Origin of the sequence: Gordonia namibiensis NBRC 108229 (assembly GCF_000298235.1) — a bacterium.
Classification (GTDB): Bacteria; Actinomycetota; Actinomycetes; order Mycobacteriales; family Mycobacteriaceae; genus Gordonia; species Gordonia namibiensis.
Map to the genome: position 1 here is coordinate 57,507 of NZ_BAHE01000016.1, position 57,671 is coordinate 115,177.

The 57,671-nt window shown below is 67.6% G+C and carries 51 protein-coding genes and 2 tRNA genes (2 of these 53 cut by a window edge); 39 read left to right on the plus strand and 14 right to left on the minus strand.

What is annotated here, in order from left to right:
* Both GONAM_RS10565 and GONAM_RS10570 read right to left on the minus strand, forming a co-directional pair.
* Positions 1–72, minus strand: partial view of a fatty acid desaturase family protein gene (locus GONAM_RS10565; protein WP_006866760.1) — the 5' portion only. 993 nt of this gene lie to the left of the window's left edge; only the first 72 of its 1,065 coding nucleotides appear in the window; the start codon lies at positions 70–72; the stop codon falls past the left edge of the window.
* Between the two features lie 193 nt (positions 73–265).
* A complete protein-coding gene (locus GONAM_RS10570) occupies positions 266–1,660 on the minus strand; it encodes a C4-dicarboxylate transporter DctA (RefSeq protein ID WP_006866761.1) in 1,395 nt (464 codons plus the stop codon).
* Positions 1,661–1,836: 176 nt separating this feature from the next.
* Here GONAM_RS10570 and GONAM_RS10575 point away from each other — a divergent pair, with 176 nt between their 5' ends.
* On the plus strand, positions 1,837–3,402 hold the full coding sequence (locus GONAM_RS10575; protein WP_006866762.1) for a sensor histidine kinase: 1,566 nt from the start codon (positions 1,837–1,839) through the stop codon (positions 3,400–3,402).
* Entirely contained in the window at positions 3,399–4,079 is a 681-nt protein-coding gene (locus GONAM_RS10580; RefSeq protein ID WP_006866763.1) for a response regulator, read from the plus strand. Before GONAM_RS10575 ends, GONAM_RS10580 begins: the two co-directional genes overlap by 4 nt.
* A gap of 27 nt (positions 4,080–4,106) precedes the next feature.
* Here the strand turns inward: GONAM_RS10580 and pepN are convergent, their stop codons facing one another.
* Together pepN and GONAM_RS10590 are read right to left on the minus strand one after the other, a co-directional pair.
* Positions 4,107–6,692 carry an aminopeptidase N gene (gene pepN, locus GONAM_RS10585; RefSeq protein WP_006866764.1) on the minus strand — a complete coding sequence of 862 codons (2,586 nt, stop codon included), beginning with the start codon at positions 6,690–6,692 and terminating at the stop codon, positions 4,107–4,109.
* 29 nt (positions 6,693–6,721) lie between these two features.
* A complete protein-coding gene (locus GONAM_RS10590) occupies positions 6,722–7,957 on the minus strand; it encodes a TetR/AcrR family transcriptional regulator (protein WP_006866765.1) in 1,236 nt (411 codons plus the stop codon).
* Positions 7,958–8,163: 206 nt separating this feature from the next.
* Here GONAM_RS10590 and GONAM_RS10595 point away from each other — a divergent pair, with 206 nt between their 5' ends.
* A complete protein-coding gene (locus GONAM_RS10595) occupies positions 8,164–8,787 on the plus strand; it encodes a mycothiol-dependent nitroreductase Rv2466c family protein (RefSeq protein ID WP_006866766.1) in 624 nt (207 codons plus the stop codon).
* Positions 8,788–8,834: 47 nt separating this feature from the next.
* Here the strand turns inward: GONAM_RS10595 and GONAM_RS10600 are convergent, their stop codons facing one another.
* Positions 8,835–9,860: a M48 family metallopeptidase gene (locus GONAM_RS10600; RefSeq protein ID WP_006866767.1), complete on the minus strand. Its 1,026-nt coding sequence runs from the start codon at positions 9,858–9,860 to the stop codon at positions 8,835–8,837.
* 22 nt (positions 9,861–9,882) lie between these two features.
* Between GONAM_RS10600 and GONAM_RS10605 the strand changes: the two genes are divergently transcribed.
* From GONAM_RS10605 to GONAM_RS10620, 4 genes are all read left to right on the plus strand, one after another.
* Positions 9,883–10,362 (plus strand): ribose-5-phosphate isomerase, encoded by a 480-nt coding sequence (locus tag GONAM_RS10605; protein WP_040536043.1) that lies wholly within the window; start codon positions 9,883–9,885, stop codon positions 10,360–10,362.
* 3 nt (positions 10,363–10,365) lie between these two features.
* On the plus strand, positions 10,366–11,169 hold the full coding sequence (locus tag GONAM_RS10610; protein WP_006866769.1) for an Fpg/Nei family DNA glycosylase: 804 nt from the start codon (positions 10,366–10,368) through the stop codon (positions 11,167–11,169).
* 96 nt (positions 11,170–11,265) lie between these two features.
* A complete protein-coding gene (locus GONAM_RS10615; protein ID WP_006866770.1) occupies positions 11,266–11,703 on the plus strand; it encodes a cupin domain-containing protein in 438 nt (145 codons plus the stop codon).
* A gap of 92 nt (positions 11,704–11,795) precedes the next feature.
* On the plus strand, positions 11,796–12,731 hold the full coding sequence (locus tag GONAM_RS10620; RefSeq protein ID WP_006866771.1) for a PE-PPE domain-containing protein: 936 nt from the start codon (positions 11,796–11,798) through the stop codon (positions 12,729–12,731).
* A gap of 101 nt (positions 12,732–12,832) precedes the next feature.
* On the opposite strand, the gene GONAM_RS10625 is transcribed toward GONAM_RS10620, so the two are convergent.
* Positions 12,833–13,531 (minus strand): L,D-transpeptidase, encoded by a 699-nt coding sequence (locus GONAM_RS10625; protein ID WP_006866772.1) that lies wholly within the window; start codon positions 13,529–13,531, stop codon positions 12,833–12,835.
* Between the two features lie 290 nt (positions 13,532–13,821).
* A complete protein-coding gene (locus GONAM_RS22450; protein WP_006866773.1) occupies positions 13,822–14,007 on the minus strand; it encodes a hypothetical protein in 186 nt (61 codons plus the stop codon).
* 211 nt (positions 14,008–14,218) lie between these two features.
* On the opposite strand from GONAM_RS22450, the gene GONAM_RS10630 reads away from it, so the two are divergent.
* Positions 14,219–14,491 carry a hypothetical protein gene (locus GONAM_RS10630; RefSeq protein ID WP_227026249.1) on the plus strand — a complete coding sequence of 91 codons (273 nt, stop codon included), beginning with the start codon at positions 14,219–14,221 and terminating at the stop codon, positions 14,489–14,491.
* A 103-nt stretch (positions 14,492–14,594) separates the two neighbouring features.
* Here the strand turns inward: GONAM_RS10630 and GONAM_RS10635 are convergent.
* Positions 14,595–14,668 (minus strand) — tRNA-Gly (locus tag GONAM_RS10635).
* A gap of 197 nt (positions 14,669–14,865) precedes the next feature.
* Between GONAM_RS10635 and GONAM_RS10640 the strand changes: the two genes are divergently transcribed.
* The 5 genes from GONAM_RS10640 to clpX all read left to right on the plus strand — a co-directional run bounded on the left by GONAM_RS10640 (position 14,866) and on the right by clpX (position 19,477).
* A tRNA-Pro gene (locus GONAM_RS10640) sits at positions 14,866–14,939 on the plus strand.
* 86 nt (positions 14,940–15,025) lie between these two features.
* Entirely contained in the window at positions 15,026–16,387 is a 1,362-nt protein-coding gene (tig, locus tag GONAM_RS10645; RefSeq protein WP_006866775.1) for a trigger factor, read from the plus strand.
* Positions 16,388–16,644: 257 nt separating this feature from the next.
* Positions 16,645–17,244, plus strand: a complete 600-nt coding sequence (locus tag GONAM_RS10650; protein WP_006866776.1) for an ATP-dependent Clp protease proteolytic subunit — start codon at positions 16,645–16,647, stop codon at positions 17,242–17,244.
* Positions 17,245–17,299: 55 nt separating this feature from the next.
* A complete protein-coding gene (locus GONAM_RS10655; protein WP_006866777.1) occupies positions 17,300–17,998 on the plus strand; it encodes an ATP-dependent Clp protease proteolytic subunit in 699 nt (232 codons plus the stop codon).
* A 198-nt stretch (positions 17,999–18,196) separates the two neighbouring features.
* Entirely contained in the window at positions 18,197–19,477 is a 1,281-nt protein-coding gene (clpX, locus tag GONAM_RS10660; RefSeq protein ID WP_006866778.1) for an ATP-dependent Clp protease ATP-binding subunit ClpX, read from the plus strand.
* 77 nt (positions 19,478–19,554) lie between these two features.
* Here the strand turns inward: clpX and GONAM_RS10665 are convergent, their stop codons facing one another.
* Entirely contained in the window at positions 19,555–21,861 is a 2,307-nt protein-coding gene (locus tag GONAM_RS10665; protein WP_040536109.1) for an FdhF/YdeP family oxidoreductase, read from the minus strand.
* Positions 21,862–21,982: 121 nt separating this feature from the next.
* Between GONAM_RS10665 and mobA the strand changes: the two genes are divergently transcribed.
* On the plus strand, positions 21,983–22,558 hold the full coding sequence (gene mobA, locus GONAM_RS10670; RefSeq protein WP_006866780.1) for a molybdenum cofactor guanylyltransferase: 576 nt from the start codon (positions 21,983–21,985) through the stop codon (positions 22,556–22,558).
* 61 nt (positions 22,559–22,619) lie between these two features.
* On the opposite strand, the gene GONAM_RS10675 is transcribed toward mobA, so the two are convergent.
* Positions 22,620–23,264 carry a TetR/AcrR family transcriptional regulator gene (locus tag GONAM_RS10675; protein ID WP_040536114.1) on the minus strand — a complete coding sequence of 215 codons (645 nt, stop codon included), beginning with the start codon at positions 23,262–23,264 and terminating at the stop codon, positions 22,620–22,622.
* Positions 23,265–23,317: 53 nt separating this feature from the next.
* On the opposite strand from GONAM_RS10675, the gene GONAM_RS10680 reads away from it, so the two are divergent.
* The 11 genes from GONAM_RS10680 (at position 23,318) to proB (ending at position 37,478) form a co-directional block, all read left to right on the plus strand.
* Complete coding sequence (locus GONAM_RS10680) at positions 23,318–24,184, plus strand: SDR family NAD(P)-dependent oxidoreductase (protein WP_245548605.1); 867 nt, start codon at positions 23,318–23,320, stop codon at positions 24,182–24,184.
* A gap of 51 nt (positions 24,185–24,235) precedes the next feature.
* Positions 24,236–26,908: a valine--tRNA ligase gene (locus tag GONAM_RS10685; protein ID WP_051992533.1), complete on the plus strand. Its 2,673-nt coding sequence runs from the start codon at positions 24,236–24,238 to the stop codon at positions 26,906–26,908.
* Positions 26,905–28,431: a bifunctional tetrahydrofolate synthase/dihydrofolate synthase gene (gene folC / locus GONAM_RS10690; protein WP_006866784.1), complete on the plus strand. Its 1,527-nt coding sequence runs from the start codon at positions 26,905–26,907 to the stop codon at positions 28,429–28,431. The genes GONAM_RS10685 and folC overlap by 4 nt, the downstream gene beginning before the upstream one ends.
* Positions 28,428–28,817, plus strand: coding sequence for a DUF4233 domain-containing protein (locus tag GONAM_RS10695; RefSeq protein WP_006866785.1), 390 nt, complete (start codon positions 28,428–28,430; stop codon positions 28,815–28,817). The genes folC and GONAM_RS10695 overlap by 4 nt, the downstream gene beginning before the upstream one ends.
* Positions 28,818–29,023: 206 nt before the next feature.
* Positions 29,024–29,500: a hypothetical protein gene (locus GONAM_RS10700; protein WP_006866786.1), complete on the plus strand. Its 477-nt coding sequence runs from the start codon at positions 29,024–29,026 to the stop codon at positions 29,498–29,500.
* A 38-nt stretch (positions 29,501–29,538) separates the two neighbouring features.
* Positions 29,539–29,955 (plus strand): nucleoside-diphosphate kinase, encoded by a 417-nt coding sequence (gene ndk, locus GONAM_RS10705; RefSeq protein ID WP_006866787.1) that lies wholly within the window; start codon positions 29,539–29,541, stop codon positions 29,953–29,955.
* Between the two features lie 434 nt (positions 29,956–30,389).
* On the plus strand, positions 30,390–33,881 hold the full coding sequence (locus GONAM_RS10710) for a translation initiation factor IF-2 N-terminal domain-containing protein (protein ID WP_006866788.1): 3,492 nt from the start codon (positions 30,390–30,392) through the stop codon (positions 33,879–33,881).
* 279 nt (positions 33,882–34,160) lie between these two features.
* Entirely contained in the window at positions 34,161–34,472 is a 312-nt protein-coding gene (rplU, locus tag GONAM_RS10715; RefSeq protein ID WP_006866789.1) for a 50S ribosomal protein L21, read from the plus strand.
* A 38-nt stretch (positions 34,473–34,510) separates the two neighbouring features.
* A complete protein-coding gene (gene rpmA, locus GONAM_RS10720; protein ID WP_005198946.1) occupies positions 34,511–34,774 on the plus strand; it encodes a 50S ribosomal protein L27 in 264 nt (87 codons plus the stop codon).
* A 95-nt stretch (positions 34,775–34,869) separates the two neighbouring features.
* Positions 34,870–36,336 carry a GTPase ObgE gene (gene obgE, locus GONAM_RS10725; protein ID WP_006866792.1) on the plus strand — a complete coding sequence of 489 codons (1,467 nt, stop codon included), beginning with the start codon at positions 34,870–34,872 and terminating at the stop codon, positions 36,334–36,336.
* Entirely contained in the window at positions 36,333–37,478 is a 1,146-nt protein-coding gene (proB, locus tag GONAM_RS10730) for a glutamate 5-kinase (RefSeq protein WP_006866793.1), read from the plus strand. The genes obgE and proB overlap by 4 nt, the downstream gene beginning before the upstream one ends.
* Positions 37,479–37,495: 17 nt before the next feature.
* Here proB and GONAM_RS10735 read toward each other — a convergent pair whose 3' ends face one another.
* From GONAM_RS10735 to ectA, 4 genes are all read right to left on the minus strand, one after another.
* The gene (locus tag GONAM_RS10735; RefSeq protein ID WP_040536050.1) at positions 37,496–38,374 is read right to left on the minus strand and encodes a Sir2 family NAD-dependent protein deacetylase; all 879 of its coding nucleotides are present in this window, start codon (positions 38,372–38,374) and stop codon (positions 37,496–37,498) included.
* A 54-nt stretch (positions 38,375–38,428) separates the two neighbouring features.
* A complete protein-coding gene (locus GONAM_RS10740) occupies positions 38,429–38,869 on the minus strand; it encodes an ectoine synthase (RefSeq protein WP_006866795.1) in 441 nt (146 codons plus the stop codon).
* Entirely contained in the window at positions 38,866–40,155 is a 1,290-nt protein-coding gene (gene ectB / locus GONAM_RS10745) for a diaminobutyrate--2-oxoglutarate transaminase (RefSeq protein WP_006866796.1), read from the minus strand. Before ectB ends, GONAM_RS10740 begins: the two co-directional genes overlap by 4 nt.
* A 227-nt stretch (positions 40,156–40,382) precedes the next feature.
* Positions 40,383–40,910 carry a diaminobutyrate acetyltransferase gene (gene ectA, locus GONAM_RS10750; RefSeq protein ID WP_040536053.1) on the minus strand — a complete coding sequence of 176 codons (528 nt, stop codon included), beginning with the start codon at positions 40,908–40,910 and terminating at the stop codon, positions 40,383–40,385.
* Between the two features lie 164 nt (positions 40,911–41,074).
* On the opposite strand from ectA, the gene rsmD reads away from it, so the two are divergent.
* From rsmD to GONAM_RS10820, 14 genes are all read left to right on the plus strand, one after another.
* The gene (gene rsmD / locus GONAM_RS10755) at positions 41,075–41,635 is read left to right on the plus strand and encodes a 16S rRNA (guanine(966)-N(2))-methyltransferase RsmD (protein WP_040536056.1); all 561 of its coding nucleotides are present in this window, start codon (positions 41,075–41,077) and stop codon (positions 41,633–41,635) included.
* 39 nt (positions 41,636–41,674) lie between these two features.
* Positions 41,675–42,163: a pantetheine-phosphate adenylyltransferase gene (coaD, locus tag GONAM_RS10760; protein ID WP_006866799.1), complete on the plus strand. Its 489-nt coding sequence runs from the start codon at positions 41,675–41,677 to the stop codon at positions 42,161–42,163.
* 122 nt (positions 42,164–42,285) lie between these two features.
* Positions 42,286–43,134: a DivIVA domain-containing protein gene (locus tag GONAM_RS10765; protein WP_006866800.1), complete on the plus strand. Its 849-nt coding sequence runs from the start codon at positions 42,286–42,288 to the stop codon at positions 43,132–43,134.
* 42 nt (positions 43,135–43,176) lie between these two features.
* Positions 43,177–43,851 (plus strand): YceD family protein, encoded by a 675-nt coding sequence (locus tag GONAM_RS10770; protein WP_006866801.1) that lies wholly within the window; start codon positions 43,177–43,179, stop codon positions 43,849–43,851.
* Positions 43,844–44,572 (plus strand): ribonuclease III, encoded by a 729-nt coding sequence (gene rnc / locus GONAM_RS10775; protein WP_006866802.1) that lies wholly within the window; start codon positions 43,844–43,846, stop codon positions 44,570–44,572. Before GONAM_RS10770 ends, rnc begins: the two co-directional genes overlap by 8 nt.
* A gap of 29 nt (positions 44,573–44,601) precedes the next feature.
* Positions 44,602–45,477 (plus strand): bifunctional DNA-formamidopyrimidine glycosylase/DNA-(apurinic or apyrimidinic site) lyase, encoded by an 876-nt coding sequence (gene mutM / locus GONAM_RS10780; protein WP_006866803.1) that lies wholly within the window; start codon positions 44,602–44,604, stop codon positions 45,475–45,477.
* 441 nt (positions 45,478–45,918) lie between these two features.
* The gene (locus GONAM_RS10785; RefSeq protein ID WP_006866804.1) at positions 45,919–47,313 is read left to right on the plus strand and encodes an HNH endonuclease signature motif containing protein; all 1,395 of its coding nucleotides are present in this window, start codon (positions 45,919–45,921) and stop codon (positions 47,311–47,313) included.
* Positions 47,314–47,414: 101 nt separating this feature from the next.
* Complete coding sequence (locus GONAM_RS10790) at positions 47,415–47,873, plus strand: OsmC family protein (RefSeq protein ID WP_006866805.1); 459 nt, start codon at positions 47,415–47,417, stop codon at positions 47,871–47,873.
* Positions 47,874–47,877: 4 nt separating this feature from the next.
* A complete protein-coding gene (locus GONAM_RS10795; RefSeq protein WP_006866806.1) occupies positions 47,878–48,159 on the plus strand; it encodes an acylphosphatase in 282 nt (93 codons plus the stop codon).
* 58 nt (positions 48,160–48,217) lie between these two features.
* Positions 48,218–51,826 (plus strand): chromosome segregation protein SMC, encoded by a 3,609-nt coding sequence (gene smc, locus GONAM_RS10800; RefSeq protein ID WP_006866807.1) that lies wholly within the window; start codon positions 48,218–48,220, stop codon positions 51,824–51,826.
* Positions 51,823–53,394, plus strand: coding sequence for a signal recognition particle-docking protein FtsY (ftsY, locus tag GONAM_RS10805; RefSeq protein ID WP_006866808.1), 1,572 nt, complete (start codon positions 51,823–51,825; stop codon positions 53,392–53,394). Before smc ends, ftsY begins: the two co-directional genes overlap by 4 nt.
* 254 nt (positions 53,395–53,648) lie before the next feature.
* The gene (locus GONAM_RS10810) at positions 53,649–54,983 is read left to right on the plus strand and encodes an ammonium transporter (RefSeq protein WP_006866809.1); all 1,335 of its coding nucleotides are present in this window, start codon (positions 53,649–53,651) and stop codon (positions 54,981–54,983) included.
* Between the two features lie 50 nt (positions 54,984–55,033).
* Positions 55,034–55,372, plus strand: a complete 339-nt coding sequence (locus GONAM_RS10815; RefSeq protein ID WP_005198965.1) for a P-II family nitrogen regulator — start codon at positions 55,034–55,036, stop codon at positions 55,370–55,372.
* A 115-nt stretch (positions 55,373–55,487) separates the two neighbouring features.
* Positions 55,488–57,671, plus strand: the 5' portion of a protein-coding gene (locus tag GONAM_RS10820) for a [protein-PII] uridylyltransferase (protein WP_083876410.1). 342 nt of this gene lie beyond the right edge of the window; 2,184 of the gene's 2,526 nt are visible here — the first part of the coding sequence; the start codon lies at positions 55,488–55,490; its stop codon lies off the right edge, out of view.

Sequence of the window (57,671 nt, forward strand, 5' to 3'; positions counted from 1 at the left end):
CTCCGCCGCGAGTTCGGTGTAGGAACTCACGAATTTGTTGTCACGGGCATGTGACACAGCTGAAAGGGACAAGAGTGCGTACCTCTGGCCTTCTGATTGTTGCCAGGTACGCCGGAGGGATCAGCTTTCGGAACTGAGGCGCGTCACGAGAGACATGAACCGGGATTGCGATGCATCAAGGGGCGAGACCCATCATGCCATGGTCACGGCCGACGGACCCGGCCCGCGCCGTGATGGCGCGGGCCGGGCCTGCTCAGGACAGTGCTCAGGACCGCGGCGCGGAACCCTCGAGCACCTTCTCGCGGGTCCCGGTCGAGTCGAGGTCGTCGTCGACCATGTTCGACTCATCGAACGGGACCCGACCTGCCAGCACCTCGTCGACCTGGTGCTTGTCCACCGTCTTGGTCCAGGAACCGACCAGGAGAGTCGCCACCGCATTGCCGGAGAAGTTGGTGACCGCACGAGCCTCGGACATGAACCGGTCGATACCGACGATCACGCCGACGCCCTCGAGCATCTCCGGGCGGTGTGCCTGGAGTCCGGCGGCGAGGGTCGCCAGTCCCGCGCCGCTGACGCCGGCGGCGCCCTTCGACGCGATGATCATGAATGCGAGCAGACCGATCTGCTCGCCGACCGACAGGGGGTCGCCCATCGCGTCGGCGATGAAGATCGACGCCATGGTCAGGTAGATCGCGGTGCCGTCGAGGTTGAACGAGTACCCGGTGGGCACCACGACACCGACGGTCGTCTTCTCGACGCCGAGGTGTTCCATCTTGGCGATGAGTCGTGGCAGGGCCGATTCCGACGACGAGGTCGCGAAGATCAGCAGGTACTCGCGGGCCAGGTACCGCACCAGGCGGAAGATCGAGACACCGGCGATGGTCCGGAGCAGCACGCCCAGCACACCGAACACGAAGACCAGGCAGGTCAGGTAGAAGGCCAGCATCAGCGTCAGAAGTTGTTGCACCGCTGCCCATCCGGTCTGGCCGACGACGTTCGCGATGGCGCCGAACGCGCCGATCGGCGCGACCCACAGGACCATGGTCAGGACCTTGAAGACCAGCTTCTGGAAGTAGGAGACCGCGGTCAGGATCGGCTCGCCGGTGCGTCCCATCGCCTGGATCGCGAAGCCGACCAGGAGCGCGACGAACAGCGCCTGCAGCACGCTGCCGTCGGTCAGCGCCGAGAGCATCGACTCAGGGATGATCCCCTGGATGAAGTCGAGGGTGTCACCCGATTCGTGAGCTTCCTTGGCGAGTTCGGAACCCTTGTCCGACATCGACGAGATGTTCAGGCCTTCACCGGGCTGGATGAGGTTGCCGACGACCAGACCGATCGCCAGCGCGACCGTCGACATGATGAGGAAGTAGACGAACGCCAGACCTCCGACCTTGCCGACCGTCGCGGCCTTGCGGACCGATCCGATGCCCAACACGATCGTGCAGAAGATGACCGGGGCGATCATCATCTTGATGAGGCTGACGAACATGGTGCCCAGGACACCGAGGTTCTTGCCGACCTCGGGAGCGACGAGACCGACGACGACGCCGGCGACCACCGCGACGATGACCGCGATGTAGAGCCAGTGCGTGCGGTCGCGTCTGGCTCGTGGGGCCTCGGCCTCCGCCGCCTCGTCACCGGCCTTCGGATCTACGTTCATCGGCAGTTCTCTCCTCGTGTACCGGGAACATGGGTGGTTAGGATTGTGAACCGACCAGGTGACCACCGTCACGGTTCTGTTCATTACGTTCACCGCTGCCGGGGAATAGCCCGATATGGGGCTTTGCCAAACACGACGGCGGGTCATGAGGGTGGAGACGCAGTTAGGGGCCGAGCATGCGGTGGTTTCCGCGGACGCTCGCCGGCCAGGTGGCGGCGCTCGCGCTGGCCGTAGTGGGGGTCGTGGTCGTGGCGGGCAGTGTGCTCGCGGCGGTCGACGCGCGCGCTGACGGCGACCGGGCCGCCCGCGACGAGGTCACCGCGGTGGCGGTCAGCCTCGCCCAGGCGCCCTCGACGGTGTCCGCACTCACCTCCCCGGACCCGAGCGCGATCCTGCAGCCGGTCACCGAACGGATCCGTCGGGAGACCGGCATCGCCTTCATCACCGTGCTGGGTCCGGACCGGACGCGCTTCACCCACACCGACCCGTCCCTGATCGGTGCTCCCTACATCGGGAGCATCGATGCGGCCCTGCGCGGCGAGACGATCACCGAGACCTACACCGGCACCCTCGGCCCATCCATCCGGACGATCACCCCGGTCCGGGGTCCCGACGGCCGGATCCTCGGCATGGTGGCCGCAGGCATCACCCAGCGTTCACTCACGTCGACCTGGCGCGGGGAACTCCCTCGGATCGCCGTCACCGCCCTCGCGGCCCTGCTGACGGCGGTCGCCGGCGTCTGGTGGATCCGACGGCGACTGTTGCGGCAGACCGGCGGACTGGCCCCGGACGACCTGCGTCTGATGTACGACCACCACGACGCGGTGCTGCGTGCGGTCCGCGAGGGCCTGATCGTCGTCTCCGACGGCCGGCCTGCGTTGGTCAATGCAGAGGCCCAACGCCTGCTGGGCATCGGAACCGACACCCCCGCAGGCGAACTGCCGGACTTCCTGACCCGCGGCGACGGGGTGTCCGACGAGTTGCACGCCGAGGGCGGACGGGTACTGCTGGTCAGTCGCTCGCCGGTGTCCGGACGACGCGGCTCGTCGGTCGTCACGATCCGCGACCGGACCGAATTGGCCGAGGCCATGGGAGAGTTGGATTCGATGACCCGATTCGCCGAGGCGCTCCGCTCCCAGGCTCACGAGTCAGCGAACCGGTTGCACACGCTGGTCGCACTGGTCGAGATGGGGCGGCCGGAAGAAGCGGTCCGACTCGCGACCACCGAACTCGAACTGTCCCAACACCTCATCGACCAGATGGCCCAGGCGGTAGCCGAGCCGGCGCTGGTCGCGTTGCTCCTCGGGAAGAGCGCACAGGCGGCCGAACGGGGAATCGCGTTCTCGCTCACCGAGGATTCGCAGGTGAGCGATGAGGCCACGCAGATCCTGTCATCGCGCGAGATGATCACCGTGGTGGGGAACCTCGTCGACAACGCCCTCGACGCCTGCGATCCGAACGACCCGTGGGTCGAGGTCGGGGTTGTCGGAGACCACGAGGCGCTCGAGATCGTCGTCGCCGACAGCGGACCCGGGATGGACGGCGAACTGTTCCGACGCGCGACCGCCCGGGGGTACTCCACCAAGTCCGGCGGCGACGGCGCCGGCCGCGGACTCGGCCTGGCCCTCGTCTCGCAAGTGGTCTCCCGGCACCACGGGACGTTGACCGCCGAGAACACCTACGGCTCGGTGGTGACCGTGCGTATCCGGGTGGCGCAGTCGCCATCGGGGGAGGTCCGGTGATCCGCGTACTGATCGTCGAGGACGAACCGGTGATCGCCGAGGCACACCGTGACTACCTCGCACGAATCGGCGGCTTCGAGGTCGTCGGCGCGGTGACGACCGCGCAGGAGGCGTTGCGCTCCGCACGGACGCATGGCGTCGACCTGGTGCTGCTCGACCTCGGTCTCCCCGACGCCCGCGGCACCGACCTCGCCTCCGCGCTGTCCGGGGTGCGCCCGGCCCCCGACGTCATAGCCATCACCGCGCAGCGAGACCTGCCGACCGTGCGCGACGCGATGTCGCGCGGGGTGCTGCTCTACCTGCTCAAGCCGTTCACGTTCGCGGCCTTCCGCGAGAAGGTCGAACAGTATCTGCGATATCGGGAGGCGTTGACCGGTGAGGCGGAGGCGGTCAGTCAGCGCGACGTCGACCGGGCACTGGCCGAGTTGCGTTCCGGCGATCACCGGCGGTCGGCGAAGAAGGGCTCGGCACCGCAGACCGAGGATGCGGTGTGTCGTGCGGTGCGGGACAGTGCCGACGGGCTCACCGCCTCGGAAGTGGCTCGCACACTGGGATCTTCGCGCGTCACGGCATGGCGCTATCTGGAACGACTTGCCGACGACGGCATCCTCGACCGCGACACCCAGTACGGCTCGGCCGGTCGCCCGCAGGTGCGGTACCGGTGGCGCCGGCGCTGATCGCCGACACCACCGGTACCCGGAACATCAGTCCTGGGCGTCGAACTCGCGCGCTCGCAGCGAACGTGCAACGCCGTCACGGCCTTCGGAGATCAGCCGCTTGAGGGCTGGCGGATGGTCACCCGCGACGAACTCCTCGGCGAGATCGAGGGCATGCTGCGTCATCGCCCAGCTCGGGTAGAGGCCGATGACAACGGTCTGGGCGACCTCGCTCGAACGGCGCGCCCACACCTCGGGGATCGCCTCGAAGTACTTCTCGACGTACGGCTCGAGCAGCTCGCCCTGACCCGGCCGCGCGAAGCCCTCGATCATGGTGCGGGTGTAGATGTTCGACAGGGAATCGTCGTCGATCGCCTGCGACCACGCGTCGGCCTTGGCCTCGGGGAGCGGTCGCGACGAACGCGCCGCGGCGGCCTGCCGGGTGCCGGTGGCGGTGTTGTCACGCTGGGCCTCGGCGTCGATGGTCGGGGTCGAACCCGCGTCGGTGTCGATCGCACCGGCGGTTGCCAATGCCCGCACCAGCTTCCACCGCAGGTCGGTGTCGACGGCGAGACCGTCCAGGCCCTGCTCGGCCGGGTCCGCACCGTCGAGAAGTGCGCGAACCACGTCGACCTGGTCGTCGTTGAGCTTGCCGGCCAGCCAGGTGTTGACGAAGGCGAGCTGGTGGTCGGAGCCCGCGTCGGCACCCCGTGCGAGTTCCAGCAGCCGGGCGCTGAAAGCGGGCCGACCAATCGAGGACACCCAGGCGGGGTCGGCGTAGGACTCGATCGCCGTGGTCGCCTGCATCAGGACACGCTGCACCACACCGATCTCGGTCTCCGATGCGATCCCGCGCTGCACGAGTTCGACGAAGTCACGGGCGCGCATCTCGGCCTGCCGGGTCATCTCCCACGCCGCGGACCACACGAGCGTGCGCGGCATGGAGTCGGTGATGTCGCCGATGCGGGCGGTCGCGGTCGCCAGCGACTCGGGGTCGAGGCGGATCGACGCATAGGTGAGGTCACCGTCGTTGAGCAGCACCAGGTCTCCGCGGTTCACGCCGACGAGGTCGGGCACGTCGGTGCGCTCACCCTCGACGTCGAGTTCGACGCTCTGGGTCTGTTCGATGGCGCCGGAACCGTTGTCGGCGTAGATGCCGACGCGGAGCCGATGTACGCGGGTCTCGCCCGCGCCCGGGGCGGCGCCGTCCTGGACGATCGTGAACCGGGTGAACGCCCCGGACTCGTCGACCTCGAAATCGGGTCGCATGACGTTGATGCCGGTGGTGCGCAGCCACTGGTCGCCCCAGTCCGACAGGTCACGACCGGACGACTTCTCCAGTGCCCCCAGCAGATCCGAGAACGTCGCGTTGCCGAACTTGTGGGCGGCGAAGTAGTCGCGCAGACCGGCGAGGAAATCGTCCACACCGACATAGGCGACGAGCTGCTTGAGCACCGAGGCGCCCTTGGCATAGGTGATGCCGTCGAAGTTGACCTCGACGGCGGCGATGTCGGGGATGTCAGCGGCGACCGGGTGGGTCGAGGGCAGCTGATCCTGCCGGTACGCCCAGGACTTCTCGACATTGGCGAACGTCGTCCAGGCGTTGGTGTACTCGGTGGCCTCCGACTGGCAGAGAACCGAGGCGAACGTGGCGAAGGACTCGTTGAGCCACAGGTCATCCCACCACTGCATGGTGACGAGGTCGCCGAACCACATGTGCGCCATCTCGTGCAGCACGGTCTCGGCACGACGCTCGTAGAGGTACTTGGTGACGCGCGACCGGAAGACGTAGTCCTCCAGGAAGGTCACCGCTCCGGCGTTCTCCATCGCGCCGGCGTTGAACTCGGGCACGAACAGCTGGTCGTACTTGCCGAAGGCGTAGGGGATGCCGAAGTTCTTGTGGTAGAAGGCGAATCCCTGTTTGGTCTCGGTGAAGAGCCGGTCGGCGTCCATGTGTTCGGCCAGCGAGGCGCGGCAGTAGATGCCCAGGGGGATGTCGCCGTGGTCGTCGGAGTAGACGTCGGTCCACTCGGCGTACGGCCCGGCGATCAGCGCGACGAGGTAGGTGCTCATCGGCGCTGTCTCGCGGAAGCGGTGGATACCCGGTTCGGCGGCGGTGGTCTCGACGTGTGCCGCGTTCGAGATGACCTTCCAGTCCTCGGGTGCGGTGACCGTGAGGGTGTAGGTGGCCTTGAGGTCCGGCTGATCGAAGCAGGCGAACATGCGCTTGGCGTCGGCGGTCTCGAACTGGGAGTACAGGTACACCGAGTCGTCGGACTGGTCGACGAAGCGGTGCAGTCCCTCACCGGTGTTCGAGTACGCGCAGTCGGCGACCACGGTGAGGGTGTTCTCCGCGGCCAGCCCGGGCAGGGCGATGCCGACGGATTCGTCGAAACCGGAGACGTCGAGCTCGACGCCGTTGAGCGTCGCCGAGTGCAGCGTCGGCGCGACGAGGTCGATGAAGGTCTCGGCGCCCTCGGTCGCGGTGAACGTGACCGTCGTGGTGGATCTGAAAGTCTGGGTGCCGGGCGAACCGTTGCCGTCGGTGAGGTCGAGTTCGATCTGGTAGTTCGACACGTCGACGATCGCGGCGCGCTCGCGGGCCTGGTCTCTGGTGAGGTTCGGGGCAGTCACGCAGGCCAGCTTATAGAGATTGGCGGTGCTCAGCCGTCCGACAGCAGATCGGCGGGTTGGAGGATCGCGGTCGCGAGTGCGATGAGGGCGTCGGAGATCCCCGTTCGTGCGCGCAGTTCCGGCGACTGCACGATGTCACCGGTCACCCCGATGAACGCGCGGGTGAGGCCTGCGGCGTCGCCCTCGGACAGTTCGGGCGCGCGGGCGCGGATGGCGGCGGCCCATTCGGCGATGTATGCGCGTTGGGCCGACCGCAAGACGTCCTGGTCGGCCTCGGGCAGGTAGACGAGGTCGCGGGTGAAGATCGGGACGATCCGTCCGTGCACGCCGAGCGCCTGCTCCACGTGCAGTGAGATCAGCACGTCGAGGGCGTCGCTCGGCTCGACGCCGTCGAGGGCGTGGGCCGTGAGGAAGAGCATTCCCTCGAGGGCGCGGAACAGGATCGCGCGCAAGACCTCGGTCTTGCCCGGGATCTGCTGATAGAAGGTGGCGACCGAGATGTCGGCCGCCCGCGCGATGTCGTCGATCCGGACGTCGTGGAAACCCCGCTCGGCGAACAGGTCGGTGGCGGCATCGAGGATGCGCTCGTGCCGGTCGGCGGGGCGTCGGGTAGGCGGCGACGGGGATGAGGCGTCGGGTCCGGCTGCGGGCACCTCGCAGTCGACGATCGACCGGGCTATGGCCCGCTGGATCTGCATCACGCGTGCGGGCGGCATCTGCCCGCGGATCACCGAGGTGTTGGAGTACAGGCTCAGGACGGCGAACCCGAGTAGACGGGCATCGGCGTCCGGCAGGTCGGGTCGTACTGCGACGACCTTGTCGGCGATGTAGTCACCGTACTTCGTGAAATAGCCGCGCATCTCGGCGAGTTGTGTGGGCTGCAGGTGCCGTTGTTCGCGGCGCCAGAGGATGGACACATCGTGATTGGCGGTCATGTCCCCGAGACGATCGAGGAAATGCCACAGTTGGGCCGCCGGTGTCTCGCCGCGGCCGTCGGCCTCGCGCACGAGCTGGTCCACCAGGTCGACCTGGGTCAACAACGCCTGCACGAGGATGTCGTGCTTGCCGGGGAAGTGGCGGTACACCGCGGGACCGGTGAGACCCACCGCGGCACCGATCTGTTCGATGCTGACGTTGCGGTAGCCGAAGTCCTGGAAGAGGATCGTCGCCGCCCGGACGATCTGCTCGGCCCGGAGCCCCCGGGGGTTCGCCCGCGCGCCCGCCGGACCGGGACCGGAGCCCGGATCATTCGGCGTCGACGACATGGACGTTTCCTCTCCGAGAACGGTGGCTGACCCGGACGTGGCCCACCCGAAGGGGTCCTCCCAAGGAACCGTAACCGGATCCGAGCCAGATTTCCGCAGCTCACATCACAAACCGGGAACAGCCCGACGCGTGCCGATGTTGAGCACGGTTGACGGTGCCGCCGGTACGGTCGAGATCGAACACCACTTCTGAGAGGACGTCGACGATGTCAGAGCAGGGCCAGTCCACCACCGATCGGGTCGATTTCTGGTTCGACCCGCTCTGCCCGTGGTGCTGGATCACCTCCCGGTGGATCCTCGAGGCCGAGAAGGTCCGGCCGATCGACGTGAACTTCCACATCATGAGCCTGGCCGTTCTCAACGAGGGCAAGGAGATCCCCGACGAGTACCGCGAGGCGCTGAAGAACGCATGGCGTCCGGTCCGGGTGATCGCCGCGGCTGCAGCGGAGAAGGGCGACGATATCCTCGCGCCTCTCTACGCCGCGATGGGCACCCGGATCCACAATGAGGGGATCAAGGACTTCGACGAGGTCATCGCCGGTGCGCTCGCCGAGCTCGGGCTCGATGCCTCGCTGGCGAAGGCCGCCGATTCCGAGGAGTTCGACGAGGCCATCCGCAAGAGCCACCACGAGGGAATGGACAAGGTCGGCGACGACGTCGGCACCCCGACGATCCACGTGAACGGTGTCGCCTTCTTCGGCCCGGTGCTGTCACGTATCCCGCGCGGCGAGGACGCCGGCAAGGTTTGGGACGGGGCGCTCGCCCTCGCGTCGTACCCGCACTTCTACGAGCTCAAGCGCAGCCGCACCGAAGGGCCCCAGTTCGACTGATTCGCAGCACGATTCGCTCTCCGCGAACCCGCTTCCCGAACCCCCGCTCAGAACCTGGGCGGGGGTTCGATGCCGTTCGGGAGCGAACCCGTCGGGACCGTCGCCGGGTGCGCAGGCGGTGGCACGGCCACGACGTTGCCGCTGCCGATGCCGCGCACGATCCGGCGTGGCCGCAGCAACATCGCGCCGGCCCGGGTGCGGTCACGCAGTGCAGCTGCGCGCCAGGTCAGGACGGGATGGGTCGAGATCGCATTGACCAGGTGCACGAAGAAGCCACGTTCGTGGGTGGCGCGGTCGGCGAACTGGTCGAAGTCGACCGCCGACAGCATGTACTTGCCGGCGGCCAGGACGCCGATCGCGCCCGGAGCCCCCGCCGGCTTCGCGTAGTAGCCGTAGTTGTCCGCGGTGTACTCCTGCGCCCGTGACAGGGCGCTGCCGAGCAGAGGGATGTTGGTGCCGAAGACCGTTGCCAGCTGACGCCAGTACGACGTGTGCCCGGCCGCGATGTGCCCGACCTCGTGTCCGATGATGAACTCCAGCGCCTCGGGACTGCGCGCGGCGCCACCGACCTCGAACAGGTCGGAGTAGACGACGACGAACCGGCGGAATCCGTGGCCGGAGGCGAAGGCGTTGATCTGTCCGTTCCCGAGCACGACGTAGGCGTCGGGAACGTACTCCAGCCCGTATCGGGCGGCGGCCTCGACCACCATGCGGTAGCCCTCCGGGAACTGGGTGGGCGTCATCTGCACGCCGTTCACGCGCGGTGTCGCATAGGTCAGACCGCGGATCACGAACAGCAGCAGCGGAAATGCTAAGGCGGCCAGCAGGATCTGGTCCAACATGCCGAGGGCGACGAGGAGCACGATCGCCGCGTATCCCACCGTTGTGGTGAGGATGACGAGGACGAGGACTGGGATCTCCCACGGATGCAGCTGCGGGCGCGCGGCGAAACGAGCCGCGCGAAGCCAGCGTCGTGACGGGTCGGGCGGTGTCTCCGGGAGCGGGTCGGCGACCCCGGGCACGTTCGGGATCGGGTTCGGCAACGCTCGGGGGATGGGCGCAGGCGTGTCCACGCCCTCAATCTATAGTGGCGCCATGCGTGTCTATCTCGGTGCCGACCATGCCGGATTCGAACTCAAGAACCAGATCGCCGACCACCTGACGGCGAACGGACACGAGGTGGTGGACTGTGGCGCCCACGTCTACGACGCCCTCGACGACTACCCGGCCTTCTGCATCGACGCCGCGACCCGGACCGTCGCGGACCCGGGCAGCCTGGGCATCGTGCTCGGCGGCAGCGGAAACGGCGAGCAGATCGCCGCGAACAAGGTGCCCGGCGCCCGCTGTGCCCTGGCCTGGAGTGTCGAGACCGCGCAGCTCGCACGCCAGCACAACAACGCCCAGCTGATCGGCATCGGCGGGCGCATGCACTCCACCGAGGAAGCCCTCGCCATCGTCGACGCCTTCCTGGCCACCGAGTGGTCGGATGAGGCGCGCCACCAGCGCCGCATCGACATCCTCGCCGAGTACGAGCGCACCGGCGTGGCCCCCGAGGTCCCGCAGCCGCCGGCCTGATCGGTGCCCGAAGGTCATACGCTGCACCGGCTCGCCCGCCGGCAACAGCGACTCTTCGGCGGCCGACCGGTTCGGGTGACCAGCCCCCAGGGGCGGTTCGCCGACGGTGCGGCCGCTGTCGACGGGATGACCTTCCACGCCGCGGAGGCGTGGGGCAAACACTTGCTCCACCGCTATCGCGACGGACGGACCGAGCGGATGGTGCACATCCACCTCGGCCTCTACGGCGCCTTCACCGAGCTGACAGCGCCGCCGCCGGAGCCGGTCGGACAGGTCCGGCTGCGTATCGAGACCGAGGACACCGCCACCGACCTGCGCGGACCGACGGCGTGTGAGATCTACCACCCTGCCGACCTCGACGCGCTGATCGCCCGACTGGGTCCCGACCCGCTGCGACGCGACGCCGACCCGGACCGCGCCTGGGCGGCGATCTCCCGCTCGTCGCGACCGATCGGCGCACTGCTGATGGACCAGAAGGTCATCGCGGGAATCGGCAACGTCTACCGTGCCGAGGTCCTCTTCCGTGCCGGTATCGACCCCATGCGCCCCGGGAAGGGCCTCGCCCGAAGCGAATTCGACAAGATGTGGACCGACCTGGTGGCGCTCATGAAGGTGGGCGTGCGCCGCGGCCGGATCCACGTGATCCGGCCCGAGGACGACCACGGGGCGCCGGCGTACGCGGCGAATCGTCCGCGGACTTACGTCTACCGCCGGGCAGGGGAGCCGTGCCGCATCTGCGGCACTCCGGTTCTGCTCGCCGAACTCGAGGCCCGCAAGCTCTACTGGTGCCCGGTGTGCCAGACGTGACGCTTCCCTCAAAAGATGTATGGATAGGCGAACCTCAGTAACATCGCGGAAGTTCGGGATGCACTGCATCCGCGTCGCAATCTGGTGGGGGTAAGCGTGTCGATCGTCGAGGAGTCGCGTGTCCATGCCGGCCTGATCTCGCGTGGTGAGGTGTCGCCGCTGAAGGACGTGCCGTTCCACGGCGCTTCTGATGCGCCGATCTCCCGACGCGTCCTAGCCGGCGGCGATCTGTTCCCCGAGGCCGAGAAGCGGGTCGTCGCCCATGAGATGCGCGCCGTCTCGGCCGCGACCCGGGACTACTGCGAACCCCACGTGCACGACTGTCCCGAGATCAACATCCTCCTCTCGCTCGATCACCTGGTCTACGAGATCACCCTGGGCGACGAGTCGTATGTGGTGGAGGCCCCGGCGAGCATCTACATCCCGGCCGGCCTGAGCCACAGCGCGAACGTGATCGAGGGGAGTGGTTTCTTCATCGCGATCATCGAGACCGCGGACTACGTCGCCAAGCCGCCGCCCGGCGCCACCTTCTGACCTCCATCCGGCGCGGAAGCGTCCGGAGGATCTCAGCGAACCCACAGCGTCGTCTGACGTCCGCTCACATGTGCGGTCGTCACGCTGGATGGGTGTACAGCGACGAGCAGACCCTCGACGACGCCCTCGGGGACGTCTATCGGCCGGCGATCACCGTCCTCGTGGTCGGCGGAACCGGGGAGTCGTACCCGGGCGACGTCCGCACCGAGGTGACCGGTCTCCTCTCGGGCGTGACCGCCGAACTCGACGATCGGTTCTCCTGCCGCTGGGTCGCCTATCCGGCGAGCTACGGCCCGGCGCCCCATCCCGGCGGCATGAGCTTCGCCGACAGTGCGGCGATCGGTTCCCGGCGATTGTCCGAGCTGCTCGAGCAGACCACGGGATCGGTTGCCCTGCTGGGGTACTCGCAAGGTGCCGTGGTGATCCGGGCGGCGCTCGCCGAACTGGGGGCGCGCCGTCATCCCGTTGTCGACCGAGTGATCGGCGTCGGACTCGTCGCGGATCCGCACCAGCCGCCGGGGGCCGTACCCGGATGCGACGGATGGGGTGTCGCGGGTCCCGGGGAACAGTTACCGGCGGGCCTGCCCGTGATGTGGGTGGGCGCCCCCGACGACATGATCTGCAACGCACGCGCCGATTCCCTGGTCCGTGACATTGCCGACCTCACCCGGGCGATGACCTTCGCCGCGCTGGGCCGCTGGGGACGCAGCGCATTCGAGGTGCTGCGCCGCAACGCCTTCCAGAACGCCCGCCGCACCGCGGTGCGCCCGTCGCAGTGGCGGCGGGACATCCACCGACTCGCATCGGCCTGGTGGGAGATCCGCTGTTATCTGCCGTCGGTGATGCGGTTCCTCGGTGTCGCGTGGGCGAATTCGCCGGGCGGACGGCACACCTCGTACGGCCACGAGCCCTATCGACTCGGTTCTGTCACCGATCCCGTCTCGACCGGGTGTCAGGTGATCGCGGGTTGGCTGCAGGTGCAGGCGACGTTCGCCGCCGTTCCCGCGGACGACGTCCGCGCTGCTTGAGGAGTCTCCCGAGTCGCGCGTCACGGCTGTCGTCCGACACCGACAACGAAGGCCGGTCACCGTGGAGGTGACCGGCCTTCGAGGTCTGTTGGAACGCCAGATCAGTTGCCGTTGTACTGGCCGCCGATGGTGTTCCGGACCACGATCGGGGTTCCGCGCGGGACGTTGTCGTAGACCCACTTGCCGAACTCGGTGGTGACGTTGATACAGCCGTGGCTCACATTGCTGTTGCCCTGCTGCGCGACCGACCACGGTGCCGCGTGGATGAAGATGCCGTCCCACGACATGCGGGTCGCGTACTCGACGTAGGTGCGGTAGCCCTCGGCGGAGTCGACCGGCACACCGTACGTGGACGAATCCATGTACATGTCGCGGTACTTCTCCTTGGTGTAGTAGACACCGTTCGGGGTCGGGTGCTTGTCCGAACCCATCGAGATCGGCATGGTCTTGACGACCTCGCCGTTCTTCCACCACGTGATGGTGTGGGTCTTGTCGTCGGCCAGGGCGATGTACCCGGTCGGGGACTTCACGTTCGGGATGGCCGGACCCGCGGGCTTCTCCGGGGTGGTGCTGCTCGACGGCGGCTCCGGGGCCTTCGGGGTGCTCGGTGCCGGCGGCGTCGGCAGGCCCGGGATCACGGGGATCTCGACCGGCGGCAGGCCGGGGATCACGGTGACGGGTGCAGCGTTCGCAACGCCGGGGAGGGCGAGAGCCATGGCCAGGACGCCGACGACGATCCCGCTGAGGCGCCGAGTGGTGCGTCGACGAGACCGCGTGGTCGGCACATTGTTGGTCTGCACTAGTCGTACCTTCGGTTCGATGAATATCTCGCGCTGTACATCTGAAAGCGCGAATCCATCGTTACACAACCGTTGTCTAACGGCCAAGGAATGCAACGACCTCGCCGGCGCCGCGATCGCAAACGGGGCATGCGAGCTGGCAAAAACCCGTGGTGAGCGCATTGACCGCAACCGGAGTGATGGTAGTCACAAACCAATGGCAGACTCCGCCGATCATCTCATCGGCGTACATCATCGCCCCTGTCGTGGTGGTGTCAACAGGATCGGTTGTCCCACAGGGGCGCCGGGACTCAGGCGGGTTGCGGGTGCTCTGTGCGCAGATGCCGCACCGGCTGCGTGCACGCCTCGTCCCGGCACACGAGCATGATGTCGACGCGTTCGAGCCCGGTCTCGGATTCGGTGATGTCCCTGCGTATATACAGCGGTGCGCCGCAGGTCTGACACTTTCGCTGGGTTTTCGTATGTGTGGATGACATGCCCCCACCTTACGCGAGTGTGTCGTGTGTCACAGCTGTGTTTCGGCTTCGCGAACACCGCAAACAGCGTCGTCGGCCGGAGCAATCTGGATGTCGGCACCCGGGAAGGACAGGGCGCGTGCCCGAGAGTGCACGCAGGTCGGGAGACATTTCCGCGCGGAGGGGGGTGCTGACGTCTGCGAATGGAAGACCGAGAGCAATGAACCGACCCTTGACCACCTTGACGTTCGCTGTCGCCACCGCCACCGCCGGGCTTTTCGGTGGCGCGGCACTTGCGAGCGCCGACGCACCATGCACGATGCCCATCGCCAACGGGCAGACCGCCCCGTGTCCGCCACCCGTCATCTCGACGGGTCCGGGGGAGAACGGCGCGGTGAAAGACACACCGGAGACACCGCCTCTGCCGGACCTGCCGCCCTACTACGACTACCCGTACGACTGGTACGAGTTCGGCGATATTCCGTGGCTGGATCCCTTCATCTAGGGATCGGCGGTCGCTGAGCGCACAGAGAAACGAAACGACCCTGGTCCTCGTCTTTCGACGGACCAGGGTCGGATCGTGTCCTCGACCGGGTCGAGGGGTGTGGTGGAGCGGGTGACGGGAATCGAACCCGCGTAGCTAGTTTGGAAGACTAGGGCTCTACCATTGAGCTACACCCGCGTGCTCGCGATCGCCGGGACCGGAGTTCGCCGCGTGCGATGAGTGACTGTACCTGGCGGCGCGCCGGATTTCTAAATCGGGGTGGGTGGCGGTGCGTCCGGCACCCGTTGGTCGAGTCGCAACAGGCGCCACGTACTATCTTCTGTTGGCCCTGATGCGCGGTCGGCCGTGAGGCCTCCACCGCGACCTGAGGACCGCGGGATGTGGCGCAGCTTGGTAGCGCATCCGCTTTGGGAGCGGAGGGTCGCAGGTTCAAATCCTGTCATCCCGACTTGTCGATGTGACCGTGTGGGTCACGGGGGCACACCACCCGAAACCGAACTTTCATCACCACCCCAGATATAAGGAGCAGTAGGCGTGAAGAGCACTGTCGAGCAACTCACCCCGACCCGAGTGAAGCTCAATGTCGAGGTCCCGTTCGAGGAGCTGTCCGCAGACTTCGACCGGGCGTACAAGTCGCTGGCCCAGCAGATCCGGATCCCCGGCTTCCGCCCGGGCAAGGCGCCCGCCAAGCTGATCGAGGCCCGCGTCGGTCGCGACTCGGTCCTGGCGCAGGTCGTCAACGACGCCATCCCCGCCAAGTACTCGGAGGCCATCGCCGAGACCGAGACCAAGGCCATCGGCCAGCCGGAGATCGACCTGTCGGAGCTGAAGTACGGCGAGTCCGTCACCTTCACCGCCGAGGTCGACGTCCGCCCGGAGATCACCCTGCCCGACTACTCGACCCTCTCGGTCGAGGTCGACGCCATCGAGATCGACGACGCAGCGGTCGACGAGCAGCTCGAAGGCCTGCGCGCCCGCTTCGGCACCCTCAAGGGTGTCGAGCGCGGCATCGAGAACGGTGACTTCGTGTCGATCGACCTCGAGGCCACTGTCGACGGCGAGGCCGTCGAGGAGGCCACCACCGAGGGTCTGTCCCACGAGGTCGGCTCCGGCCAGCTCATCGACGGACTCGACGACGCCCTCATCGGTCTGAAGGCCGGCGAGAGCAAGGAGTTCACCACCAAGCTCGTCGCCGGCGACCACGCCGGTGAAGAGGCTCTGGTGAAGGTCACCGTGCAGTCGGTCAAGGAGCGCGAGCTCCCCGAGGTCGACGACGAGTTCGCGCAGATGGCCAGCGAGTTCGACACCGTCGAGGAGCTGCGTGCGAGCCTGGCCGAGCGCGTCGAGCAGTCGGCGAAGCTCGAGCAGGCCAACAAGATCCGCGACGCCGTGCTCGAGAAGCTGATCGAGACCGTCGAGGTCCCGCTGCCGGAGAAGGTCGTCGCCGAGGAGATCGAGGGTCAGCAGCACCAGATCATCCACGCTCTCGGCCACGACGACGAGCAGGTCGCGAAGTTCCTCGAGGCGCAGGGCAAGACCCGCGAGGAGTGGGACGCCGAGGCCCGCGAGGAGGCCGAGAAGTCGGTCAAGCAGCAGCTGCTCCTCGACGCGATCGCCGATCAGCAGGAGACCGAGGTCAGCCAGGACGAGCTGACCCAGCAGATCATCTTCACCGCGCAGCGCTACGGCATGCAGCCGCAGGAGTTCATCCAGCAGCTGACCCAGGCCAACCAGGTCGGCGCGGTCTACGCCGACGTCCGTCGCGGCAAGTCGCTGGCCGGCATCGTCGGCGAGTTCACCGTCACCGACACCAAGGGTGCGACCGTCGACACCTCCGAGTTCTTCGGGGGCAACGACGACGCCGAGTCCGACGAGGCGGCCGACGCCGACAACTGAGTCGACCCGGAGCCTCACCACGCATCACCGATCGCCGGTCCCCGTTCGCGGGGGCCGGCGATCGGCGTCGGGTGCACCGGTCTGCATTCGCCGTTCACAGTGATGACCCGTTCTGCTCTCAGCGAATAGACGTGTCCTCGGGAGTGCCGGTGGGTGTGGATTGGTTAGTGTCGGAGAGGACGTCATCAGACAGAGAACGTGTGCGACGCCGGCGACGGCGCGCACAGGTCATGACAACAAGGCAAAGGTAGGAACCTGTGAGTGAGCCGACCATCCACACACCCTCGATGAGTTCGGGTGTGGCTGGGTTGAACCTGACCGATTCGGTGTTCGAGCGTCTGCTGCGCGAACGCATCATCTTCCTGGGCACCCAGGTCGACGACGACATCGCCAACCGGCTGTGCGCGCAGATCCTGCTGCTCGCCGCCGAGGACCCCACCAAGGACATCCACCTCTACATCAACTCGCCCGGTGGCTCGGTCACCGCGGGCATGGCCATCTTCGACACCATGCAGCTCGCCCAGTGCGACGTCGCCACCTACGCGATGGGCATGGCGGCATCGATGGGTCAGTTCCTCCTCGCGGCCGGCGCCAAGGGCAAGCGCCATGCCCTGCCGCACGCGCGGATCATGATGCACCAGCCGTCCGCGGGTATCGGCGGTACGGCCGCCGACATCGCCATCCAGGCCGAGCAGTTCGCGCTCACCAAGAAGGAGATGAACCGGCTCAACGCCGAGTTCAGTGGTCAGCCGCTCGAGAAGATCGAGGCCGACGCGGATCGCGACAAGTGGTTCACCGCCGAGGAGGCCAAGGAGTACGGCTTCGTCGACAAGGTGATCTCGCGTCCGGGGCAGTGACCCGGTCCCGAGCATTCCGCCACCTCCGAGCCACACCTACTCATTGGAGCAACAGATGACCAACTCCCTTTCCCTGGACGGTATGCCCGCCGAGGTCGCCGCCGGTATCCCGTCGTCGGCGTTGGCGCTCAAGAACATCGAGGCGCGCTACATCCTGCCGTCGTTCATCGAGCACACCCCGAACGGTCAGCGCCAGTACGACCCGTACGCCAAGCTGTTCGAGGAGCGCATCGTCTTCGTCGGCACCCCGATCGACCAGGTCGTGTCGAACGACGTGATGGCCCAGCTTCTCGTCCTCGAGTCGCAGGACCCCGATCGCGACATCACCATGTACATCAACTCGCCCGGCGGCAGCGTTCCCGACATGCTCGCCATCTACGACACGATGCAGTACGTCCACTGCGACATCGTGACGGTGTGCCTCGGTGAGGCGGCCTCGGCCGCGGCGATCCTGCTCGCCGGCGGAACCCCGGGCAAGCGTGCGGCTCTGCCGAACGCGACCGTCCTGATCCACCAGCCGCGCACCGGCGGCGCCTACCAGGGTCAGGTCTCCGACCTCGAGATCCAGGCCGCCGAGATCGAGCGCATCCGCGACCGGCTCGACGAGATCCTGGCCAGCCACACCGGCCAGGACAAGGCGAAGATCCGCAAGGACACCGATCGCGACAACATCCTGACCGCCGCGGCGGCCAAGGAATACGGCATCGTCGACGAGGTCTTCGAATACCGCAAGAAGTCGATGAAGAAGTCCTAGGGACAACCCACAACCAGTACAGAAGTCGCGGGGATTTTCTGTCGCGACATTTGGCCTTATCGGTCGAAGTTCGAGCGGTGCGCGGGTACCGTCGGGTTACTGGGCATTCGGAGGTCGTCAGATCATCCGTGCCCGGCTGCGTGCGACGCGACGGACCACGACGACAGTCCGGCAACGAGGAAGTAGGTACTACGCGAGATGGCACGAATCGGAGACGGCGGCGACCTGCTCAAGTGCTCTTTCTGCGGGAAGAGTCAGAAGCAGGTGAAGAAGCTCATCGCCGGCCCCGGCGTGTACATCTGCGATGAGTGCATCGACCTGTGCAACGAGATCATCGAGGAGGAGCTCGCCGAGAACGGCGACGTGAAACTCGACGAACTCCCGAAGCCCGCGGAGATCCGCGACTTCCTCGAGAAGTACGTCATCGGTCAGGACACCGCCAAGCGCACGCTCGCGGTGGCCGTCTACAACCACTACAAGCGCATCCAGGCGGGGGAGAAGAAGGACTCCCGCACGGGTGAGACCGTCGAGCTGATGAAGTCGAACATCCTCATGCTCGGCCCGACCGGTTGTGGCAAGACGTACCTCGCGCAGACGCTGGCCAAGATGCTGAACGTGCCGTTCGCCATCGCCGACGCCACCGCGCTCACCGAGGCCGGCTACGTGGGTGAAGATGTCGAGAACATCCTGCTGAAGCTGATCCAGGCCGCCGACTACGACGTCAAGCGTGCCGAGACCGGCATCATCTACATCGACGAGGTCGACAAGATCGCCCGCAAGAGCGAGAACCCGTCGATCACCCGTGACGTGTCCGGTGAGGGTGTGCAGCAGGCGCTGCTGAAGATCCTCGAGGGCACGCAGGCGTCGGTGCCTCCGCAGGGTGGGCGCAAGCATCCGCACCAGGAGTTCATCCAGATCGACACCACCAACGTGTTGTTCATCGTCGCTGGTGCGTTCGCGGGTCTCGAGAAGATCGTGTCCGAACGAATCGGCAAGCGCGGCTTGGGTTTCGGCAACGAAGTGGCGAGCAAGGACGAGGTCGACACCTCCGATCAGTTCGCCGATGTGATGCCGGAGGATCTGATCAAGTTCGGGCTGATCCCCGAGTTCATCGGCCGGCTGCCGGTCGTCGCCTCGGTCACCAATCTCGACAAGGCCTCGCTGGTGAGCATCCTGTCGGAGCCGAAGAACGCACTGGTGAAGCAGTACACCCGCCTGTTCGAGATGGACAACGTCGAGCTCGAGTTCACCCAGGACGCCCTCGAGGCGGTCGCCGACCAGGCGATCCATCGTGGCACCGGTGCTCGTGGTCTGCGCGCCATCATGGAAGAGGTCCTGCTGCCGGTCATGTACGACATCCCGAGCCGTGACGACGTCGAGAAGGTCGTCGTCACCGGTGAGACGGTGCGCGACAACGTGTTGCCGACCATCGTCCCGCGCAAGGCGTCGAACGACGAGCGTCGCGACAAGAGTGCCTGACGTAACCGTCTGACAGACAAGAGAAATCCCCGCCCGGTGATCCGGGCGGGGATTTCTCTGTTCTGAGCGAGGGGGCCTCAGGCCGGTTCGAGCCGGACGACCACGGCCTTGGACACCGGGGTGTTGGATTCCTTCGCCACTGCACCCAACGGCACCAACGGATTGGTCTCCGGGTAGTAGGCGGCCGCATTGCCCTGCGGGGTGTCGTAGGCGACGATCTCGAAGCCGCGTACGCGGCGCTCCTCGAGTCCGTTCTCGCCCTCGAACTCCGATACGATGTCGACGAGCTGGCCGTCGTGCAGTCCGAGTGCGGAGATGTCCGCGGGACTGACCATCACCACATGCCGGTTGCCCTTGATCCCGCGATAGCGGTCATCATGCCCGTAGATGGTGGTGTTGTACTGATCGTGGCTGCGCAGCGTCTGCAGGATGAGACGCCCCTCCGGGATGTGCACCCACTCGAGCGGGTGCACCGCGAAGTTGGCCTTGCCGTTCGGGGTGTCGAAGGACCGGTTGTCGCGGGGCGGGTTCGGTAGGACGAAGCCGTCGCTGCGCCGGACGCGGATGTTGAAGTCCTCGAACCCCGGGATCACCCGCTCGATACGATCGCGGATCGTGTCGTAGTTCCCCTTGAGTTTCTGCCACGGCACCGGATGATCGGCGCCGAGCGCAGCGGTGGCGAGGTCGCAGACGATGGCGACCTCGCTGCGCAGATCGGGCGACACCGGCGGCAGTGAGCCTCGGGACAGATGCACCACCGACATCGAGTCCTCGACCGAGACACGTTGGGCGACTCCGTTGATGACGTCGCGGTCGGTCCGGCCGAGGGTCGGCAGGATGAGCGCCGCGCGACCGGTGACGGTGTGCGACTCGTTGAGCTTGGTCGACACCTGCACGGTCAGGGCGCACCGGCGCAGCGCGTCCGCGGTCGCCTCGGTGTCGGGGGTGGCGGAGACGAAGTTGCCGCCCATTCCCATGAACACCCGCACCTTGCCCGCCGCCATCGCGTTGATCGCGGCGACGGTGTCGTACCCGTGCTTGCGGGGGCTGACGATCCCGAACTCGGCATCCTGTGCGGCGAGGAAGGATTCGGGCATCTTCTCGAAGATGCCCATCGTGCGGTCGCCCTGGACGTTGGAATGCCCTCGCACGGGGCACAATCCGGCTCCGACCTTGCCGATCATGCCGCGCAGCAACAACACATTGGTGCCCTCGGCGATCGTCGCCACCGCGTGACGGTGCTGGGTGAGTCCCATCGCCCAGCACAACACGATGCGCTGCGAGGTCCGAACGGCGTCGGCGAGATCGGCGATCTGGGTTCTCGTCAGACCCGTGATGGCGGCGACCTCGTCGATGTCGACGTCGTCGAGCAGGGCGAGGTAGTCCTCGGTGCCTGCGCACGACCCGGTGAGGAACTCGTGGTCGAAGACGGTGCCGGGATTCGCCTGCTCGGCGTCGCGCAGCAGTCGGGCGACACCTCGGAACAGCGCCATGTCGGAGCCGAGGCGCACCTGGAGGAAGTCGTCGGCGAGCTTGGTTCCGTCACCGATGACGCCGCCGACCTTCTGGGGGTCCTTGAACCGCATCAGACCCGCCTCGGGCAGCGGGTTGATCGCGACGATCCGTGCCCCATTGCCCTTCGCCTTCTCGAGCGTGGCCAGCATGCGCGGATGGTTGGTGCCGGGATTCTGCCCCGCGATGAGAATGAGGTCGGCGGCCTCGAGGTCGGGGACGGTCACCGAACCCTTGCCGATGCCGATGGACGTCCCGAGCGCGGCGCCCGACGATTCATGGCACATGTTGGAGCAGTCGGGGAGGTTGTTGGTCCCGAGGCTGCGCGCGAACAGCTGGTAGACGAAGGCGGCCTCGTTGCTGGTCCGCCCGGAGGTGTAGAAGACGGCCTCGTCGGGGGAGGACATCGCGGCGAACTCGTCGGCGATGATGCGGTTGGCCTCGTCCCAGCTCACCGGGCGGTAGTGGGTGTCGCCGGGCGCGAGATACATCGGATGCGCCAGTCGGCCCTGCTGGGAGAGCCAATAACCGCTGCGGGTGGCGAGGTCCTCGACGCTGTGGGCGGCGAAGAACTCCGGGGTCACCGAGCGCTTGGTGGCCTCCTCGGCGACGGCCTTCGCGCCGTTCTCACAGAACTCGGCGTGCTTGCGGTGGCCGGGTGTCTCGGGCCAGGCGCAGCCGGGGCAGTCGAAGCCGTCGCGCTGGTTGAGTTCGAGGAGGGTTCGGGCGGTGCGCACCGGGCCCATCTGCTCGAGTCCGCGCTTGAGCGCCACGGCCACCGCGGGAACGCCGGCGGCCCAGGTCTTCACCTTCTTGCGGTGGACATCGGTGGGCTCGTCGACGCGGAGGTCACCATCAGGGCTACGGCTCATGATGTCCATCTTGCCTCGCCGCGGTGACGGATCACGCACACTGGGTGTTGTGACTCACGACACGGGATCAGACGGTTCGAAACTCGCGGCGATCGTGCTGGCCGGCGGACGGTCGCGGCGTATGGGGAGCGACAAGGCGGCACTGGACTGGGACGGGGAGCCGATGCTCGCCCGGGTCGTCCGGGTCGTGGCGCAACGGTGCGATCCGGTGCTCGTCGTGGCCGGTGAGACGTCGGCGGCTTTCCGCGGCATCGACGACATCCGCGACCGCGCGGCGCCCGGCATCGACCGGGTTAAGGTGCACTGGGTGACCGACGAACAGGAGGGGGCCGGCCCGTTGGGCGGGCTGGTCGCGGGACTGGCAAAGGCTGCGGCCGACGGCGCCGACCTCGCTTTCGTGTGCGCCACCGACATGCCGCTGATCGCGCCCGAACTCATCGACGAACTCCGGCTGGGACTCACCGACTCCGCCCAGGCGGTGATCGCCCGTGACGCGCAGCGCGACCATCCGATGGCGGGGATCTACCGGACCGATGCCGGGCCGGTGATCGCCGATCTGGTGGCCGGCGGTGAGCGCCGGATGCTCGGTGCGATCGAGGCGCTCAACACCTACCGCGTGGGCGTGTCCGACGCCGACTGGCTGGTGAACGTGAACGCGCCCGAGGATCTGCACCGGCTGCGGATGACGACGGGCTGATCACAGCGACGGGCTGATCACAGCGACGGGCTGATCGAAGGCGACGGGCTGATCGACGAGGTCAGTCGCCGGTGGGTGCCGGCGACCCGGCCGTGGAGTATCGGGCGACGGCGGTGCGGACGGCCTCGTCGACCACTTCTGCGACGCGTTCGGCTCCGACCTCCCAGCCCGGCACCAGGAGCGTCGGCCAGAACACGTAGTTGGAGATCATCCCCAGGAACTGGGTGGCGGCGAGCTCCACATCGTCTATCCGCACCGTGCCCGCCTCGTGCTCGGCCAGGAGGTATGCGCGCACGGATTCGAAGTAGGGCATCTTCCCGCGTACGAACTGTGCGTCGGCCAGTTCTGGGAACCGGGGGAGCTCGGCGATGACGATCCGGAACAGGTCGGTCATCCGGGGACGGCACAGCAGTGCGGCGTAGCGGTGACCGAGGACGCTCAACCCGTGGGCGACCTCGCCTGCCGGGGGAGCGGTCTCCTCGTCGTCGATCGACCACGACTCGGTGATCATGGCATCGAAAAGCGCTGCCTTGCTGGGGAATTGCTTGAACAGGGTCGCCCGCGACACGCCGGAGTGTTCGGCGATCCGCGCCAGCGATGTCCGGTCGTAGCCGAGCTGCAGGAAGAGGGCCGTCGCGGCCTCCAGGATCACCGAGCGCTTCTCCTGCGCGATGCGCTGATGGTAGGTCGACACGCCTCTGCTCATGGCCCAGAGCATACGAGGTGAGTGGCTTGACTCACCATCCGATACGACCTAGCGTGAGTGGTGAGTCGATCGGCTCACCACTGACCCCGATCATCATCCGATGCTCCCGGTCGCCCATCTCGCCACCGGAGGAACACCTCATGCACCGCTTCGACAACCAGACCGTGCTCGTGACCGGGGGAACCGGTGGACAGGGGTCGAGCCATGTCCGCGCCTTCCACGCGGAGGGGGCGAACGTCATCATCGGGGGCACCGACGCCGGGCGCGGTACCGCCATCGCCGACGAGCTCGGGTCCCGCGCTCGCTTCATCCGGTTCGACGTCACAGACGAGAACTCGTGGTCGTCGGCGGTTGCAACCGCCGAGGAAGCCTTCGGGGCCGTGGACGTGCTCGTGAACAACGCCGGGGTCCAGAATCCGCCGGCGTTGATCGAGGACACGGACGAGGTCACCTGGTCACGGATCCTGCGCACCAACCTCACCGGCACCTTCCTCGGTGTCAAGGCGGTCGCGCCCGCGCTGCGACGTGCGGGAGGCGGTGTCATCGTCAACATCGCGTCGACGATGAGTATGGGTGGCACCGCGTTGTACGCGCCCTATGTCGCCAGCAAGTGGGCCGTACGAGGTCTGACCCGGACGGCGGCTCTCGAACTGGGCCGCGACCACATTCGCGTCAACACCATCCACCCCGGCGTGATCGCGACCCGGTTCATCAACGAACCCGCGGTCGGCGCCACGGCGGCGATCGCCGATTTCTACTCGCCCGAGCCGTTCGCCGTTCCCCGGCTCGGCGAGCCGGCCGACGTGACCCGGCTCCTGCTGTTCCTCACGTCGGCGGAGGCGTCGTTCATCACCGGGGCGGAGTACGTGATCGACGGCGGGCTCCTCCTCGGTCCGGCACTTGCGGCCGAGACCGCGTGAACGGTGCACGAGTGAGGACCGGGGCGAGGTCACACCCGGCGGAAACATAGAATGGCGGCCGTGACATCACTCGACCCGACATCTGCGCTGCCCGAGAACGAGTTGCCGAAATCCTGGGACCCCGCCCAGCACGAGGCCACGCTCTACCAGGGCTGGGTTGATGCCGGCTACTTCACCGCCGACGCGACGAGTGACAAGCCCCCGTTCTCGATCGTGATCCCGCCGCCCAACGTCAACGGGTCGCTGCACATGGGTCACGCCTACGAGCACGTCCTCATGGACGCGCTGTCGCGTCGTCGTCGCATGCAGGGCTACGAGGTGCTGTGGCTGCCCGGCATGGACCATGCCGCGATCGCCATGCAGACGATGGTCGAGCGCAAACTGGCCGCCGAGGGCAAAACTCGCGACGACCTCGGCCGCGAGGCGTTCATCGAGCGCGTCTGGGCCGAGAAGGCCGAGATCGGCGGCAACATCGGTGAACAGATGCGCCGACTCGGCGACAGCGTCGACTGGTCGCGTGAGCGCTTCACGATGGACGAGGGTCTGTCGCGTGCGGTGCACACCGTCTTCAAGAAGATGTTCGACGACGGGCTGATCTACCAGGCGGAGCGGCTGGTCAACTGGTCGCCGGTCCTCAAGACCGCGGTCAGCGACATCGAGGTCAGCTACGCCGATGTCGAGGGCGAACTCGTCAGCTTCCGCTACGGCTCGCTCGACGACTCCGAACCCCACATCGTGGTCGCCACGACGCGTCTGGAGACGATGCTCGGCGACACCGCGATCGCCGTGCACCCCGACGACGAGCGGTACAAGCACCTGATCGGCACCGAACTGCCGCACCCGTTCCTCGATCGGAACATCCCGATCGTCGCCGACGACTACGTCGACCCCGAATTCGGCAGTGGCGCGGTCAAGATCACCCCGGCCCACGATCCCAACGACTTCGCGCTGGGGCAGCGGCACAACCTGCCGATGCCGACGATCATGGACGAGTCTGCTCGGATCGCGGATACCGGAACGCAATTCGACGGCATGGACCGTTTCGAGGCGCGCGTCAAGGTGCGTGAGGCCCTCGCCGAGCAGGGGCGCATCGTCAAGGAGGTGCGTCCGTACCTGCACAGCGTCGGGCACTCGGAGCGCACCGGTGAGCCGATCGAACCGCGACTGTCGATGCAGTGGTGGGTCAACGTCTCGTCGCTGGCCCAGGCCGCCGGCGACGCCGTCCGCGACGGGTCGACCGTGATCCACCCGAAATCGATGGAGCCGCGCTGGTTCGGCTGGGTCGACGACATGCACGACTGGTGCATCTCGCGTCAGTTGTGGTGGGGCCACCGCATCCCGATCTGGTACGGCCCGGACGGCGAGGTCGTCTGCGTCGGACCCGACGAGGAGGCGCCGGAGGGTTACGTCCAGGAGACCGACGTCCTCGACACCTGGTTCTCCTCGGGTCTGTGGCCGTTCTCCACCATGGGCTGGCCGGAGAAGACCGCCGACCTCGAGAAGTTCTATCCCACTTCGGTTCTCGTCACCGGTTACGACATCCTGTTCTTCTGGGTGGCGCGGATGATGATGTTCGGCACCTATGTCGGCAAGGATCTGGGTCCGGGTAACGAGATCCCGTTCCACAACCTGTTCCTGCACGGCCTGGTCCGTGACGAGCACGGCCGCAAGATGTCGAAGTCGAAGGGCAACGGCATCGACCCGCTCGACTGGGTGGAGCGCTTCGGCGCCGACGCGCTGCGGTTCACGCTGGCCCGCGGCGCCAACCCGGGCGCCGACATCTCGGTGGGCGAGGACCATGCCCAGTCGTCACGCAACTTCGCGACCAAGCTGTACAACGCGACCAAGTTCGCGCTGATGAACGGCGCCAAGGTCGCCGAACTGCCGGCGGGGGACGCCCTGACCGACGCCGACCGCTGGATTCTCCGGCGTCTCGACGAGGTGCTCGCCGAGGTCGACGCCGGATTCGAGTCCTACGAGTTCTCCAAGGCCTGCGAGTCGCTCTACCACTTCGCCTGGGACGAGGTGTGCGACTGGTACCTCGAGCTGGCGAAGGTGCAGTTCGCCGAGAACGACGAGAAGCGTTCGGAGACAACCTCCATCGTGCTCGGCGCGGTCCTCGAGCCGCTGCTGCGCGCGCTGTCGCCGGTGATGCCGTTCGTCACCGAGGTGCTGTGGAAGGCACTCACCGGGGGCGAGTCGCTGGTCATCGCCGAGTGGCCGGCCCCGTCGGGACAGGACTGGTCGACCGATTCGGCGGCCCGCGTCGCCGACCTGCAGCGCCTCATCACCGAGGTGCGTCGCTTCCGCAGCGACCAGGGGCTGCGTCCCGGTCAGCGGGTGGCCGCACAGTTCGACGGACTGGGGGAGTCGGGCATCGAGCCGCTGCTGCCGTACGTGCAGTCGCTGGCGCGTCTCGATCCCGCCGGACCCGGCTTCACCGCGACCGCGACCATCGAGGTCCGGCTGTCGGTCGCAACCGTCACCGTCGCGATCGACACGTCGGGAACGGTGGACGTCGAGGCCGAGCGGAAGCGCCTCACCAAGGACCTCGCGGTCGCCGAGAAGGAACTGGCGACCACCTCGGCCAAGCTGGGCAACGAGCAGTTCCTGTCCAAGGCCCCCGACCATGTGGTCAGCAAGATCCGGAACCGCCAGCGGATCGCAACCGAAGAGGTCGAGCGCCTGAACGCGAAGCTGGCGAGTCTGGCCGGCGGCGCGTGAGCGACGAGACCGGCTTCCCCGAGGAGGATCCCGCCGTCGTCGGCGAGGATCCGTTGGGACTGTCGGAACTGATCGACGCGGAGGAACGGGCGGCGGACGCCGAGCACGACCGTCCGCCGCTCACCGTCCACGACAGCGCCGACGATCTCGCCGAACTCGCCGAGGTCGAGACCGAACTCGACACCCGCTGGCCCGAGACCAGGATCGAACCGTCGCTGACGCGTATCGCGGCGTTGATGGACCTGCTCGGCTCGCCGCAGCACAGTTATCCGGCGATCCACATCGCGGGCACCAACGGCAAGACGTCGGTGACGCGGATGATCGATGCGCTGATGACCGCGCTGCATCGGCGGACCGGGCGCATCACGAGCCCGCACCTGCAGCGGGTCACCGAGCGGATCTCGGTGGACGGCAAGCCGATTCGTGCGCGGACCTACATCGACACCTACCGCGAGCTCGAGCCGTACATCACGATGGTCGACGACAGCTCGACCGCGGCCGGTGGGCCGCGGATGAGCAAGTTCGAGGTGCTGACCGCGATGGCCTACGCGGTCTTCGCCGAGGCGCCGGTCGACGTGGCCGTGGTCGAGACCGGCATGGGTGGCCGCTGGGACGCCACCAACGTCATCGACGGCATCGTCTCGGTCATCACGCCCATCGCCATGGACCACGCCGACTATCTCGGCGACACCCTGGCGGCCATCGCGGGGGAGAAGGCCGGGATCATCAAGCCCGGTGAGCCCGACGCCCTCGGGGCCGTCGACCCGGTCACGATCATCGCCGAGCAGAACCCCGAGGTCATGGACGTGCTGCTGCGTGCAGCGGTCGATGCGGGGACCGTCGTGGCCCGTCAGGGGTCGGAGTTCGCGGTCCTCGGCTCGGCCACCGCCGTCGGCGGTCAGATGCTCACGATCCAGGGGCTCGGCGGCGTCTACGACGAGGTGTTCCTGCCGCTGCACGGAGCTCATCAGGCTGCCAACGCGTCCCTGGCACTGGCCGCCGTCGAGGCCTTCTTCGGTGCCGGCCCGGACCGTCAGCTCGACATCGACGCGATCCGGAGCGGGTTCGCCACGGTCGGCAATCCCGGCCGGCTCGAACGACTCCGCAGCGCGCCGACGGTGTTCGCCGACGCCGCGCACAATCCGCACGGCGCGAACGCACTGGCCCAGGCGCTGGCCGAGGAGTTCGACTTCCGGCGCCTCGTCGGCGTCATCGGCGTCCTCGGTGACAAGGACGCGCGCGGTCTGCTCGAAGCACTCGAGCCGGTGCTCGACGCCGTCGTCGTCACCAACAACGGCTCACCCCGTGCCCTCGACGCCGAGACGCTCGCGGAGTACGCGACCGAGGTGTTCGGCGAGGAACGGGTCGTCGTGCAGCCGTTCCTGCCCGATGCCGTCGAAGAAGCCATCGCCCTCGCGGAGGAAGCCGAGGGCCAACGAGTCTCGGGTGCGGGCGTCGTGATCACCGGCTCGGTCGTGACCGCCGGTGCCGCGCGCACCCTGTTCGGTAAGGAACCGTCATGACCCGGTACACCCCACCCGCCAACGACCCGTGGAAGGGCCTGCGCGGGGTGATGGCGGGGACGATGATTCTCGAGGTCATCGTCGTCATCCTGGCGTTCCCGATCGTCTGGCGTCTCGGCGGCGGACTGACCTGGGTGTCCGGCGGATACCTGATCCTGCTCGTGCTCGCGATGATCGCGGCCGCCGGGATGCAGAGTCGTCCGTACGCGCTCAAGCTCGATCTCGCACTCCAGGTGGCGGTGATCGTCGGTGGTGTCTTCCACTGGTCGATCGCTGCGGTAGGTGTGGTCTTCGGGTCGGTCTGGCTCTACATCGTCTACATCAAGCGGGATGTGGAGAAGCGCGTCGAACTGGGCATGCTCCCCGGGCAGGAACCGATCGACTGACACGCCTCTCACCTGGGTGGTCAACACTGTCCCCACGGCGGTTTGGTGGTCGCAAGACCTGTGGCCGGACCGTTATCGGCGAAGCCGGGCGGACTGTGGGAGTTGCTGCAAGAATGGCGCAAGCCGTGGGGGAGCGGACTGGTTCCCGCGTGGCTTTCTTTTCATCGCGACTCGCAATCGCAGCGACATCCAACGTGAGGACGTACGTGCAGTTCCTGTTTTCCCGGACCCCCGCCGGTATCGATCGCCCCCGCACCTCCGCCCGTCTCGGCCGTACGGCCGGAACGGCGCTGCTCGGGGCGGCCGCGTTCGCTCTGAGCGCTCCCGCCGTCGCCTCGGCGGAGCCCGCCCCCGAGCAGACGCCCCCGGCGCTCGAGGCGTTCGCGGTACCCGAGGCAGGAGCGCCGGTCCCCGTCTCGCAGGGTGAGTTCAGCTACGTCGCGACCCACGACATCACCAAGCGCGCAGCCGGGATGAAGGCGCCGGAGGCCATCGCGACCATGCCGGTGCCCGCCCAGTACCGTCCGGCGAATCTCGCTCTGGCGCAACAGTTCGACCTCGCTCTCACCGGTGCACTCGCCTCTCCCGGTGGATGCCTGCAGATCGTCGTCGACCCGCAGGCACGCTCCGGCAGCCTGTTCAACTACGGGTTCTTCCCCGTGGCCGGTGAGTACTGCTCCTGACCGTCGGAATCCTCCGGCCGGTCGATAAGGTGTCAGTCGTGACTGAACGCACTCTCGTACTCATCAAGCCGGACGGCGTCGAACGCTCGCTCGTCGGCGACATCATCAGCCGTATCGAGCGCAAGGGGCTCACCCTCGTCGCTCTCGAACTCCAGACCGCCAGCGACGAGGTGGCCCGCGGCCACTACGCCGAACATGCGGACAAGCCCTTCTTCGGCTCACTGCTGGAGTTCATCACCTCCGGCCCGCTGGTCGCGGCCGTCCTGGAGGGCCCGCGCGCCATCGCGGCCTTCCGTCAGATCGCCGGCGGCACCGATCCCGTGGAGAAGGCGGTGCCCGGCACCATCCGCGGCGATTTCGCCCTGAACACGCAGTACAACCTGGTCCACGGCTCGGACTCGCCGGAATCGGCCGAGCGTGAGATCGGCATCTGGTTCCCCGAACTCGCAGGCTGACCGGGGTCACCTCGGTCCGGCTCGGTTCGACGCGCGTGTCAAACGCGCATACTTTGCGGTCATCCGACCCCCATGTGGGATACTTGCAGGGTTATCGCCGACACACTTTGTCGACGATGGCCGGATGACGCGCCTTGGTTCGGCGCGTCGCGGTGCGGCAACCTCGCACCGCGACGCCCACAACCACAGCTGACCCCGCCGAGGTTCGTGCTGCTGCCAGCAGCCGGACACTCAGGCTTCGCCCTGTGCCCGGTGTCGTGGAAGGCGCCCGGGATGCGGTCATCGACACAGCAAGAGCGTTCTCTGCTGAACCGACACGGCTCAGCGTGATGACGCGCAGACCACACAACACCGGCCATACGTGGACCGGGACACAGAGCAGACCCTCGCGTGGCCGCGTCAGCCCGACGCGCCCGGGGGTTCGAGGAGACTGAGTGACCGACAACGGGTCACCGGCTGACGCGAACGCAGCGCCAGAACCGGTGGAAGAATTTCCCAGCAAACTTCGTGTGCACGCACTGGCCCGCTTCCTGGGCTTGACGAGTCGGCAGGTGCTCGCGCACCTGGCCACTCTCGGGGTGCAGACGCGTAGCCCCCAATCGAGCGTCGACCGTGAGGTGGCGCAGGCCGTGGCCGAACGGGTGCGGGCGAACGTCGAGGCCGACGAGCCCGGCGTGACTCCGTCCACTCCAGAGGAAGCCGCCCCCGAGGCCGCCGCCACCGCTGAGCCGACCAGCGCTGAACCGACCACCGGGGAACCGGCTGTCGAGGAACCCGCCGCTGAGGCGGAGGCACCGCGGGCGGAGGCACCGGAGGCGGAGACACCGAAGGCGGAGACACCGAAGGCCGATGAGCCGCCGAGCCTGTTTTCGGCCGCTTCGACGCGGTACGACGAGCCGGTCGCGGCACCCGCCGCCGAGGCCGAGGCGTCCTACGGCACCCAGCCGTTGTTCCTGCAGCCGCAGGCCCCGGCCGAGAAGCCGAAGACCGCACGCCCGGCCAAGCAGGCCGAGAAGCCGGCGAAGGCCGACGACTCCACCGCCGACTCTGGCGCCAAGCCTCAGGAAGCCAAGGCCCCGGAGACGAAGACCCCCGAGACGAAGACCCCCGAGCCGAAGACCCCTGCATCGAAGACCGCCGAGGAGAAGGCTCCCGAAACGGAGACCGCCGACTCGGATGACACCGACGAGTCCGCAGACCACTCCGACAGCTCCGACAACGACGATTCGGGTTCGGGTCGCAGCCGTCGTCGGCGCCGCGGACGTCGTGGCCGTGGCCGCGGTCGCGGTGACCAGGGCGGTGACGGCGAGTCGGGCGACGCCTCGGACGAGGACGATTCCGACGAGAACGGCGACAAGTCCGAGAGCAAGTCCCCCGACGACGACTCCTCGACCGAATCTGTCGACGCGGCGACCACGGACGAGACTTCTGATGAGTCGAAGTCGGACGAGTCGAAGACGGACGAATCCAAGGCGGACGAACCCAAGTCGGATGAGTCGAAGGCGGACGAGTCGACCTCTCGCCGTCGGCGCCGCCGCCGGTCGGGCTCGGACACCTCGGAGGAGGCCACCGGCAAGGACTCCGCTGCCGACGATTCGTCGAAGGACGGCGACTCCGGTGACGACGACTCGGACGACAACGACGGCGATGACTCCGGGGACGATTCGGCTGAGGGGTCCTCGACCCGCCGCCGGCGTCGTCGCCGGCGCCGCAAGGGCGGGGGAGACTCCGACGAGGGCTCGCCGGATGATCCGCCGAACACCGTCGTCCACGAGCGTGAACCCCGCAGCAAGCGGGCGCGCGACGAGGTGCAGGGCATCTCCGGTTCGACGCGGCTCGAGGCCAAGCGCCAGCGCCGTCGCGACGGCCGTGACGCCGGTCGCCGGCGTCCGCCGATCCTGACCGAGTCGGAGTTCCTGGCCCGTCGCGAGGCGGTGGACCGCGTGATGGTGGTACGCGAGCGCAGTGCCAACACCAGCATCACCGACGGCGACGGCCACGATCATGCCGCGGTGGAGGACTACACCCAGGTCGCGGTGCTCGAGGACGGTGTCCTTGTCGAACACTTCGTCACCACGGCGACGTCGTCGTCGATGGTCGGCAACATCTACCTCGGACGCGTGCAGAACGTGCTGCCCGGCATGGAGGCGGCCTTCGTCGACATCGGCCGCGGGCGCAACGGTGTGCTGTACGCCGGCGAGGTCAACTGGGACGCCGCCGGACTCGACGGCGGTTCCCGCAAGATCGAGCAGGCGCTCAAGCCAGGCGACCACGTGCTCGTCCAGGTCAGCAAGGATCCGGTGGGGCACAAGGGTGCCCGCCTGACCACGCAGATCTCGCTGGCCGGCCGGTACCTCGTCTACGTGCCCGGCGGCTCGTCGACCGGAATCAGCCGCAAGCTGCCCGACGTCGAGCGCAAGCGTCTCAAGCAGATCCTGTCGAAGCTGGTCCCCGAGGACGCCGGCGTGATCATCCGCACCGCCTCCGAGGGTGTGAGCGCCGAGGAGCTCGGAGCCGACATCGCCCGCCTCGAGGCGAAGTGGAAGTCGATCGAGGAGTCGGTCGAGAGCGCCAAGAAGTCCGGTTCCGGTGCGCCGAAGGCGCTCTACGAGGAGCCCGACCTGCTGGTCCGCGTGGTCCGCGATCTTTTCAACGAGGACTTCAAGAAGCTCGTCGTCGAGGGCGACAAGGCGTGGAACCTCGTGGAGGGCTACGTCAGCTCGGTAGCCCCCGATCTCATGGAGCGGGTGGAGAAGTTCAGCAAGCCGCATGCGGACGCCCCGGACTCGTTCGTGGTCCACCGCATCGACGAGCAGCTGGCGAAGGCGCTCGACCGCAAGGTCTGGTTGCCCTCCGGCGGCACGCTGATCATCGAACACACCGAGGCGATGACGGTTGTCGACGTCAACACCGGCAAGTTCACCGGGTCGGGCGGAAATCTCGAGGAGACGGTCACCCGGAACAACCTCGAGGCGGCCGAGGAGATCGTGCGGCAGATGCGTCTGCGCGACATCGGCGGCATGATCATCGTCGACTTCATCGACATGGTCCTCGAATCGAACCGTGACCTGGTGCTGCGTCGCCTCACCGAGGCGCTGGCCCGGGACCGTACCCGTCATCAGGTGTCGGAGGTGACCTCGCTCGGCCTGGTCCAGATGACGCGTAAGCGTCTCGGAACAGGTCTGCTCGAGGCCTTCTCGACCCCCTGCACCTCGTGTGGCGGTCGCGGCCTGATCGTGCACGCCAACCCGGTGGAGGTGCGCGCCGGCGACGATGCGGCGAAGTCGGACGGCGCGGGTTCCAAGCGTTCGCGCCGCGGCAAGAAGAAGTCGGAGGCCCCCGCCGAGGCGGCGGCACCCAAGACCGCACCGCCGGCGGCCCCGCCGCACAAGCCCGCTGCCGAGCACCCGCTGTTCCGGGCGATGGCCGCACATCACCACGACGGTGAGCATCCTGAGGGGGAGCATCCTGAGGGCGAGCACCACGAGGGTGAGCACGTCGAGGTCGAGCAGGCGGTCGCGAATGCCGCCGAGACCCCGGTGACGACGGAGTCGCCGGAGGCGGAGCCGGAGAAGGCGCAGACGCCGGAACCGGTCACGAAGGCCGAGAAGCACGCGAAGACGGAAGAACCCGCGAAGGCCGAAGAGCCGGAGCAGGCCCAGGAGCCCGCGAAGGCCCAGGAACCGGCCGCGTCGACCGACGGCCAGGCACCTGCGGCGAAGCGTCGCCGCCGGGTGGTCCGGCGTCCGGCGCAGACGACGACCGCACCGGAGAACGTGGTGATGACGGCCGTCGACGCGGCTCCGGAGGCGCCGAAGACGACCTTCGGTCCGGTCTCCACCGGAGAGTCGGTGGTCGCAGTACGTCGGCGCCCGCGGAAGCGGACGGCGGGCAGGCCCGCCGGACCGCCGCCGGCCGACAGCTGAGGTCCGAGGTGAGGGACCGGCGGGGCGAGTTTGACCCGGCCACCGCCGTTCCCGTAACCTTGGAAAGTCGCCTCCCGCGGAGGGTCTGCGCTGTTCTGTGCCACGTGCACCGGAACCGGCACAAATCCCGTGGCAGGCCCTCTGGTGTGAATCGCAACCACTCCCGGTCAACTGACTGGGTGGATTGCGGCCCGCACCGGCACGCACTACACGAACGCCTTCGAATGCGCCTCGGCGCTGACGAAGGGCCCGACCAGACGATTAAGAGGAAGAACTTCGATGGCAACGTACGCGATCGTCAAGACCGGCGGCAAGCAGTACAAGGTCGCTGAGGGCGACACTGTCAAGGTCGAGAAGATCGACGAGAAGGTCGGCTCCACGGTGAGCCTGCCGGTCGCGTTGGTCGTCGACGGCTCGACCCTGACCACCGACGCCGACCAGCTGGCCAAGATCTCGGTCACCGGCGAGGTCGTGGAGCACGTCAAGGGCCCCAAGATCCGCATCCACAAGTTCAAGAACAAGACCGGCTACCACAAGCGCCAGGGTCACCGTCAGAAGCTGACGGTCCTGAAGGTCACCGGCATCAAGTAGTTCGACAAGCTTCGCGAAGACCTCAGGAGGACTGACACATGGCACATAAGAAGGGCGCATCCAGCTCCCGCAACGGTCGCGATTCCAATGCCCAGCGACTCGGTGTGAAGCGCTTCGGTGGCCAGCAGGTGAGCGCAGGAGAGATCCTCGTTCGTCAGCGCGGCACCAAGTTCCACCCCGGCGTGAACGTCGGTCGCGGTGGCGACGACACCCTGTTCGCGCTCGCCGCGGGCGCGGTGGAGTTCGGCAGCAAGCGTGGCCGCAAGACGGTCAACATCGTTCCGGAAACCGCTCAGGTCTGACCCGAGTACTCCGGCACGACAAGCCTTTTCGCAGGGCGGGCAGGGTCATCACGTACCCGGCCCGCCCTGTTCTTTTTTGACGGAAGAAGGATTCGATGTCACGGTTCGTCGACCGCGTGACCATTCACGTCGCGGCGGGCAACGGTGGCCACGGCTGCGCGTCGGTTCACCGGGAGAAGTTCAAGCCTCTCGGCGGCCCGGACGGCGGCAACGGCGGTAACGGCGGGTCGGTGCGACTCGTCGTCGACCCGCAGGTGCACACTCTGCTCGACTTCCACTTCCGTCCGCATGCCAAGGCGAGCAACGGCAAGCCCGGCGCCGGGGACAACCGCGACGGCGCCATGGGCGAGGACCTCGTCCTCAAGGTGCCCGACGGCACGGTCGTCCTCGACGAGAACGGCACGATTCTCGCCGACCTCGTCGGCACCGGTACGACCTTCGAGGCCGCACAGGGCGGTCGCGGTGGTCTCGGCAACGCGTCGCTCGCGTCGAAGGCCCGCAAGGCTCCCGGTTTCGCCCTCCTGGGTGAGGAGGGCCAGCAGCGTTCCCTCGTCCTTGAGCTGAAGTCGGTGGCCGACGTCGGCCTCGTCGGCTTCCCGTCGGCGGGCAAGTCGTCGTTGGTGTCGGTGCTGTCAGCGGCCAAGCCGAAGATCGCCGACTACCCGTTCACCACTCTCGTGCCGAACCTCGGTGTGGTGCAGACCGCCGGTGACGTGTTCACCATCGCCGACGTGCCGGGTCTGATCCCGGGCGCCTCGACCGGTCGTGGTCTCGGACTGGAGTTCCTGCGACACCTCGAGCGGTGTGCCGTCCTCGCGCACGTCGTCGACTGCGCGACCCTCGAGCCCGGCCGCGATCCGGTGTCCGACATCGACGCCCTCGAAGCCGAACTGGCCGCGTACAAGCCGGCACTCGACGCCGACCACGGTCTCGGTGACCTGGCCGAGCGACCGCGTGTGGTCATCCTCAACAAGGTGGACGTCCCCGACGCCGCCGAACTCGCCGATCTCGTGGAACCCGAACTGGCCGAACGCGGTTGGCCGGTGTTCCGGATCTCCGCGGTGGCCCACGAAGGTCTGCGCGAACTGACCTTCGCGCTGGCGAAGATGGTCCGCGAGTACCGGGAAGCGCAGCCGGAGAAGACACCTCGCCGGGCGATCATCCGCCCGAAGGCGGTCGACGACACCGGTTTCACCATCGTCCGCGACCCCGAGATCGAGGGCGGCTTCGTCGTCTACGGCACGCGCCCGGAGCGCTGGATCGCCCAGACGCAGTTCGACAACGACGAGGCCGTCGGCTACCTGGCCGACCGCCTCAACCGCCTCGGCGTCGAAGACGAGCTGGTGAAGATGGGTGCCGAGCCCGGCGCCCCGGTCACCATCGGTGCGGTCACCTTCGACTGGGAGCCGAGCACGCCCATGGGCGACGACGTCCCGGTCACCGGACGCGGTACCGACATCCGACTCGACCGCAACGACCGCGTGGGCGCCCACGAACGCAAGCAGGCCCGCCGGTTGCGGCGCGGACTGCCCGTCGAGGACGGAGAGCAGGACCAGTCGTGACCGCGGAGGCCGGCATCGAGGTGCGGGGCGTGCGGGAACAGATCGCGCACGCGCGCAGCATTGTGGTGAAGATCGGCTCGTCGGCGCTGACCGACCTGGCCGAGGGGCTCGACCGCGACCGGCTCGACGCCCTGGCGGACGCCCTCGAGGCGCGGATGCGCGCCGGTTCCGACGTCATCGTCGTGTCGTCGGGTGCGATCGGCGCGGGCATCGCCCCGCTCGGTCTCAAGAAGCGTCCGAAGGATCTGGCCACCAAACAGGCCGCGGCCAGCGTCGGTCAGCTCGCCCTGGCGCACGCCTGGGGCACGTCCTTCGCCCGCTACGGCCGCACCGTCGGGCAGGTCCTGCTGACTGCCGACGACATCTCGAACCGCTCGCATCACGCCAACGCCCAACGCACCCTTGATCGTCTGCGGTCGCTCGGCGCGGTCGCCGTGGTCAACGAGAATGACACGGTCGCGACCAACGAGATCCGGTTCGGCGACAACGACCGGCTCGCCGCACTCGTCGCCCATCTCAGCGGCGCCGACGCCCTCGTGCTCCTCTCCGACGTCGACGGCCTGTACGACGGCGACCCCCGCAAGGTGGGCGTGGACGGTCGGCGTGCCCGTCTGATCCCCGAGGTGAACGGACCCGAGGACCTCGACGGCGTCATCGCCGGGTCCGGGGGAGCGCTCGGCACCGGCGGGATGGCGTCAAAGCTCGCCGCAGCGCGTCTGTCCGCGGACGCCGGTGTCCCGGTTCTGCTCGCCGCCGCGTCATCCGCGGCGCAGGCGCTGGCCGACGCCTCGGTGGGCACGGTGTTCGCCGCCCGCGAGGAGCGCTTGTCCGCACGTCGCTTCTGGGTGCGTCATGCCGCCGACGCGCGGGGCAGGATCGTCCTCGACGACGGCGCGGTGGCCGCCGTATCCCGCAGGCGCCGTTCACTTCTCGCTGCCGGCGTGGTCGGCGTCGAAGGCCGGTTCTTCGACGGTGACGTCGTCGAACTGGTGGACCAGCGGGGCGTCGTGAAGGCGCGTGGGGTCGCCGCCTACGAGTCCGACGATGTCACCTCGATGATCGGTCGCCACACCGAAGAGCTCCCGCCCGAACTGCAGCGGCCCGTCGTGCACGCCGACGATCTGGTCGTCGTCTCGCGCTGAGCGCTGCTTCCCGGAGGCTAACCGGCCGCGAGCGCCGGCAGCACCACCCCGGCCCGATGGTCGATCTTGAGGGACGCCAGCTCGTCGGCGCGGGTGTGTCCGCGGTTGACGATGATCAACGGTTTACCGGCACGATGGGCCCGTCGCGCGAACCGCAGGCCGGACATGACGGTCAGCGATGACCCGACCACGAGCAGGGCGTCGGCCTCATCGACCGCCGAGAAGGATTGCTCGACAAGCGGTTTCGGAACCGTCTCGCCGAAGTAGACGATATCGGGTTTGAGGATGCCACCGCAGTGCGGGCAGTCGATCATCCGGAACTCCGAGGTGTCGGAGAGCATCGCGTCGGCGTCGGGTGCCACCTCGATGGCCCCACGCCCGGCCACGCGTTCGGCGAAACCGGCGTTGATCTCCTCGAGCAGTTGCGCGAGACGGTGCCGGGAGATCCGCCAGTCACACCTCAGGCAGCGCACGCGGCCATAGCAGCCGTGCAGCTCCAGGACGCCTCGTGTCCCGGCCTTGGTGTGCAGCATGTCGACGTTCTGCGTGATCACCGTCGACACCCGGCCGTGGCCCTGCAGGTCGGTCAGTGCGAGATGCGCGGGGTTGGGGAGGGCGGCGTCCATGTGGCGCCAGCCGAGGTGATTGCGAGCCCAGTAGTGCCGGCGGAACTCGGGGGAGGACAGGAACATCTCCAGGGTCATCGGCGTGCGCGGCGGCGACCCCGGGCTGCGGTAGTCGGGGATACCCGAGTCGGTGGAGATGCCGGCGCCGGTCAGGACCGCGACCCGGCGTCCGGCCAGGATGTCGGCGGCCAGATCGATGCGCTCGGCGACGTCATCGTCGAGCGGTGTGTGTTCGGCCGGGGTCTGGCCGAGCTGAAGACGAGTGCGCACCCTGCCCAGGATAGGCAGGGTGCGCACTCGTTGACTTCTGTGCAGGTCGAGGCGTCAGGAGACGGCGGTCTCCTCGACGGCGTCCTCGGCATGCTTACCGGTCGGCTGCGGCACGGCGACCAACGGGTACACGCCGTTCTCGTCGTGGACCTCGGTGCCGACCACCGGCGGATTGAACACGCACAGCATGCGCATCTGGGTGTCGGCGGTGACCGTGTGGCGCTCGTGGCCGTTCAGCAGGTACATCGTGCCGGGGGCCAGCGGGTGGGTCTCGCCGGTCTCACGGTTGAGCAGGGTGCCGGTGCCCTCGACGAGCCAGACGGCCTCGATGTGGTTGGCGTAGTGGAATTCGTTCACGCTGCCGGCTTCGATGGTGGTCTCGTGGAACGAGAACCCCACACCGTCGCCGCCGAGGACGATTCGCTTGGAACGCCAGTGGCCGTCGGCCACGTCGCGCTCGGTACCGGTGATCTCTTCGGTGGTTCGGACGATCATCCGATCACCTCCTTGACTGCGTCGGAAAGGATGGACAGGCCGCGGTCGAGGTCCTCGCGCGAGATGGTCAGCGGCGGGAGCAGCTTGACGACCTCGTCGGACGGACCCGACGTCTCGGCCAGCAACCCGGCACCGAAGGCCTGCGCACAGACCTTGCCGGCTGCCGTGTGGTCCTCGAACACCAGGCCGCGAACCATGCCGCGACCGCGGGTCGAGATGCCTTCGTAGCGATTGCAGAGGTCGGAGAAGACCTCGTGGATGCGCTCACCCTTCGCGTGGATGTCGCGGCTCAGGGTGTCATCGGACCAGTAGGTCTCGATCGCCTTGGCGGCGGTGACGAAGGCGGGGTTGTTGCCGCGGAAGGTTCCGTTGTGCTCGCCGGGGGTCCAGACGTCGAGCTCCGGCTTGAACAGGGTCAGCGCGAACGGCAGACCGTAGCCGCTGATCGACTTCGACAGGGTGACGATGTCGGGCTTGATGCCGGCTTCCTCGAACGAGAAGAACTCGCCGGTGCGGCCGCAGCCCATCTGGACGTCGTCGACGATGAGCAGGATGTCGCGGCGCTTGCACAGGTCGGCCAGCGCACGCAGCCACTCGGCGCGGGCGACGTTGACGCCGCCCTCACCCTGCACGGTCTCGACAATCACCGCGGCGGGGCGGTTCAGGCCACTACCCGAGTCGTCCAGGACGCGCTCGAACCAGGCGAAGTCCTCCATGACGCCGCCGAAGTAGTTGTCGAACGGCATCGGGGTCGCATGGACCAGCGGGATTCCGGCACCCGCGCGCTTCATGGAGTTACCGGTCACCGACAGCGAGCCCAGCGTCATGCCGTGGAAGGCATTGGTGAAGCTGATGATCGACTCGCGACCGGTCACCTTGCGGGCCAGCTTGAGTGCAGCCTCGACGGCGTTGGTGCCCGTCGGCCCGGGGAACTGGATCTTGTAGTCGAGTCCGCGGGGCTCGAGAATGTGCTGGTTGAACTTCTCGATGAAGTTGCCCTTGGCGACGGTGGCCATGTCGAGGCCGTGGGTGATGCCGTCGGAGGCGATGTAGTCGATCAGCGCCTTCTTGAGCTCGTCGTTGTTGTGGCCGTAGTTCAGCGAACCGGCACCGGCGAAGAAGTCGAGGTACTTCCGACCGTCCTGGTCGGTGATGTAGGACCCCTTGGCGGTGGTGAAGACCGCCGGCCAGTTGCGGCAGTAGCTGCGCACCTCGGACTCGTGGGTGGTGAACACCGAGTCGTCGTAGGTTTTGTCGAGTACAGGAGTGGTGTCGAGAAGTTGCATGACCTGCTTCCTTCTTCTTGGTATAACCGCGTCACGTCTGTGTGAGCGCAGGAGTTCCGGTGCGGTTCGACGACCGGGAGTACCCAGAACTCGAGAATTTATGCCGAATTTCGGCATCTCTATCTAAATAGTGCCAACGACGTTGTGGCACTGCGTATTTCGATGGTGACCGGACTTACAACTGTCGACACCGGCGGCATGGCCGTGCCGGGATCACGCGCGAGCGCTCAGGGCTCGGGGATCTCCGGTTCCAGCATGTAGAGATCCTCGGGCTCGTGCGAGTCCGGGAAAGTGTTGGCGGCGAACAGGTCACGGCGCTCGAAACGGAGGCCTCGGGCCTTCGCGACCGACTCGAACAGTCGCTGCGACGGGATGTTGTCGGGACTGATCGTGGTGTGCATCGCCACCATTCCGAGGCGGTTCGCACGATCGAACAGGTGGTGCAGCATGGACCCGGCGACGCCGTGCCCGCGCATCGAGTCGTCGACGGCGACCTGCCACACCATGAGGGTGGAGGGGTCGTTCTGCCGACGATACCCGGTGACGAAGCCGACCGGACGGCCGTCAACTTCGGCGACAATCGAGGTCTCGGCGAAGTCATGGCACCACAGGACGTAGGAGTACGACGAGTTCACGTCGAGAACCTTTGAATCCGAAGCGATTTCCCAGAGGCGGGTACCGTCGGCGACAGTCGGCATCCGATAATCGACGGTGAGGACAGTTGTTGGGGCCGTTCTTGTTTGTGAAGGGCTCATAACGCTCTCGACGTTAACAACGGGTATCCGGGAAGTCACCCACCAGCGGAAATTGCCCCATCGAACCCCTACCTTCTACCTGTTCAGACATGCAATGTGAAGTGGGTCACAAGAGTGTCACCCACGCGTCGATTCGGCAGTTCCCGGGGGAGCAGAATGGCCCCATGACGAGGATCATCGCCGGCGAGCTACGGGGTAGACGGCTCCGTGTTCCGGACGAGGGAACTCGTCCCACATCTGACCGTGTACGGGAGTCGGTCTTCAACATGTTGGACGCCCGGTTCGATCTGGACGGGCTGTGGGTCCTCGATCTGTACGCCGGGTCCGGGGCCCTCGGCATCGAGGCGGTGTCACGCGGAGCCGCCGGCGCCACCTTCGTCGACTCCGCGCGGAAGGCCGCGACCGTGATCGGGGCCAACGTGAAGGTCTGTGGGATCGCCTCGTCGACCACCGTACTGACGCGACCGGTGTCTGCCTACCTCTCCTCGCCGCCCGAGCGGAGATACGACCTCGTGTTCTCCGACCCTCCGTACGCGGTCGGCGCGGCGGCTCTCTCCGAGGATCTGGCGAAACTCGCCGCGACCCGGCTCGCCGACGACGCCCTGGTGGTCGTGGAACGCTCGGCGCGCTCGACCGGCGACATCTGGCCCGGCGGCTTCGAGGTTGTCGTCGACAAGAACTACGGCGACACCCGCGTCGAGGTCGGGGAGTTCGTCGGCTCCTGACGCGGCCCGGGCGTCGGACCTGACGGTAAGTTCAGGTCCATGACGACGGCAGTGTGTCCCGGTTCCTTCGATCCCTTCACCCTCGGCCACCGCTATGTGGTCGAACGCGCCGCGGCGTGTTTCGACGAGGTGGTGATCACCGTGGTGGTCAATCCCAACAAGCGCGGCATGTTCAGTGTCGACGAGCGCATCGCGCTCATCGAGGAAGACTGTGCCGACCTGCCCGGCGTGCGGGTCGATCGCTGGGAAGGCCTTCTCGTCGACTATCTGAAGCAGGAGTCGATCCACACCATCGTCAAGGGGCTGCGTTCGGCGGTCGACTTCGACTACGAGGTCCCGATGGCACAGATGAACCGCGCGCTCGCCGACGTCGAGACGGTCTTCCTGCTCACCGACCCCCGGTTCGCGCATGTGTCGAGCTCGCTCGTCAAAGAGGTCGCCAAGCTCGGCGGTGACGTCACGCCCTTCCTGTCGCCGCACATCCACGAGAACCTGACCGCGAAGCTCACCGGCGAGCGTTCCGTCTGAGAGTCACCTGCGGGAACCGCGACACACCCCACGCGCTTCACTAATCACAGGCGCAACATTCGGCACAATAGTCACAGATTCACCAACTGTTGCAAACAGGCAAGCGCCGGATTGGGGTGGCTGTGTACCGGGTATTTGAGGCTCTCGACGAGCTCGTCGCGATTGTCGAGGAGGCGCGGAGTGTGCCGATGACCGCGGGCTGTGTCGTGCCGCGCGGTGACGTGCTCGAACTCCTCGACGACATCAAGGACTCGATCCCGGGCGAGCTCGACGACGCTCAGGACGTCCTCGACCAGCGCGACACCCTGATCGGTGATGCGCGTGAGCATGCCGAGACGACAGTGGCCAAGGCCGACTCCGAGTCCGAGGCCGTGCTCGCACACGCCCGTGCCGAGGCCGACCGAATCCTGTCCGAGGCCAAGGCCCAGGCCGATCGCATGGTCGACGAGGCGAGCTCGCACTCGCACTCGCTCGTCGAAGACGCCACCGAGGAAGCGCGCCGGCTGCAGACCAGTGCCGCCCGCGAGTTCGAGGCCGTCACCGGCCGGGCCCGCGCCGAGGCGCAGCGCACCATCGACGCGGCGAACAACACCTACGACAAGTCGGTGGCCGACGGCATCGCCGAGCAGCAGCGTCTGGTGTCGGAGACCGAGGTCGTCGGTGCGGCCAAGTCCGAGGCCGAACGCATCATCGACGCAGCCCACGCGGAGGCGGACCGCCTGCGCGGCGACTGCGACGTCTACGTGGACGAGAAGCTGGCCCAGTTCGAGGAGATCCTCACCGGCACACTGCGTTCGGTGAACCGTGGACGGCATCAGCTGCGTACCGGTGCGGGCATGCACGACTACGTCGAATACCCCCGCAGCGTGGACGAGCCGGCACGCGATTCCCGCGGCGACAACTCACGCTCGCGTGAGACGTCCACCCGGAATTCCTACGACCGCGACCAGGGATCCCCGCTGGCGGTGTGACCTGCCGGACAGCCGATCCGGCGCACACCGTGGCGTCGGTCGATGATTGGCGATCGCGAGCGTATGGTGCAGTTTGTGTCTGATCATGCTGTGACATCAGAAACGTCGCACGGGCCCGGTTCGGCGCCACGGCGCGATCCCTTCGTCCTCGACGTCCGGTCGCTCGGTCGGCGCCCGGGCACCATGTCCGAGGTGCACAAGACGGTCGCGACCCCCGACAAGCTCGGGGTCGAGATGATCGGCATCCCGGCCGGCTCGGACGTCGATCTCGATCTCCGGCTCGAGTCGGTGAGCGAGGGAATCCTGGTGACCGGCACCGCCTGCGGTGAGACAGAGGGGCAGTGCTCCCGCTGCCTCGAGCCGATCGACGGCACGGTCACGGTGTTCCTCACCGAACTGTTCGCATACCCCGACAGTGTGACCGAGCAGACCACCGAGGAAGACGACGTACACCGCATCGTCGACGACCGCATCGACCTCGAGCAGTCGATCATCGATGCGGTCGCGCTGGAACTGCCGATGTCCCCGCTGTGTTCGGAGGACTGCCCGGGGTTGTGTCAGGTGTGCGGCATCCGTCTCGCGGTCGCCGAACCGGGCCATGCGCACGAACTGATCGACCCCCGCTGGGCCGGCCTCGCGAACAAGTTCTCGGAACTCTCGGACCGGGAGACGTCCGAAACGGACGCCAAGCCCGACACGCAGGAACGTCGTGACTGAGGCGACCCGCGAGGACGGTCGGCGTGCCGCGCTGCTCGCCGCCCTCGACACCGACATCCCCGAAGACCTTCTGACGCTGGCGCTCACGCACCGCTCGTACGCCTACGAGCACGGGGGTCTGCCGACCAACGAGCGTCTCGAGTTCCTCGGCGACTCCGTTCTCGGCGTGGTGATCACCGAGCGCCTATACCTTCATTTTCCGGATCGTCCCGAGGGCGAACTCGCGAAGATCCGCGCGAGCGTGGTGAACATGCACGCGCTCGCCGATGTGGCCCGCGGCCTCGGCGACGAGGGCGGCCTGGGCAAGTACCTGTACCTCGGTCGTGGCGAGGAGATGACCGGCGGTCGCGACAAGGACTCGATCCTTGCCGACGGCCTCGAATCGCTGTTCGGCGCCGTGTTTCTCAGCCACGGCCTGGAGACCTCGCAGCGGATCATCCTGCGCCTCTTCGACGAACGTATCGAGAAGGCCGGACAGCTCGGCGCCGGTCTGGACTGGAAGACGTCGCTGCAGGAGCTGAGCTCAGAACGCGGTTACGGCCCGCCGCAGTACCAGATCTCGTCGACCGGCCCGGACCACAACAAGGAGTTCACCGCGATCGCGATGATCGCGGGGGAGAACTTGGGCGAGGGCGTCGGACGCACCAAGAAAGAGGCCGAGCAGCAGGCTGCCGCTCACGCGTGGAAGGCGCTCACCGAGCGTGCGGAGGCTTCGTCGTGACGTCCGCCTCGTCGTGATCTTGACTGTGCATGCCTGAACTCCCCGAGGTCGAGACCGTCCGGATGGGTCTCGAGAAGCATCTGACCGGGCGGACGGTGACCGCGGTCGAGGTCCTCCATCCCCGTGCCGCCCGTCGCCACGTCGGCGGCAAACCCGATCTGATCGGTCGCCTGGCGGGCAAACACGTCACCGGGGTGCGTCGTCGCGGCAAGTACATGTGGATCGACGTCGCCGACGACACCGATCGTGCCGCTCTTGTCGTCCATCTCGGTATGAGCGGACAGATGCTCATCGCCCGCGACGGGGCGCCCGACCACACCCACCTCCGCATTCGCGCGACCCTCGATGACGAGAACGAACTGCGTTTCGTCGATCAGCGCACCTTCGGCGGCTGGCACCTCGACGACTACGCGGTCTCCGATGACGGCGCCGACGTCCCGGTGTCGGTGGCACACATCGCCCCCGACCCGTTCGACCCGGCTTTCGACGCCGCAGCCGTCGTATCCCGTATGCGCGCCAAGCACTCCGAGATCAAACGGGTCCTGCTCGACCAGACCGTCATCTCCGGCGTCGGCAACATCTACGCCGACGAGGCGCTGTGGCGCGCCCGGCTGCACGGTAGACGCATCGCCGAGACGATCTCGCGCAAGAAGTTGCTCGAACTGATCGACGCCGCCACCGCGGTGATGACCGAGGCGGTCGAGGTCGGGGGCACGTCCTTCGACGCGCTGTACGTCAACGTCAACGGCCAGTCGGGGTACTTCGAACGATCTTTGAATGCCTATGGGCGCGAAGGGCAGCCGTGTCGCCGCTGTGGGGCGATCGTGCGCCGGGAATCTTTCATGAACCGCAGCTCGTATTTCTGCCCGAAGTGCCAGACTGCTCCGCGGCGTCGCGCCGGCTGAGTCGGCAGTACTTCAGTGAATGTTGTCGCCGTGTGAGAGCGGCGTAGTTGCCGTGCTATGCCTACGAGCTCGTGAGGACACGTACAGATCGGCGCTCACCTGGTTGCGCAAGGAGGTGCGGCGCCGGTGGAGCAGCGCGGCATCCTGCATTGGCTACGCTGTGATCGAGAGCGACGTGAGCATTGAAAATTCGGCGCCTCCTGCTCCATCAACCTGCTGAACTCGGCTCGCGACTGGTCCACGGGTTTCTATACCCGCGGCTCGGGAACACGAGGCTCGCGGTAATAACGAGTTGGTAAGGCTTCGAGCGTTCCGCGGAACGCTCGAAGCGCCTTGGCCAGCTGTTTTGTCGGTGGGCGACACTACGTTGTTCGTATATTCGTTCGAACAGCTGGGGGCTTCGTGTCTGTTTCGGTGCTGCACGGTGAGAATGTGTCGTCGATGTTCGATGGCGCGGATCCGGCATCTTTGTCCGATGATGCGTTGGAAAGCAGAGTGCTGGGTTATGCCGCGCAGATCACCGCGCTCACGGCCGAGTTCTTGTCTCTGGTTGCGGAGTTGGATGAGCGGCAGTCGTGGAGGGGTCCGGGTATTCATTCGCTCGCACACTGGTTGTCGTGGAAGGCGGGCATCTCTCAACGCACAGCCCAGGAGCAGGTACGGGTGGCGAAGGCATTGGCGGCGTTGCCGCTGATTCGGCAGGCGTTCGGCGCGGGGCGGTTGTCCTATTCGAAGGTGCGAGCGCTGACGCGGGTGGCGACCCCGCTGCGTGAGAAGGAGCTGGTGAACCTGGCGTCGTCGTGTACGGCGTCGCAGCTGGAGCGGGCGGTACGTGCGATGGGACAGATCGATCGGGATCGTGGCATCGAGCCGGAAAATCGCCCACCGGTGGAGTCGACGGGCCGGTGCAAGTGGAATGCGGACGGCTCCTTGTCCGTGTCGCTGACGCTGTCACCGCTCGATGGTGCCCGGTTCCTGGCCGGTGTGGTCCGTGCCGAGTACGAGCGCACCCGGACCTGCGACGATGCGGATTTGCCCGCGGTGTCGAGCGTTCCGCGGAACGCTGTGAGCGAGTTGGAAACCGTGGATGGTGAACGGGACTCCGAGGTGAAGCCGGCGAATCGCCGGGACCTGTGGCGGAATGTGCCGTCGAATCTGGCGCCGGCGGTGGTAGCGATGGCCGACATGGTGCACGACGGGATCGCGATGCCTGATCTCGCACCGGGAGCCGAGATACTGATCCATGTCGGCGACGGTGAGGAACAGGCTCACCTCGATGACGGGCCGGCACTGTCGGAGGCTGAGTTGGACGAGGCGCACTGCGGTGCTGCGGTTCGGAAGGCGTTGTCCAGCAGAGTTTCCGGAGCACCGGGAAAGTTGGCGTTGCTGGGGTTGGGGCGTAAATCGCGAACGCCGAACAAGGCACTGGTGCGGGCGTTGTTCCTGAGAGATCGCTGCTGTCAGATGCCCGGATGTGAGCGCACCCGGCATCTGCACGCCCATCACGTGGTGTTCTGGTCGGCTGGCGGGGAGACCGAGTTGGACAATCTGATTTTGTTGTGCGGAAGCTGCCACCGTGCGTTGCATCGGGGTGAGTTCAGGATCACCGGTCATGGCTCGCAACGGTTTTCGTTCCACATGCCGGGTGGTTCAGTGATCGAGGTGAGCCCATCGACACGCGCGCCAGGGCTGTGGCAGCCGGACGGGCGGATCGCGGCGGATGCGACGGTGCCCACCGGTGGCGGCAAGCTCGACCTCGCGTACGCGACAGAGGTCATCTACGCGGTGTGGGAATGGAAGGAACGCAACGCAAGCAGGGAGTCGGCAGCGGCCTGACGACCCGTCGCGACCGGCTCGGGAATTCATTCCGTTCCACGGCTCTTACTATGGTCAGCGGTGCCAGCGCCACCCCGCCGCCTGAGAGGACTCATCCCAGCATGACGATCGAACAGAACACCGCCGCCCCGGCCGGGACCGGCGAGCCGGCACACACCGACCTCTGGGTCGAGCGCACCGGGACCCGGCGGTACACCGGGCGCAGCTCGCGCGGCGCCGAGGTGCTGATCGGCTCGCAGGACGTCGAGGGCGTCTTCACCCCTGGCGAGCTGCTGAAGATCGCGCTCGCGGCCTGCACCGGCATGTCCTCGGACCGCCCGCTGTCGCGCCGCCTCGGCGACGACTACGACGCCACGATCCGTGTCAGCGGTGACGCCGACCGTGAGAACGAGGTGTACCCGCGGATCGAGGAGATCCTCGAGGTCGACCTCTCCGAACTCGACCCCGACGCCGCACAGCGACTGCTCGTCGTCGTCGAACGTGCCATCGACGCGGTGTGCACCGTCGGCCGCACCATCAAGGCGGGCGCCGAGGTCGACCTGAAGATCGAGACGGACTGACTCCATGACCACCGACACGGTCCGGCTGTCCGCATTCGTGCACGGACACGTCCAGGGCGTGGGCTTCCGATGGTGGACGCGGTCGCGGGCGCTGGAGCTCGGTCTGGTCGGTTACGCGTCCAATCAGGCCGACGGCCGGGTACACGTCGTGGCCGAAGGGCCCCGCGACAAAGTGCTGGCACTGCTCGACGCACTGCGCTCCGGTGAGACCCCCGGCCGGGTCGATCTGGTCGTCGACAGCCTCGACCCGGCGCGCGGAGACCTGACCGGCTTCGTCGAGAGGTGAGCGCTGAACGGTGAGCGCTCCCCGAAACACGTCGCGATGGTGAGTAGTCTGTACCGTCGTGCACCTCAAAAGCCTGACCCTGAAGGGCTTCAAGTCGTTCGCCTCGGCGACGACCCTGCGCTTCGAGCCGGGTATCACGTGCGTCGTCGGTCCCAACGGCTCGGGTAAGTCCAACGTCGTCGACGCCCTGACCTGGGTCATGGGCGAACAGGGCGCCAAGGCACTGCGCGGCGGGAAGATGCAGGACGTGATCTTCGCCGGCACCTCCGGACGTCCGCCGCTGGGACGTGCGGAGGTCACGCTCACCATCGACAACGCCGACGGTGCGCTGCCCATCGAATACTCCGAGGTCTCGATCACCCGCCGAATGTTCCGCGACGGCGCCGGCGAGTACGAGATCAACGGCAACACCTGCCGCCTCATGGACGTGCAGGAGCTGCTCTCCGACTCCGGTATCGGCCGCGAGATGCACGTCATCGTCGGTCAGGGCCGGCTGTCAGCGATCCTCGAGTCGCGTCCCGAGGACCGTCGTGCGTTCATCGAGGAGGCCGCAGGCGTCCTCAAGCACCGTAAGCGCAAGGAAAAGGCGGTCCGCAAGCTCGACGCCATGCAGGCCAACCTGGCGCGTCTGACCGACCTCACGGCCGAACTGCGGCGTCAGCTCAAGCCGCTCGGCCGACAGGCCGAGGTCGCCCGCCGGGCTCAGACGGTGCAGGCTGATCTCCGCGATGCCCGGCTGCGCCTCGCGGCCGACGATCTGGTGATCCGCCGAGCCGAGATGGCCGAGCACGCCGCCGTCGAGGACGAGGTGCGGCGCCGCCAGGACGAGGTGGCCGAGCAACTCGACGAGGCCAACGCGCAGGTCACCGAACACGAACAGCATCTCGCCGAGGTCACCCCGGCTGCCGCGGCGGCGAGCCGCGCATGGTTCCGGCTGTCGGCACTCGCCGAACGCGTCGACGCGACCCGCCGGGTCGCTGCCGAGCGCAGCCGCTACCTGAGCGAGGCCACCGCAGAGGCCACCGGCCCCGATCCCGAGGAACTCGAGGAACAGGCCCTCGAAGCCGCCGAACTCGAGGCCGAGCTCACCGAGGGAGTCGAGATCGCCGCCGAACAGCTCGAGACGGCCCGCGAGGTGCTTCGTGAACGCGAGTCGATCGCCGAGGCCGCGGAGGCCGCACATCTGGCCGCTGTCCAGGCCATCGCCGACCGTCGAGAGGGGCTGGCCCGTCTCGAGGGGCAGGTCGACAACCTGCGGACGCGGTCGGAGTCGACCGACGCCGAGGCCGACCGCCTGACGGCCGCCATCGCACACGCCACCGAGCGTGCGGAAAATGCTGCATCACAACAGGATTCGGCGGCGGGTGAACTTGCACAGCTGGAGGCCTCCGAGCAGGCCCTCGACGAACACCACGAGCGGTGCGTCGCCGCACTGAACCTGTCCAACGAACGTGTCGCGACCCTGCAGGCCGAGCACCGCGAGGCGGAGCAGTCCATCGCCTCGCTGTCGGCACGCGTCGAGGCCCTCGCGATGGGTCTGGAACGCAACGACGGCGGTGCCTGGCTGCTCGACAACGCACCCGACGGTCTGCTGGGACCGATGTCGGAGCTGCTCACCGTCGAACCCGGTTTCGAGACCGCCATCGCCGGCGCGCTCGGCCCCGCGGTCGACGGCATCGTCACCGTCGACGGCATGGCGGCCGTCCGCGCCCTCGAGGCCCTCAAGTCCGGTGACGGGGGACGGGCCGCGCTGATCTGTGGCGGCCTCACCGAGCCCGTGCGCCAACGAGACGTCACTCTTCCCGACGGTGCTCGGTGGGCCGCGTCCGCGGTGACCTGCGGGCCGGAGATCCGCAACGCGATCGACACCGTCCTTGCCGACACCGTGGTCGTCGACGACCCCGCGCAAGGACTCGAGATCGCCCGTCGCCTCGGCGTGCGCGTGGTCACCCATGCCGGTGACCGGATCGGCCCGGCGTCGATCGAGGGTGGCTCGTCGCGTCGCCCGTCGACGCTCGAGGTGCAGTCGGCCATCGACGCCGCCACCGAGGAACTCGCCGCCACCCGGCGCCGCGTCGAAGAGCTCGAAGCCGCACTCGACGGCGCGCTCACGGAACAACGCGAGCGGCGGGAGGCGGCGGAGGAGGCGCTCGCCGCGCTGCACGAATCGGATTCGAGTGTCGGCGCCGCCTACGAGCAGATGGCCCGACTCGGCCATGAGATCCGCACCGCCCGTGCGGAGGCGGATCGCTTCACGCGTCAGCGCAACCTGCTGGAGAAGAACCGCGCAGAGACCTTGGAGTCCCTCCACGAACTCGAGGAGCGCCTACGGCTCGCTCGTGACGAATCGGATTCGGGACCGGAGATGGCGGCCGACGACTCGGAACGGTCGATGGCCGCGGCGGCGGTCGGGATCGCGCGCGGCACGGAGATGGAGGCGCGGCTGGCGCTCCGGACCGCCGAGGAACGCCTCGCCTCGGTGCGCGGCAAGGCCGACTCCCTGCGTCGCGCCGCCCAGCGTGAGCGCGAGGCCCGGGAACGGGCGCGTCGTCAGGACGAGATCCGTCGGCAGGCCGCGGGTGTCGCAGCGGCAGTCGAACGGGCCGGTGCCCAGGTCGCCGAACGACTCGCGTCCGCGGTCGCATCGGCGCAGGCAGGCCGCGACGAACTCGAGGAGATCCGGATCGCACGGTCGGCGACCCTCGATGAGCTGCGCGTGCGGGCCGGCGAGCTGACCACCACGCTGAACTCGTTGCGCGACACCGTCCATCGCGACGAGGTGGCCCGCGCCCAGGTTGCCCTGCGCATCGAGCAGCTCGAGGAGCAGATCCTCGACACGTTCGCGATGTCACCCGACGACCTGATCGCCGAATACGGTCCCGACGTCCCGATGCCGCCCTCGGCCCTGGAGATGCAGGAGTACGAGGAAGCCAAGGCGCGCGGCGACCAGGTGGTGGCCCCGGCGCCCATGCCGTACGACCGCGCCACCCAGGAGGCCCGCGCGAAGAAGGCGCAGAAGGACCTCAACACCCTCGGCAAGGTCAACCCTCTCGCGCTCGAGGAGTTCGCGGCGCTGGAAGAGCGCTACAACTTCCTGTCCTCACAGCTCGAGGACGTGAAGGCCGCCCGGAAGGACCTGCTCGACGTGGTCGAGGAGGTGGACGCCCGCATCCTGCAGGTGTTCACCGAGGCCTACGCCGACGTCGAGCGCGAGTTCGGCCAGGTCTTCGAGACGCTGTTCCCCGGGGGCGAGGGACGGCTCGTGCTGACCGAGCCCAACGACATGCTGACCACCGGCATCGAGGTGGAGGCGCGGCCGCCGGGTAAGAAGGTGAAGAGGCTGTCGCTGCTGTCGGGCGGGGAGAAGTCCCTGACCGCGGTCGCGATGCTCGTGGCGATCTTCCGCGCCCGCCCGTCCCCGTTCTACGTCATGGACGAGGTCGAGGCGGCGCTCGACGACACCAACCTGCGCCGGCTCATCAAGCTGTTCGAGCAGTTGCGGGAGAAGTCGCAGCTGATCGTCATCACACATCAGAAGCCCACGATGCAGATCGCCGACGCCCTCTACGGCGTCAGCATGCGCGGGGACGGCATCACGACCGTCATCTCGCAACGCATGCGCGGCGTCAACATGCCCGTGGCTCAACAGGAGGACACCAGCCAGTGAACACCGGAATCATCATCGGGATCGTCATCGCGGTGGTCGTCATCGCCGCGCTGATCGCGCTCGGACTGGTGCTGGCGCGTCGTCGTCGCATCTCGCTGTCCGACACCAAGACGCAGCCGGAGATCGTCGACGGCACCACGCGTCAGGTCGACCGGTCCGGGGGCTACCAGGCGGGGTCGGGCTTCAGTTTCAGTCGCGGTGACACAGCCCTCGCCGAACCGCCGGCCCGCAAACCGGAACCGCCGCGCAAGCCGCAACCCGAGCCCGAGCCGCCGGTCCAGCCGGTCGGGGAGCGCACCGACGTCGACGGCCAGCCCACGGTCGGCGATGACGCCGCCGTGCCGCGCGACTCCCACCGCCGCGGGATCACCGAGGTGCCGCTCCCGGACGTGATCGAACCGGCCGAGGCAGAACCCGCGACCACCGAGCCCGCGACGACCGAGTCGGAGACGACCGAGCCGGAGGCGAAGGTCGCAGAACCGGAAGCGGCGGCGCCGGAAGCAGCCGAGGCCCCGGTCGTCGAGCCGCCGGTCGTCGAAGAGCCGGTTGTCGAGGTTCCCGAGACCGAAACCCCCGAGACCGAAACCCCCGAGACCGCGGCCCCCGACGATGCGTCGGGTGCGGTGGCGGTACCGCCGCGCGAGGAGATCGCCCCAACTGCCGGGCGGCTGGGCAAGCTGCGCGGGCGGTTGTCGCGGTCGCAGGGTGCGATCGGCAAGAGCGTGCTCGGTCTGCTCGGTGCCGGCGACCTCGACGAGGACAGCTGGGAAGAGATCGAGGACACGCTGCTGATGGCCGACCTCGGGACGGCCACCACCATGACCGTCGTAGAGAACCTGCGTACCGAGCTGGCCGCGAACCCGGTGAAGTCCGCCGCCGAGGCGCGGGCCCTGCTGAAGCGTGTGCTCATCGAGCAGCTCGACCCGACCCTGGACCGGTCGATCCGTGCGCTGCCGCATGCGGGCCGTCCGGCCGTCGTGCTGGTGGTCGGGGTCAACGGCACCGGCAAGACCACGACGACGGGCAAGCTGGCCCGCGTACTGGTGGCCGACGGCCGTCGCGTGCTGCTGGGTGCCGCCGACACCTTCCGTGCGGCCGCGGCCGACCAGTTGCAGACGTGGGGTGAGCGGGTCGGTGCGGAGATCGTGCGCGGCAAGGAGCAGGCCGATCCGGCCGCCGTGGCGTTCGACGCGGTCGACCGCGGAATCGCCTCTGGTGTCGACGTCGTCATGATCGACACCGCGGGACGCCTGCACACCAAGACCGGCCTGATGGACGAGCTGGGCAAGGTCAAGCGCGTGGTGGAGAAGAAGGCGCCCGTCGACGAGGTGCTGCTCGTGCTCGACGCCACCGTCGGCCAGAACGGCCTGATGCAGGCCCGGGTGTTCGCCGAGGTCGTCGACATCACCGGGGTGGTGCTGACCAAGCTCGACGGCACGGCCAAGGGGGGCATCGTCTTCCACGTCCAGAAGGAGCTCGGCGTGCCGGTGAAACTGGTCGGTCTGGGCGAGGGCGCGGACGATCTGGCCCCCTTCGAGCCGGAGGCGTTCGTCGACGCACTGCTGTGAGACCCGCGCGGTGAGAAGCAGCCGATGATCGCCGCACTGGTGTGAAACCGATTCGCGATCGGCAATCGCGGGCTAGAAGTGCTCGGACGAATCTGAGACGGCCCTCAGAAGCGTCCTCGCGATTTACCTGAGCGAAATATAAATCGCTCATCGGGTTACGTGCCTGAAACGTGAAGGCACCACTGCTGAAACCGAGTGCCGACAGTCTCTTTGGAGGCGCCGAGCCGTCGGCGCATCCTGAGGAGGTTTCTACAGTGGTTTTGGCGCTGCCAGAAGAAGCGTTCGGCGCATTCGACACCGGCGACACCGCGTGGATCGTCACGAGCGCCGCGTTGGTGCTGTTGATGACACCCGGACTCGCGTTCTTCTACGGCGGACTCGCTCGAGGCAAGTCCGTCCTCAACATGATGATGATGTCCTTCATCTCGCTGGCCACCGTCAGCGTCGTGTACGTCCTCTGGGGCTTCTCGATGGCTTTCGGCAACGGCATCACCGGGGATGACGACATCGCCGGCCTGTTCTCGAATCCGTTCGCGCTCTTCGGGTCCGGCCAGCTGGCCGACGTGATCCCCGGCCCGGACGACACCGAGCTGGTCGTGACCGGCGGCATGACGATCCCGTCCTTCGTGTTCATGGGCTTCCAGCTCACGTTCGCGGTGATCACCGTGGCCCTCATCTCGGGCGCGCTCGCCGAGCGCGTCAAGTTCGCCACCTGGACGGTCTTCACCGTCATCTGGGCGACCATCGTGTACTTCCCGCTCTCCCACATGGTCTGGGGCGGCGGCATCATGTCGGGCGCCGAGAACGGCTTCGCGTCGTGGATGTTCGGCAGCACCGACGGTGAGGCCAACGTCGCACCGATCGACTTCGCCGGCGGCACCGTGGTCCACATCAACGCAGGTATGGCAGCTCTGGTCCTGGCACTGGTCGTCGGCGCCCGCGCCGGATTCGGCCGCACCGCCTACCGTCCGCACAACATCCCGTTCGTCATGCTCGGCGCCGCGCTCCTGTGGTTCGGCTGGTTCGGCTTCAACGCCGGTTCCGAGCTCGCGGCCGACGCCGTCACCGGTCTGGTCTGGGTCAACACCACCGCTGCCACCGCTGCCGCGATGATCGGCTGGCTCGCAGTCGAGCTCATCCGCGACAAGCACGCCACCAGCGTCGGCGCCGCCTCGGGCATCGTGGCCGGCCTGGTCGCGATCACCCCGGCCTGTGGTGCGCTGACCCCGGTCGGCTCGCTGATCCTGGGTGTCATCGCCGGTGCCCTGGCTGCCCTCGCCATCGGCATGAAGAACAAGTTCGGCTACGACGACTCGCTCGACGTCGTCGGCGTCCACCTGGTCGCCGGCCTCTGGGGCACCGTCGGAATCGGCTTCCTGGCCAAGGACGTCGGCCTCTTCTGGGGCGGCGACTACAAGCAGCTCGTCGTGCAGGTCGTGATCGCGCTGTTCGCCCTCGTGTTCACCGGTGTCCTGACCGCGATCATCGCCTTCGCCCTCAAGCCGCTCGGCTGGCGCGTCAGCGATGAGGACGAGAAGAGCGGCATCGACGAGGCAGAACACGCTGAGACTGCCTACGAGCTGGCATGACGCTCGAGCCAAATCGCTACTACGCTGACACCCGTGGAGAGGGATAACAAATGAAGCTGATCACTGCAATCGTCAAGCCGTTCACGCTCGAGGACGTCAAGGCCGGCCTGGAGCAGGCGGGAATCCTGGGCATGACCGTCAGCGAGGTCCAGGGTTACGGACGCCAGAAGGGCCACACCGAGGTCTACCGCGGCGCCGAGTACTCGGTCGACTTCGTGCCCAAGGTCCGCGTCGAGGTCGTCGTGGACGACTCGGCCGTGGACAAGGTCGTCGACGTGATCGTCGAGGCCGCCCGTACCGGCAAGATCGGTGACGGCAAGGTGTGGGTTTCGCCGGTCGAGTCGGTGGTGCGTGTCCGCACCGGCGAGCGCGGCGGCGACGCTCTGTAAGTGAGCTCGTGCCCTTTCTGAACCCCAGCGCGGCCCCGCGTTCGACGATGAGTCGGGCGCGGGGCCGCACCGTTCAACCCCCGAGACCGAGGAGCCTCCCGTAGCCGCCACCGACCTGGCCAAGACCCGCCGGCAGCTCACCGAGTCGAGCCGGAACGGGAAACTCGACGCACCGGCGCTCCGCCAGGTGCTCGTCGACCTGCACGAGTTCTGGCTGACCAGCAAGGGCGCCGAACTCGGCATCAAGCCCCACAGCGGATTCGCGATCGTCGCGGTCGGCGGTCTGGGGCGCGGCGAACTGCTGCCGTACTCCGACCTCGACCTGATCCTGCTGCACGACGACATGCCCGTCGAGCGGGTGTCCGAGGTCGCCGACGGGCTCTGGTACCCGTTGTGGGACGCCAACATTCCCCTCGATCACAGCGTCCGGACCGTACCGCAGGCATTGCAGGTCGCCGGCGACGACGTGACCGCAGCCCTGGGCCTTCTCGAGGCCCGCCACATCGCCGGCGACGAGGACCTGTCGAGCCTGCTGATCGGCGGCGTACGCCAGCAGTGGCGCAACGACATCCGAAATCGTTTCCCCGACGTGGTCGCCCACGCGCAGGACCGCTGGCGACGCGCCGGCGACATCGCGCACCGCGCCGAACCCGATCTGAAGAACGGTCGGGGAGGTCTACGGGACGTACAACTCCTCGGTGCCCTGGCGATCGCCCAGCTGACCGACGGGATGGCCAGCCTCCGACCGGATTCGCCCGGCGCCGGGCCACAGGTCGCCTACCAGCGACTGCTCGACATCCGTACCGAGCTGCACCGCACGGCCGGCCGTCCCCGCGAGCAGGTGCGCGCCCAGGACGCCGACGAGATCGGCGCCGCACTGCGGATCGGGGACCGGTTCGACCTGGCGCGCGTCATCAGCGACTCCGCCCGAACCATCAGCTATTCCATCGATGTCGGTCTGCGGACCGCGGGCAACGCCCTCCCACGGCGTGGGCTGGCCAAGCTGCGCCGTTCCCCGCTGCGTCGTCCGCTCGACGAGGGCGTGGTCGAGCACAGCGGTGAGATCGTGTTGGCGCGCAACGCGATTCCGAGCAAGGACCCCGGACTCATCCTCCGCGTGGCCGCCGCCTCGGCGCGGACGGGCCTGCCGATCAGCGCATCGACCCTGAGCCGACTGGCCGACTACGCACCGGAGCTGCGGGAGCCGTGGCCGGCCGAGGCGCGCAGCGACCTGCTGGTCCTGCTCAGCTCGGGCCACCACATGGTCGACCCGATCGAGGCGCTCGACCGCACCGGGCTCTGGGGTCGGCTGCTACCGGAATGGGGTGCGGTGCGCGACCTCCCGCCGCGCGATGCGATCCACACCTGGACCGTCGATCGTCACCTCGTGGAGACCGCGGCCTACGCGAGCTCGATGACGACGCGGGTCTCGCGGCCCGACCTCCTCGTCCTCGGAGCGCTCATCCACGACCTCGGCAAGGGGCGGGGAGCCGACCACAGCATCGTCGGCGCCGAACTCGCGGTCCAGATCGGCAACCGGTTCGGTCTGTGGCCGCAGGACGTGACGATCCTGTCCGACATGGTGCGGCATCACCTCCTGCTGCCGCAGGTCGCGACGCGACGCGACCTCGACGACCCGGCCACCGCCGAATTCGTCGCGACCACACTGGGTCACAACCGGGTGCTGCTGGAACTCCTTGCGGCACTGGCCGAAGCGGATTCGCGGGCGACCGGACCCGGCGTGTGGGGGGAGTGGAAGGCCTCACTCATCGGTGAGCTCGTCCGGCGGTCCATGCGCCACATCGACGGCGTCCCACCGGCCGTGCCCGAGCCGTTGACCCCCGAGCAGCTGGCGATCGCCGCCGAGGGGGACTTCGCGGTCCGGCTGGTGCGCGCCGACGGGCAGCACACCTACGACGTCACGATGGTGGCGCCGGATCAGCCCGGACTGCTGTCGAAGATGGCCGGGGTGCTCGCGCTCGGCGGTCTGCGCTCGCACAAGGCCTGCGCCCAGAGCCACGACGGCAAGGCGATCAACTCCTTCATCGTCGTGCCGATGTTCGGCAGTCCGCCCGACGCGGGTCTGCTCCGCCAGCAGCTCATCGCCTCGGTGAACGGCAAGATCGACGTCCTCGCGCGCCTCGATGCGCGCGAGCGGGACTCGCCGATACCGACGATCGCCTCGGTCAGCACCCTGCCCGGGACGATGGTGAGCCTCGGGGCGAGTGCCGGCAGCACGGATCCCGACGTCGACGGGGCGGGTCACCCGAAGAACGCCGTGCCCGCACTGTTCGCGGTC

Bases quoted from the DNA above. Each gene is read 5' to 3' on its own strand.
- GONAM_RS10815 (WP_005198965.1), top strand. From the start codon at position 55,034: ATGAAGCTGATCACTGCAATCGTCAAGCCGTTCACGCTCGAGGACGTC.
- GONAM_RS10590 (WP_006866765.1), bottom strand. From the start codon at position 7,957: ATGTCGTCGACGCCGAATGATCCGGGCTCCGGTCCCGGTCCGGCGGGC.
- GONAM_RS10795 (WP_006866806.1), top strand. From the start codon at position 47,878: ATGACCACCGACACGGTCCGGCTGTCCGCATTCGTGCACGGACACGTC.
- GONAM_RS22450 (WP_006866773.1), bottom strand. From the start codon at position 14,007: ATGTCATCCACACATACGAAAACCCAGCGAAAGTGTCAGACCTGCGGC.
- obgE (WP_006866792.1), top strand. From the start codon at position 34,870: ATGTCACGGTTCGTCGACCGCGTGACCATTCACGTCGCGGCGGGCAAC.
- rsmD (WP_040536056.1), top strand. From the start codon at position 41,075: ATGACGAGGATCATCGCCGGCGAGCTACGGGGTAGACGGCTCCGTGTT.
- GONAM_RS10575 (WP_006866762.1), top strand. From the start codon at position 1,837: ATGCGGTGGTTTCCGCGGACGCTCGCCGGCCAGGTGGCGGCGCTCGCG.
- GONAM_RS10740 (WP_006866795.1), bottom strand. From the start codon at position 38,869: ATGATCGTCCGAACCACCGAAGAGATCACCGGTACCGAGCGCGACGTG.
- ectB (WP_006866796.1), bottom strand. From the start codon at position 40,155: ATGCAACTTCTCGACACCACTCCTGTACTCGACAAAACCTACGACGAC.
- GONAM_RS10770 (WP_006866801.1), top strand. From the start codon at position 43,177: ATGATTGGCGATCGCGAGCGTATGGTGCAGTTTGTGTCTGATCATGCT.
- ectA (WP_040536053.1), bottom strand. From the start codon at position 40,910: ATGAGCCCTTCACAAACAAGAACGGCCCCAACAACTGTCCTCACCGTC.
- mutM (WP_006866803.1), top strand. From the start codon at position 44,602: ATGCCTGAACTCCCCGAGGTCGAGACCGTCCGGATGGGTCTCGAGAAG.
- rpmA (WP_005198946.1), top strand. From the start codon at position 34,511: ATGGCACATAAGAAGGGCGCATCCAGCTCCCGCAACGGTCGCGATTCC.
- GONAM_RS10685 (WP_051992533.1), top strand. From the start codon at position 24,236: ATGGCGGCCGTGACATCACTCGACCCGACATCTGCGCTGCCCGAGAAC.
- GONAM_RS10595 (WP_006866766.1), top strand. From the start codon at position 8,164: ATGTCAGAGCAGGGCCAGTCCACCACCGATCGGGTCGATTTCTGGTTC.
- GONAM_RS10790 (WP_006866805.1), top strand. From the start codon at position 47,415: ATGACGATCGAACAGAACACCGCCGCCCCGGCCGGGACCGGCGAGCCG.
- GONAM_RS10675 (WP_040536114.1), bottom strand. From the start codon at position 23,264: ATGAGCAGAGGCGTGTCGACCTACCATCAGCGCATCGCGCAGGAGAAG.
- GONAM_RS10655 (WP_006866777.1), top strand. From the start codon at position 17,300: ATGACCAACTCCCTTTCCCTGGACGGTATGCCCGCCGAGGTCGCCGCC.
- GONAM_RS10605 (WP_040536043.1), top strand. From the start codon at position 9,883: ATGCGTGTCTATCTCGGTGCCGACCATGCCGGATTCGAACTCAAGAAC.
- rplU (WP_006866789.1), top strand. From the start codon at position 34,161: ATGGCAACGTACGCGATCGTCAAGACCGGCGGCAAGCAGTACAAGGTC.
- GONAM_RS10570 (WP_006866761.1), bottom strand. From the start codon at position 1,660: ATGAACGTAGATCCGAAGGCCGGTGACGAGGCGGCGGAGGCCGAGGCC.
- coaD (WP_006866799.1), top strand. From the start codon at position 41,675: ATGACGACGGCAGTGTGTCCCGGTTCCTTCGATCCCTTCACCCTCGGC.
- mobA (WP_006866780.1), top strand. From the start codon at position 21,983: ATGGGGAGCGACAAGGCGGCACTGGACTGGGACGGGGAGCCGATGCTC.
- clpX (WP_006866778.1), top strand. From the start codon at position 18,197: ATGGCACGAATCGGAGACGGCGGCGACCTGCTCAAGTGCTCTTTCTGC.
- GONAM_RS10785 (WP_006866804.1), top strand. From the start codon at position 45,919: ATGTTCGATGGCGCGGATCCGGCATCTTTGTCCGATGATGCGTTGGAA.
- GONAM_RS10665 (WP_040536109.1), bottom strand. From the start codon at position 21,861: ATGAGCCGTAGCCCTGATGGTGACCTCCGCGTCGACGAGCCCACCGAT.
- GONAM_RS10695 (WP_006866785.1), top strand. From the start codon at position 28,428: ATGACCCGGTACACCCCACCCGCCAACGACCCGTGGAAGGGCCTGCGC.